Below are 52,899 nucleotides of genomic sequence, written 5' to 3'. Positions count from 1 at the left end.
TGTTTTCCTGAATTTTTTTATATCAGGGATGTTATTCATGGTATACTTACATATATATGTATAATTTGGAATAAGGTTGGTCTATCATCTTCCGATCTGAATTGTTTATTAAGTGAAGATGATTCCTATGTTAACTTTCATTTTATACTATTTATTCCTGATATTTTAGGAGAGAGGGGTAAGTACATATGAAGATGAGCAAGAAAAGACTGGCGTCGGCGTTCCTAACGGGCGCATTGGCCATGGCGATTTCCCTGCCTGCTTATGCGGCGGAGTCCACGCAGGGGATCTCGCGGGGGGATTTTCTCAATCAGGTTACAAGCGATTTAAATATTACATCCAGCTCAGCTGTCAGCCTGCCGAAGGATGTTTTGGCGGATTCGCCTTACAAGAATTCGGTGAGCGCCATGCTGGAACGCAAAATTCTGAAAGGTTTCCCGGATGGAAGTATCCGTACGAATGAGCCGATTACAGGCAAAGACGCCTCCATCGTGCTTGGTCGCATTTTAGGCTTTAAAGATGAGGAAAGTATCAAACGCTTACAATCCGAGTTCGGCATTGATTGGCAGTCCCAGCCGGTCTTGAGCGCTTCGGATGTACAGGCTTCCCTGGCGAAGGTTCTGCGGAATGACCAGACGGCGGTTGATCTGATGGATGCCGTGCAGAAGGAAATGGCCAATGTTCACTCCTATGAATCTACGGTTGGCATGCAAATCCGGATGAGCTTCAACGGGATTGACAAGAGTAACGAAAATAGTCTGGGCAGTTCCACTGTGGATTCAAGTAAGGCAGACGAGGGTTCCATGGCTTTAACCCTGAAAGCTGAGGGCCAGGTTCAACTGGACGATAAGCAGGGCATGCTGGAGAAAATGACGATGAAGGATTTTTTGGGGTCCGGCGACATGGAGTCCTTGACCTACATGGTGCCGGAAGGTACTTTTGCGCAAAGTCCGGATATGGGGACGGGGAAAAAGCAATGGATCAACATGACCAAGGGAATGCCATCCTTTGACCAGCTCATGAAAATGCAAAAAGAAAATGCAACCCAGCTCAGCAGCTTGAACCAGAAATACTTTATTTACCGCGATCTGGGCAAGGAAACCATCGATGGTAAGGCCTACAGTAAGGTGGCATTGTACGGTAAAATCCCTTCTCTCCAAGGACTTCTGAATGATACGCAAAGCTTGACCGGTATGGGAGACATGATGAGTTCTCTGCCAAGCGATGGGAAGGCAGCGATTGAAAATATGGGCGTAGCCGCCAACATCGTATACTGGATCGACGATGCGACGCACCGGATTTTTAAAGCAGATATGAATATGTCATACTCGATGCCAGCAGCAGGGCAAACGCCGGCAATGCAAATGGACATGACGATGAATATGGGTTACAGCAAGTATGATGAACCGCAGACGATTAAGCTCCCGGAAGAAGCCAAGAAGGCTCCGACGATGGAGGAGTATATGGCTCAGGTAACCGCAACACAGTCAAATCCTGAAAAGTAATCTGCGAATGCATGAATTTAACGGAATTTGGACATCCCACCAAGGGATGTCTTTTTTTTGAGTGTTGTCTTGTACCAGTGGACATGTATTTGCACCTGTGAGACAACGGCATGTTCTGATCTTTTTACCAGTCTCTATTCCTTGACAGCCTCACGGGGCCTTTGCTAAGATGGCAATAATATATTTTCAGAAAATGATTTTCAAGCCTTGTTGTACAAGGGTTTTGACGAATACAATACATGATAAATGAGGGGGAAATTCCGAGGTGTGGGAAGACAAATTCAGTAAAGAAGGATTTACTTTTGACGATGTATTGCTGGTGCCGCGCAAATCTGAGGTACTGCCGAAGGAAGTGGACGTGTCCACAAGATTAAGCAAGCATGTTAAGCTTAACATTCCACTCATCAGTGCCGGTATGGATACCGTGACCGAATCCGCAATGGCGATCGCGATTGCTCGTGAGGGCGGAATCGGCATTATTCATAAGAACATGTCCGTAGAACAGCAGGCTGAAGAAGTAGATCGTGTGAAACGCTCGGAAAGCGGCGTTATTACGAATCCATTCTCCTTGACACCTGACCACCTTGTTGCCGATGCAGAGCAAGTCATGGCTAAGTTCCGCATTTCCGGCGTTCCGATCGTGGACGAGCAGCATAAGCTGGTGGGCATTCTGACGAACCGCGATTTGCGTTTTGTACATGACTACGACATTCAAATCAAAGAAGTCATGACTCACGAAAATCTGGTTACGGCTCCGGTTGGTACAACCCTGCAGGAAGCGGAGATTCTTTTGCAAAAGCATAAAATCGAAAAGCTTCCGTTGGTCGATGACAGCAATGTGCTGAAAGGCCTCATTACCATTAAGGATATCGAAAAAGCGATTCAATTCCCGAACGCGGCAAAAGATGCCCAAGGACGCCTGGTTGTCGGCGCGGCTATCGGCATCTCCAAAGACGGTTTTGACCGGGCGGAAGCCTTGGTGAAAGCCGGCGTTGACGTTATCGTCGTGGACTCCGCTCACGGGCATCATATTAACATTCTGGATGCGGTTCGCAATCTGCGGAGCCTGTATCCTGAATTGACCATCATCGCCGGTAACGTTGCGACAGGAGAAGCGACTCGCGATCTGATCGAAGCCGGCGCTTCGGTCGTGAAAGTCGGGATCGGACCCGGCTCCATCTGCACGACGCGCGTCATTGCCGGTATCGGCGTACCGCAAATCACGGCCATCTATGACTGTGCCAAAGTGGCTCGCGAATACGGCATTCCACTGATCGCTGACGGAGGTATCAAGTACTCCGGTGAAATTACGAAAGCTCTCGCCGCAGGCGGACATGCCGTCATGCTCGGCAGCATGTTTGCAGGAACGGAAGAAAGCCCTGGCGAGTCCGAGATTTATCAAGGACGCCGTTACAAGGTCTATCGCGGCATGGGCTCCATGGCAGCCATGAAACAGGGCAGCAAGGACCGTTACTTCCAGGATGACGACAAGAAGCTCGTGCCGGAAGGCATTGAAGGCCGCGTCGCTTACAAAGGTCCTTTGGCCGACACGATTCATCAATTGATCGGCGGACTTCGCTCCGGCATGGGATATTGCGGAACGAAGACGCTGGAAGAGCTTCGCGAGGATACCCAGTTTGTACGCATTACGGGTGCAGGTTTGCGTGAGAGCCATCCGCACGACGTACAAATCACGAAGGAAGCGCCGAACTATTCGGTATAAAAAAGAAGGATGTTTGAATAAAACCAACATCTTCTTGTACAGACAGGTCGAATTTCGCCCTGTCTGTCTTTTTTTGCTTAATTCCCTGTGATAGAATAGAACAAGTAAGAATTAAGTAGGCTAGAGGGGAGTTATACATTCATTGAGTAAGCATTGGAAACGTCCAAGCCGGAAGGCGGGACAACAAGAACACAAACGTCATCTCGTTAAAAAGAGCATAGCTTCGGTTATGCTATTGAATATGCTTTGTCTATCCGCCCTGCCAGCGGCCATGGTATTCGCTGCTCCGGCAAGCACTGCTGCAACCAGCACCGCGGCAAGCACTGCAAGTAGCATTCAAAAGCCTGAACTGAACTTGAAGTCCGCGGTATTGATCGAGCCGACAACGGGTCAGATTCTCTATGCCATGAATGCGGATGAGCCTCTTCCTCCGGCAAGTATGACCAAAATGATGACCGAGTACATCGTTGCCGAACAGGTCAAACAGGGGAAACTGAAATGGACGGACAAGGTCACCGTAGGCAAAAACTCCGAGGAAACGATCGGCTCGCGTATTTTTCTGGCTGAAGGAGACGTACATACCGTAGAGGAACTGTACATAGCGATGGCTGTCGGTTCCGCAAACGACGCCACGGTTGCACTGGCCGAGAAGGTATCGGGAACTGAGCAGGAGTTTGTAAAGCTGATGAACAAGACCGCTCAGGAAATGGGTATGAAAACGGCCTATTTTATTAATGCGACAGGTCTTGACCGAGCTGACATGCCGAAAGATTTCCGGCCGGATACCGATAAGGAAGACGTCATGTCGGCAATGGATGCGGCCATTCTGGGCAAGCATATCGTCACCGACCATCCGGATTATGCCAAATATACCTCGATCCAATCTTATAAATTCCGCGAGCGGGATAAAGCTCCAATCATCAACTATAACTGGATGTTGGAAAGCAATAAGAATATTCAGAACTTCAAGGCCTATGCTTACCCAGGGTTGGATGGTTTGAAAACAGGCCATACGCAAAATGCGGGCAACTGCTTCACTTCGACAGCAGTCCGTAATGGCGTGCGCTTAATTGGCGTTGTCATGGGGGCAGACTCCGAGGCTCACCGTTTCACGGAAACCAAGAAGCTTCTTGATTACGGCTTCGACAACTTTGAAATCAAGCAGGCTGTTGCAGGCAAATCTAAAGTGGAAGGCCTGGATACCGTTCCAGTCAAAAAAGGCGTCGAGAAAAAAGTCGGCGTCGTGACTGATGGGGATGTCAGCTTCGTCGTGCCTAAAGGCGCAGAGATCAAAGGCGTCAAATTCACAACCAAACTGGATTCAGCCGACGGGATGGTAGCGCCGATCAAAAAAGGCACCAAGGTCGGAACGATTACCTACACTTACAAAGCCGACGGCATCGACAAGGCGCAGACCAAAACAGTCAATCTGGTTACTTCCGAGGAAGTGGAGAAAGGCGGCTGGTTCCGCTTGTTCTTCCGTGCCATCGGAGAAATGTTCAGCGATTTGTTCAAGGGAATCAAGAACCTTTTCTAAATTGGCGGTAAATCCTGAAGCCAAGGTAAACCACTCTCCAAGGGTTGAAGCAATGAACCGCTGCAAAGCAGATTAATTTCGGTGAAAAACCGCTAAATGGTTTTCTTCATATGGATTTTGAGTGCATGGTTTGAATGTGGAGCTGTATTCGCCTTCTGTGGAGACGGATAACAGATGACATGATATACATTTCGGGAGGCGTAGACATGGAAACGGGAACTTCGAGAGTCAAAAGAGGCATGGCAGAAATGCAAAAGGGCGGCGTCATTATGGACGTCATGAATGCCGAGCAGGCAAAAATCGCTGAGGCGGCTGGAGCAACGGCCGTCATGGCTTTGGAGCGCGTACCATCCGATATTCGTGCAGCCGGCGGCGTAGCCCGTATGGCGGATCCGACAATTGTCGAAGAAGTGATGAAGGTCGTATCCATTCCGGTCATGGCGAAAGCGCGGATCGGACATTTTGTTGAAGCGAAGGTGCTGGAATCGCTCGGCGTCGATTACCTCGATGAGAGCGAAGTTTTGACTCCGGCGGATGAAGTATTCCATATCGACAAATGGGACTTCACCGTTCCTTTCGTCTGCGGCGCCAAGGATCTTGGCGAAGCGCTGCGCCGGATCGGCGAAGGCGCGTCGATGATCCGTACCAAAGGCGAGCCCGGAACAGGCAATATCGTAGAGGCTGTCCGTCATATGCGCTTCATCAACAGCCAAATCCGCAAGGTACAGAGCATGTCGAAGGATGAGCTCTACGCAGAAGCGAAGAATCTGGGCGTTGCCTATGATCTGCTGCTGGGCGTACATGAGGATGGCAAGCTGCCGGTCGTAAACTTCGCTGCAGGCGGCGTAGCCACTCCGGCTGACGCAGCGCTGATGATGCATTTGGGAGCAGACGGCGTGTTCGTAGGCTCCGGTATTTTCAAATCCGACAATCCGGAGAAATTTGCCCGCGCTATCGTTGAAGCCACGACTCATTACCAAGATTACAAGCTGATTGCCGAAGTATCCAAAAACCTGGGTGCTCCGATGAAAGGCATCGAGATTTCGAAGCTGAGTCCGTCTGAACGGATGTCGGATCGCGGCTGGTAAGAGAGAGAAGGCTAAAGACATATGAAAATCGGGGTTTTGGCACTTCAGGGTGCCGTAGCAGAGCATATACGCAGCATCGAGCTGGCCGGAGCCGAGGGAATCGCCATTAAGAAAAAGGAAGAGCTTCAGGACATACAGGGCCTGATTATTCCCGGCGGCGAAAGCACGACGATCGGCAAGCTGATGCGGAAATATGATTTTATGGACGCCATCCGTGAATTTTCTGCGGCAGGCAAGCCTGTTTTTGGTACATGTGCAGGTCTGATCGTGCTCGCGAAGACGATTGAAGGCCAAGAAGATGCCCATTTGGAGCTGATGGACATCACTGTGGCACGCAATGCGTTTGGACGCCAGCGGGAGAGCTTTGAGGCCGATCTGGATGTAAAGGGAATTGACGAGCCCATTCGCGCCGTATTTATCCGTGCACCGCTCATCCGCAGCGTCGGAGATCAGGTGGACGTACTATCCTCCTACAACGGAGAGATTGTAGCGGCAAGACAAGGGCATTTGCTGGCGTCTTCGTTCCACCCGGAACTGACCGATGATTACCGGCTCCATCAGTATTTCGTGGATATGGTAAAAGCCAGTCAGGCGTCATAAATCCTTGCTGCTTCGCCGATATATAACATGACAGACACCTTGACCCTTTTGATGATATCTAGAGGCTCCCAATAGGGTAAGCTTTAGATAGGGGAATGATCAGCTTGCGGCTTTCCGTTGCGGGAGGCGGCAGGCTGAGCCATTTCCACAGGGGTCGGGGTTCTTTTTTTGAAGATATCAGCTTGTATGAAGTACGAAGCAAAGAAACATGCAAGATTTTTAGGAGGATTGTCCAATGTTGGATGTGAAAATATTACGGAGCGATTTTGCCAAGGTAGAGCAAGCACTGAAAAACCGGAACAAATCACTGGATTTGATCGCAGGCTTTCCTGAGCTGGATTCGCGCCGCAGAGAGCTGCTGCAGGAAAGCGAGGCGTTGAAGAACCGCCGCAACGTCGTGTCGGGCGAGGTGGCCAAACGTAAGAAGAACAAGGAAGACGCCGAGGAGCTTATTCTTGAGATGCGCGAGGTGTCCGACCGGATTAAAGCGATGGACGAGGAAGTGCGTGGGCTGGAGGCGTCTATTTCCGAAATGATGATGTCTGTCCCGAATATGCCGAATGAATCGGTTCCGATCGGGGCTTCCGAAGAAGACAATGTGGAGGTTCGCCGCTGGGCTGAGCCTACGACATTCGAATTTGAGCCGAAAGCGCATTGGGATGTCGCGCAAGGTTTGGATATTCTTGATTTTGAAGCGGCTGCCAAAGTAACGGGATCGCGCTTCACCTTCTACAAAGGTCTCGGCGCACGCCTGGAGCGGGCCTTGATCAACTTCATGATGGACCTGCACAGCAGCGAGCATGGCTATGAAGAAATGCTTCCCCCATACATCGTCAATGGCGATAGCCTGCGGGGAACGGGACAGCTGCCGAAATTTGAAGAGGATCTGTTCAAAATCCGCGACACGGATTATTATCTGATCCCTACCGCTGAGGTGCCTGTCACGAATTACTATCGCGATGAAATTTTGTCGACGGAGGATTTGCCGAAGCATTTTGTGGCGTACAGTTCCTGCTTCCGTTCCGAAGCCGGATCGGCCGGACGCGATACCCGCGGCTTGATTCGTCAGCATCAATTCAACAAAGTGGAGCTGGTAAAGCTCGTCTCGCCGGAGACATCCTATGAAGAGCTGGAGAAAATGACGGCTAATGCCGAGCGTGTCCTGCAGCTTCTGAAGCTGCCTTATCGGGTGATGCAGCTCTGCACGGGAGATATGGGCTTCTCAGCCGCCAAAACGTATGATCTTGAAGTGTGGCTGCCCGAGAGCGGAATGTACCGCGAAATCTCTTCTTGCTCGAATACGGAGGACTTTCAGGCGCGCCGGGCCAATATTCGTTTCCGTCCGGAGCCGAAAGCCAAGCCTGAATTCGTGCATACGCTGAACGGCTCTGCGCTGGCTGTCGGCCGGACTGTGGCAGCGATTTTGGAGAACTACCAACAGGCAGACGGCAGCGTTCTGGTGCCGGAGGTTCTGCAGCCTTATATGGGCAACGTGAAGGTTATTCAGCCGAAGAACAAATAAGCCTTGATCATCAGAATCATTTGTGGTAAGATATTTTTGTTACGCCTTATGTAATTTTAAATTTTTTACCACCTGGAGAGGTACCGAAGCGGTCATAACGGGGCGGTCTTGAAAACCGTTAGGGGGCAACTCCACATGGGTTCGAATCCCATCCTCTCCGCCAGAATTTACAACGACAGAAGTCATTCTTGAAAAGGAAGGCTTCTTTTTTTATGTTTAAAGAGATCTTCAGCAGCGAATAATTCCGCATGCTTCTTCGCACATTAAAGTGCAGGGGAGGTGTGATGAACATGAACAAGGATTTCGATTTGAACCAAGATCAATTGGTCCATGCCTGGCAATCCCAGCTGCCGAAGAACCTGGATCCGTCCGATTCCGCGCAGGTCCTTGCCGACGAGGCGAACCCCAATGCCCTCCGGATCCATATCGATACCGCAGGCCGCCAGATGTATTCTTTTGACTTTCAATGTTCGTACATGGACACGCGTGAGGTCAAAGTTGATCTGGTGGATGTGGAGCGTGAAGGACGTACCGTCGATGAACGGACGGAAATCATTCAGGACATGGCTCAGGGTTACAGCCGCCAGATTCACGAATGCGCTCAGGCGCTCCATGATGTGACGCATCATTCTTGAGAGGGAAATGAGGGAAGAAGATGACCAAGGCCAAGCCCGGATTGGATAAAAACTTGAGCAATGTCGTGGATGAGCTGAATGAAGCGCCGGTGAACGGTCACCATGCCCAGCAAATCCAGCAGGATGAGAATGACCGCCGCCATGAAGACGCCCGGAATCATCACAAGCCAACGGACCTGACACATCCGCATTCTTAAATCCAAGATGGGGTGAATACCGATGAGCAAACCAAAAGCCGTTCCCGTAGCGGAAGCACAGCGCGCTGAGCAGCGCCAGCATCACCGGGGAAACGAAGGCAGTACCATGCAGGAGCCTTTGTCCGGCTCGAAAAAGGTGAAAAACCGGAATCATGTGGATCATTTGAATAAAGAGGGCTAGTTTCTGCGCACCTCTCAAAACTGGAAAATGAATAAAGCGCTCCGGCAGCTGCCGGGGTGCTTTTTTGTTGGGGTTCATAAGGCTCATAGGTTATGCAAAACACATAAGAAGATGCAGTTTAGCGAAATTTGCAACCTGGAGGTGCAGCCTTCCGTATAACCACATGTGAGCTCACATCGCAGGAAAAAAAGGAAATTAACTAATTTTCAAACATATTATTTCCAAAACCTGTTTCAGTTCAGGTTTAAATCGTTTATGATGAATAGGTGTGCTATGGCTACAGAGAACCGAGAGGAGAGAGAAATTGATGAACAAGAAGTTTGCAATCCTGATTCTTACACTGCTCATGTCCATGACGGTGGTCCTTGCAGGATGCACAAGCAAGCAGGATCCGAAAGACGCGATGAAGAGCGCCACGGGGAATGCGATGAAAATGACCTCCTATGAAATGAAAAGCAAGGTGGTCATCAAAGACCTGAAGGTAACCAGCCAGGATACCGATACAGCGGCGGCTACCGGACAGGTGATGAGCATGCTCAATAACGCGGAATTGACTATTGATGGGGTATATCAAAGCGAACCGATGCAAACTGAGCTTACCATGGGGATTAATCTTAAGGGCGACATGTCCATGAGCTTCAACATTCCGATGGTCATGACCAAAGAGAAACTGTACGTTAAAATTCCAAGCATTCCACTGCTGCAGATGATTCCGGAAGACGCGGTCAACAAATACCTCGTACTGGATCTGAAGGAGCTGGCGGAGCAGGAAGGTACGAAATTCAATCCGGATTCCATGGATACCAAAAAGACACAGCAGCTTTCCAACGAAATCATGAATACATTGTACGGCGAGTATGACGGAAATAAATATTTCAAGGACATCAAGGTGAAGGATGCTAACCTGCCAGATGGCGTGGATGCCAAGCAGGTCGTGCAGTTCTATGTAACCAATGAGAACGTCAAGGAAGCCGCTGAAATTTTCGTGAATAAGGTAGCCCCTAAGCTGCTGGATATCGTCAGCAAGGATGAATATCGCGACATGCTGGGTCTCACGAAGGAAGAGATCGACAAAGCTAAGAGCGAACTCAATTCGAACAATGGTGATAAACTCAGCAAAAACCTGAACGACCTGAAAAACTATTTGACCATTAACCAGTTTACTGTGAATACGGCCATCGACAAGAAGGACTTCCCTTCCTATCAGGATGCGATCGCGAACGTGGAAATGAACGATCCGGAAACGAAGGACAATGTGAAGCTTTCGATGGAAGTGACCAATCAGTACAGCAAAATAAACGATAAACAAACCTTTAAAATCGGCATTCCAAAAGAAAGCGACATTATTACGATGGAGCAGCTTGAAAAAGAAATGGGCGCAGCTTCTTACTAATCATTAGCTCAAAATACGCATGCAAACAGCCTGGACGGGTAAATCCCGCCCAGGCTGTTTTTTTGGATTTCTATGGATCGTCGTTAAGATTTCCCGCGCAGCTTACGAAAGAATTGCGTCAGCATGGTGGAGCACTCTTCCTGCAGCACGTCTTGGATGACCTCGGTTTGATGATTGAAGCGCGATTCCTGCAGCAAATTCATAAGTGTGCCTGCGCAGCCGGCTTTGGGATCATGGGTACCGTATATGACCTGCGGAATGCGGGATTGGACGATGGCACCGGCGCACATAGGGCAGGGTTCAAGCGTCACATAAAGCCGGCAGTCCAGCAGCCGCCACGCGCCGATTTGCTGGCTGGCTTCCCGAATGGCGACGATTTCCGCGTGAGCGGTTGCATCCTGCGTCGTTTCCCGCAAATTGTACCCGCGGCCAATAATTTCATCTCCACGGACAATTACGGCTCCAATCGGTACCTCGCCTATGTCTTCAGCCCGTTTCGCCTCCGCGATGGCTTCTTTCATCCACCGTTCATGCACAGATTTATCCACAGTTTTATCCCGGGCGACAGGATGATTCAGATGTTCATCCAATTTGAAAATCCTCCTATTCTCCAAAAACGATTTATTCAGCGAACAAATATTCGATTGTTAACATGCTGTGCATATAAATGTGGATAACTTTTTTGTTACGCACAGATTTATCCACATTTTAAGCCTAATAAAATGTGAATATGTGCATAAAGTGCATAAGTTCCTTCTTAAGATTATAGAATTTATTCGTTTTCAGCAAGCCGGAAAGGCTTCTTTCGCTCAATTTATATCCAAGACTGGTTTTACGCCTAATATGGGCCATAATGAAGCGATTTGTATTTTTTTCGCAGTCTTTTCAACCAGAGGGTTTGGGGTTATGATGAAAGGTGTATTTTTAATTGATGGTATAGCTTTTTTAGCCAAGAGGTGGTCCTTTGTCCATAAAAAATAAACTAACTCTGATCATGTCTGGCTCCCTGTTGTTGATATTGCTACTATACATACTTCTTAGTTTTTACACGACACAAGCCAATCTGAAAAGGGACAGCGAGAGTAAGATGCTCGTGGCTGCCCGGCAAGTTGCCGCCTCCGTCGAACAGAGCCAGTACAGCTCGGACTATGTCCAGCGCCAGATCGGGGAGATGCTCAGAATGGCGGCGATCCTCGCAGCCAAGGAATTGCCTGAGGATTACCATGATATCGACAACAAGGAGCTCATTAGGCTGAGCAAGGAAGTCGGCGTAACTGATATATCCATACTGGTGCGAACAAGGGATGACGTCGTTGTTCTCAAGTCTTCCGATCCCAAGGAGCTGGGGATGTCCACCCAGGATTGGGGTTATTGGTTTACTGCATTTAAACAGCTATTCAACATGGAGCGGGTCACGGTTTCCAAAGGCATGTATATGGATAAATTCTGGACAGGTCCGTTTGAATACTCGACCTCCAACCCCGGTTTTATCGATAAATGGGGTTACTATTATGATGGTAAACGCAATTATATGATCGACCCTTTTATAAGAAGCGATGCGGTGAACCAGTATGCCAAAATGGTCAGTCCGGAAGCTGTTCTCGAAAAAACGAAGCAGGTGAATCCGCAAATTTTGGAGATCGCCTGTATCAACCCGCAGACGTTTGGCAACAGCGGAATGACGGAGAACGGCTATGATAGTAACAATAATAAACTGCTGAACCGCCCCATCCAATACGGCACGTATACCTATGGAGACTTGGCAAGGGACAAGCAGGCTGTCTCTCAAGCAGTTAAGACGGGGGCCAATGTGGTATTTGCCACCAAGGTTCATGGCGTGAAGGTGCTCAAAAGTTTCATTCCGATGTTCAAGTCGGATCAATCGGTGTATATCATCAGCATCGTCATGGACTACAAGACGATTTCACAGGTGCTGAATGAACAGCTGATGAACTATATTGCCATTTCAGCCGTGCTGCTGATCATCGTCATCATGGTGTGCTACGTCTTGGCAGGCTACATTATTCGTCCGATCGAATCCATGCTGATCAAAGTCAAGGATGTATCGGAAGGGCGTTTTGATACGCCGCTCGCCTTGAACAGCAAGGATGAGTTCGGTTTGCTGTCTTCCAAAATCAATGCGATGACGAGAAGCCTTAGCGATTATACGAATCAGCTGAAGCAAGCTGTTGAAGAGAATAAATCCGTAAAGGATCACCTGGAATCGATTATCCAGCAGACGGCAGACGCTATTCATACGGTGGACTGGTCCGGGCGGGTTATTCAGGTGAACAAGGCGTTTGAGGATTTGTATGGGTGGACGGGCAATGAAGTTCTCGGCAAGCCGCTTAATATCGTTCCGGATTTCCTCCAGGAGGAAGAGTCCAGGAAGCTGATTGCACTCCGCAATGGTGAGCAGCTGCCGCCCACAGAGACCCTTCGCCTGAAAAAGGACGGCTCGCTGGTCGAAGTGAGTATCAGCACGGCTCCGGTAAGGGACGAGGATGGCAATATTCTCTCCTTCATCAGCGTGTCCCGGGATATGACCGAGCGCAATAAAATGGATGAGCTGCTCCGGCGGTCGGAGAAGCTCACGACGGTTGGCCAGCTTGCCGCCGGCGTGGCACATGAGATACGGAATCCGCTGACGACGCTGCGCGGGTTCCTGCAGCTGCAGCGCGAGAATAACCGCCTGTCGCCGCTGCATAATGAAATCATGCTGTCAGAGCTCGACCGGATCAATCTGATCGTCAGCGAGTTTCTTATTTTGGCCAAGCCGCAGGCGATTCAGTTTCAGGTCAAAAGCATTCGGAATATTCTGAGCGATGTCGTTTCTTTATTGAACAGCCAGGCTCATTTGTTTGGCATCGAATTCAAATTTGAATTTGAGCCGGAAGATTACAAGGTGCATTGCGAAGAGAACCAGATGAAGCAGGTATTCATCAATATTATTAAAAATGCCATCGAAGCCATGGAAAGCGGAGGCATTATTACCATCGAGCTGTTCCGGTTAAGCCGAGAGGAGATCGGCATCACGATTACCGACCAAGGTATTGGCATTCCGAGTGATATGATGCCGAAGCTGGGCGAGCCGTTCTTTACGAGCAAGGAAAACGGAACCGGGCTTGGACTCATGATCAGTCAAGGTATTATTGAGGGACATAAGGGGATGATGGAAATATTCAGCAAGCCGGGTCAGGGCACCCGGGTTGACATCGTTCTGCCATTGGCCCAAGAAGCAGACATAGAGGATAAGGGGGAAGAACCCAGTGCGGATTAACAAATTTATTAGCGAAACCGGGTTTTGCTCCCGTCGTGAAGCCGATAAGCTGGTCGTGAGCGGTAAAGTGACGATCAACGGCGAGACAGCGGTCCTGGGCAGCCAGGCGGAAGAAGGGGATGAGGTCCTGATTAACGGCCAGCCCCTGAATCCGAAAAAGAAGAGCTATGTCTATATCGCCCTAAACAAGCCCGTGGGCATTACGAGCACGACGGAACAGCATATCAAGGGGAATATCGTGGATTTTGTGGGTCATACCGAGCGGGTATTTCCGATCGGCCGATTGGATAAGGATTCTGAAGGGCTGATTCTTCTGACTAGCGACGGAGACGTGGTGAATAAGATTCTGCGCGCTGAAGGGAAGCATGAGAAGGAATATATCGTGACGGTGGACAAGCCGGTTACGACGTCATTCTTGACCGGGATGGCCGGCGGCGTGAAAATTCTCGGCGAAATGACGCTACCATGCACGGTCACGCGGATTTCGGAACGGGTCTTCAAAATTATTTTGACAGAAGGGAAGAACCGGCAGATCCGCCGCATGTGCAGTGCCTTCGGCTACAGCGTAAGGAGGCTTCAGCGGATCCGCATCATGAACATCCATCTCGGCTCCCTGCCAAAGGGGAAATGGCGTGATTTGACCGACGCGGAGAAAGAGGAGCTCGGCAGCCTACTTCAATATACGCTGGAGTAGACGTGTGATACTTCCGGCAGCTTCCCGCAAAATGATTAAAAGCTGTATTAACCGTACATAACGGTTAATACAGCTTTTATTATGGAGAAGTGCTTTATTTGCCCGTAACCGATGTCTCTTGGGTGTCACTCGTGTATTTACGGAGAATGGATACCTCAACCCGCCGGTTTTTTGCGCGCCCGGCATCCGTAGCGTTCGTCGCAACGGGGTGGAATTCGCCGAATGCCGTCGACGTGAACTTCGAAGGGTCCAGCTTCGGATTTAGCAGCAGAATCTTCATGAAGTGAAGCGCCCGGTCGGAGCTTAAGTCCCAGTTCGAAGCATATTCACTGTTGGAAATCGGCATGTTATCCGTATGGCCGGATACGACGACATTGTAGGTTGGAAATTGCTGCAGCATGTTGCTGATCGCCAGCGCGAGCTGCCTGGATTCCGGCTTCACGACAGCGCTGCCCGATGCGAAGAGTGCGTTGTCGCTGATTGTAATCGTCAGCTGGGATTGATTCAGCTTCGTATTGAGCAGCGTAGTCAGCCCGTTATTTTTAATATATTGATCCAGCTGCTTTTTGAGCTTCTCCAGGTCTTCCTGTTCCTGTTTGGCCAGCTGGGATTTTTGTTTTTGCTTATCGGCGTTACTGACGACGTTTTCTTCGGAGTTTTTCTTGCCTTTATCCAGGTTCTTGTCTGAAGGCATGGCCGAGTTGAAGCTGAGAACGCCGGTACCCGTACTGAGCGCTGTATTAAAGGCTTTGCTCATCTCTTCGAACTTCTTGTTATCCGTGGCGCTCATGGCGTACATAACAATGAACAGGGCCAGCAGCAGGGTCAAAAGGTCGGCGTAAGGGAGCAGCCAGGATTCGTCCGCGTGCTCCTCATGCGGTTCATGTTTAGTCTTTTTGCTCACCTGCGTCAGCCTCCTTCTCATTCATTTGAGCGCGCTCGGAAGGGGTTAGGAATACAGAAAGCTTTTGGCTGATTGCAATCGTAGAGACGCCGGATTGAATGGACAGAAGTCCTTCGATCATCATGAGCTTGAGCTCCATCTCTTTTTTGGACAAACGTTTCAGCTTGTTGGAAATCGGATGCCACAGCACGTAGCCGGTGAAGATACCGAGCAGTGTCGCGATAAATGCCGCACCGATGGCGTGCGCGAGCTCGCCCATGTTCTCCATCTTGGTCAAGGCGGCGATCAGACCGACAACGGCCCCGAGTACCCCGAGAGACGGAGCGTACATACCAGCCTGGGAAAAGAGCAGCGCACCTGCGCGGTGCCGTTCCTCCGTGGCAGCAATATCCTCCATTAATACATCGCGTACAAAGTCCTGATCGTTGCCGTCGATGATCATCCGCATTCCGTTGCGGAGGAAGTCGTCATCGATTTCTTCGACTTTGGTTTCAAGAGCCAAAAGTCCTTCACGGCGGGTAATGGAGGCCCACTCCATGAACATCGTGATCAGCGTGCGGCGCTCGAGCAGCTGCTGCTTTACGAACACCATTTTCAGCAATTTCGGGAATTTTTTAAGCTCTGACATCGGAAAACCAATAAACAATGTGGCGGCCGTTCCCCCGAGAATGATGACATAAGCGGCAGGGGTAAGGAGTGATATCAAAGGGGCCCCTTTGAGTATCATACCGACAAAGACCGCAACCAAGCCTAGTATTAGGCCTATAAGTGTTGAAATTTCCATTGCGCACCTCATCCATGAGAAATAGAATTGAATCCTTTCGTGCACCAAGTTTGCGTCCTTGCAAAATGGTGTGTCGCACCAAGAAACGTATTATATACTTTATCGTCAGGATTCTCTTTTTTTTTTAGGGGGTTTTTCCGGTATAATGAAACCGGGGGGTTCAGCAGTCCTATCATGGATTGGTCGAATCGGCCAGTTCATCAAGCTTCCACCCTATACGGAACGGACTACTTGGATAAAAAAAGTCCCGCATCAGGGACGTTCAGCCGTAAAAGACGGCGCGTGATTGACGTTTTACAGAGTGCAAAGCGAAATGTGACGAGGCGGAGGGAAATTCCATGGGAGTAAAACATGGGCGCAAATATGACGAAATTTTGAAAGACCTGACGGATGCGGTGGGGGAAATCCCGGACAGCTATCTGTTCTTTGAGATGGAAGCCGCCGAGTGGCAGGAACTGGGCCCTGAAGAGAAGCGGGAAGTGCATGAGGCGCTGGCGGAGGACCTTTTTTACGGACTGGGCACCGAGCCTGTCATCGAAGTGGGATGCGGGGTCGTGATGTACGATAAGGATCATCACCGGATCAATCTGCTTATCGGGGACGAGGAACTGACTGTAGTCCCACTCATCTAGTCCATGGGCCGAATGGATTTTTGAATGCCTGGCATGTTAAGATATAACAAGTGTTTGGCCCTGAGGACGGCCATATTCATAAATATTCAGTGACCGGAATACAATGGGAAAAAGTTCATGTAAAAGCCAGGCAAAGACGCGCATCCTTTGGGCTCTAAGGCCATCAGGATGCTTGGTTTCAGGGAGGAAATAAACATGGTTTATACGCAGGAAGAAGTTGAAGCGCATTTGGCGAAGCTCGAGGGCTGGGAGCTCGAAGAGGGACGCTGGATCGTGCGCAAATTCATTTTTTCCAATTTCATGAAGGGGATATCGTTTGTCGATGAGGTTGCGGCGATATCCGAGGCTTTCGATCATCATCCTTTTATCTCGATCGACTATAAGAACGTAACGCTGCGCCTGACCTCCTGGGACGACGGAGGCATCACGGCCCTGGATATTAAGGAAGCGCATCAGTTCAATGAACTGTTCGAGAAGATGCGCTCGGGCGAAAAACGATAGCTTCATGCCCCATTTCAACGCCATCAAAAAACACGCTTCGGTCATGACTTTGAAGTCCTGATCTCGAAGCGTGTTTTTCTATTCCCGTATCGGGGAAACCGTTATTTTTTGGCTGCAAGCCACTGGGCAACGTTGGCGATTTCTTCACTCTTCAGCTTGTCTTTGAATGAAGGCATGCCGCCTTTGCCTTTCGTAACGATTGTATAGATTTCTTCGGCGGAGAGCTGGGAACCGATTTTTTGCAGGTTAGGTCCAACACCGCCCTGCAGCTGGTCACCGTGACAGCTGATGCAGCTTTGCGCTTTGATGGTAGCCTCAGCGGCTGCGGCATCCATCGTCACTTCAGGCATGGTTGGTTTTTCTTGTTCAGCTACTTGTTCTTTGCCAGGCAGATTAAACATGAGCACAATGGCAAATACGCATGCGATCGCTACGACACCGCTCATGATCCATTTTTGCATCTGTTTTCGTCCTTTCTATGTAAACTGCAGTTCTTCATTTCTTCATTATAACGGAACAAGCCGGTACATCAAATAGTTTGTGACAAAAAAGCAAACGAAAGCCGGGGGAGTCCACTAAATATACACAATTTTGTACCATTTATCATTGACGTTTCATCAGTCGCCTTCATAGGTCATGCAGTGGAAGCGGCCAATGCCTTCGGGCGTATGCTTGTCATACGTATCGGTGACGACGAAACCCGCCTTCAGGTAAGTTCGGATGGCCCGTTCGTTCCAGTCCTGCACCTCCAAATCGATCGGCAGATCCGGATAGCGTTCCTTGGCTGCGTGAACGACCGCATGTACAAAGCTTTTACCCAGTCCCTGGCCGCATAAATCAGGCCTCATACCGATTCCGAGCCTCACGGCGTTAACCATGGGGAAGAGCTGCGCAAAGCCGCACAGGGCGCCTTCAGCGTCCAGGACAGACACATACTGCTGCTGTCTCACGTCGGAATCGCCGAGCTCAATCCCCAGCGCCTCCATCTGACTGAAGGGAAGCCATCCGTAAATACGGTCGTAAGGGGAAGCATAGACCCAGCTGCAGCAGGCTTCGGCCTGTGCGCGGCTCATGGGAACCACCGTTAAAGCATCTTTGAAATCATTCATGGCGTAGCCCCTTTCCTAGAGACAGCGCTGCTATTTAAGATTTGAACATTATTGAAAAATTATTCCGAATTTTCCCGTTACATGGTGTTTATTTGCCGGCATGAAGGGTAACAAATAATATGGGCGGGAATATGGTAATTACATACAGCATGAATGCCCATAAAAAAACCCGCTGTTTGAGATTTCGGCAAAAATCTCAAAGAACGGGCTCTCTTACAAATCAGGCAGATGCGGTTAGGCATTACTGCACGTCATCATTGTCTTCGGAATCAACGGCGGCGGATTTGTAAGTATCCGTACTCATGATTCGTTTGGCGCCAACGTAGCGGTTGACGTAGTAGCTTTCGCTAAGCGAACTGACAACAACTCCACGGGAAGTAGAGGCGTGCGCGAACTTTCCGTCGCCGACATAGATTCCGACATGGGAAACCCCGGAGCCGGAGGTATTGAAGAATACCAGGTCTCCTGCTCTTAAGTCGCTGCGGGATACGGAAGAACCCATGCTGAACTGGGATCCGGATTGATGCGGCAAACTGATGCCCAGATGCTTGTAGACATACATGGTGAATCCGGAGCAGTCGAATCCGTTCGCCGTCGTTCCACCAGTTACATACTTTGTTCCAATGACGTCATCGATGACTTTGTCCATTTTGGAATCCGCGAAAGCGCTTCCGGCTCCAACGGTAAATACGATGGCAAAACTCATGACTGCTGCTGCTAGCTTCTTTTTCAAAACCAATATACCCCTTCCGGTGCCTGCGAGGTTAGCTTAAGGATTCGGTAGAAGGTCCCCTATGATCCCTCTGTTGCAAGATCAATTCACCCATAATGGTTCCCCCGCTTCCCTAGTGTGAGGAAATTCGGCATTAGATTCTCTACACTATATACATCAGGAAACGTTACTTACTTCAACGGTCCAGCAAAGATTACAAAGTTGTTACTAACTCACTGGGACTATTGTAGCAAAGGAATTTCATTTTGGCAATTGTTTCTATCCCATATCAACTAAAAAATAATCAATTTTTTTAGAAATAAGGCATTTTTTTGAGCATTTTATAGGAAAAGATGTTTATTTGTTGAGGGGATGGGTAAAAGAGGCTTAAGCAGGATGTGGAATTATCAAATTTATTTTAATTTATTTATAAAAAGTTGTTACTTTTTCATCGTTTCAACCGTCTAATAAGTAATAAGAAACCCGCGAAGGGATTTCGGCAAAAATCCTCAGCGCGGGCGAGTAGCTTTAAGTCATATTTCGAGTTATATGAAGTCGTGTTTATGAGTGAGTTTTAGTTGTAAACGGCTGCTTTATATTTAGCGGTACTCATGATTCGTTTGGCGCCAATGTAGCGGTTGGCGAAATAGCTGTTGCTGAGCTTACTGACCGTAACGCCTTTAGATGAAGACGAATGTGCGAAATTTCCATTTCCAAGGTAGATCCCGACATGGGAAACGCCCGCGCCGGTCGTATTGAAGAATACCAGATCTCCGGCTCTCAAATTGCTTTTGGAGACGGTAGTGCCTGTTCTAAACTGGGCGCTGGATTGGCGTGGAATGGAAACCCCCAGCTTCTTGAATACATATTGCGTAAATCCGGAGCAATCGAACCCGTTTGTGGTGGTTCCGCCGGTTTTATAGGTAACACCAATCGTTTTATGAACTACGTTATTCAGAGATGAATCCGCGAATACGCTGGTTCCCATGGAGAACATGAGCGTGATTCCAAGTGCGGCTGCTGCAAACTTCTTTTTCAAAAAAATAAACCCCTTCCGGTTGCCTGCGAGGTTAGCTTAAGGATTCGGTAGAAGGTCGTCCCCTATGATCCCTCTGTTACGAGATCAATTCACCCAAAGTGGTTCCCCCGCTTCCTGGTGCCAAGGAATTCGGCCTTGATTCAAGCACCTGAAAGTGGACTGACGGCATGGTATCGTATCATTCGGTTATTGTCGCTTGAAAATTCGTTACAGCACATTTTGGAATAGTTACAGTAATAATTACAAAGTTGTTACTAAGTTCGTACTCGGATTATTGTACCAGAGGTTCAATGCTTTGGCAAATAGATCAAGCACTTCAAACTAAAAAAAACCCTACCCTTTTGTGATGAAAGGGTGGGGTTTTTCTTCTATCAGGCGATTGAAGTGATGACAAAAAATTAACTTTTACGAAATTTATTTTTCAGCATGCTTGAAAGCATGATGCTGCCACAGATCATACTTGGCGGAAATGCCCCAGATTCTCATGACGCAGCTGATGAAATGATAGCCCTGCTGGAGAATGAGAGCGAGAATGCCAGCCCATATCAGCGAGACACCAGTGCAAAGGCTGAACAGAAGCAAAGCGGCCGTACCCAGCACAAGCGATATGCCGATCAGGGGAAGGGCACGGCGAAGGCAATGCCATAACGGGGCCAGGAAACCGGTACCGCCGGTTTTACCGAACTGCATGAACAGAACAAACTGATGGACGATGTAGGCATACAGCAGCCAAGCAGCGGCATAGGGCAGCACCTGCAGGGCCAGTGTTTGCAGCTGCGTGCCGTTCAGGAGGAGCTTATACAGTTTGGGGATGATCCAGTAGGCCGGTATCGCGATAAGCATCCATTCCGCCAGATGAAAGAGAAACACGACTTTTCCGTGGCGCTTCATGCCCTGGAAGAAGAACAGGCCGACTTCGCCTTCCCGTTCGCGGTGCAGGCCGTAGAATATCCCTGCATGGATGAATGGGGTCAGCAGCATGCGCAGCACGAACATGGCAAGCAAAATCCAGATGTAGGTATGAACCGTTCCGCTTGTGGATAGGCTCATTTTGCCTTCGAAGTAAAACAGCAGCTGGCTCAGCTCATTCGGCGGCGGGTCGGGATAACGCATCAAGAGCGGCGTGACGGCTGAATGGACCAGGCGGTACAGAAAATATCCCCAGATCAGCTGGTACAAAAAGAGAATGATGACGATATAAAATTGGTTCTTAAGACTTTTCCAGCCACTAGCAATATGGGTTTTCACCTGTTCTCACCTCACCAGGACAGACTTCCAAGCAGAGTCTCAATCAGCTTGGTGATGCTTAAGTTCCAGCGGATCAGCACCTTCTTGTCCATATCCGCCTTCAAGTAGTTGTTGATATGCTTGTTCTCTATCACAATCGAGTAATTGGGGTCGACCATCGCCCAGGCGAGCGGTGCGCTGTAGTCCAGCTTGAACTCGGCACTGTCTCCGGTCCCGTTCCAGACCTTGTTCAGCGTGTGACCGTCCGTAAAGGTGAACAATACCGGAACTTCGGGGAAGTCCCCGCCTTTTTTCGATATTTTGACGGTGGATTCGTACACGGGTGCCTCGCCGCCGCCTTTTTTGTGAACGGAGATCGAATCGACTGCGAAATCGGCCATCTGGCTGCCATAGACGTACTGATCGAAGAAGGTCTGCCAGGACTTGTGAGTGACCTGCTCGACGACCTTTTGAAAGTCGGCTGTGGTCGGATGCTTGAACCGGTATTTTTTTGCATAGGTGCTCATGATTTTACTCATCGTTGGGGAGCCGACCTGCTGTTCCATTCCTTTCAGCAGCAGCTTGCCCCGGTAATAGACGTTAAGGGCGTACTGATCCTGGGTGCCGTATTTCCATGCTTCCTGCGTTAAACTCATGGGCGAGGAGATAAGGGAGGCTTGGACCGGTAAATTCGGGATGACGCCATATTCCTGCTCCATGAGCTTATCCTCGGCATAGGAAGTGAAGCCTTCATCAAGCCAGGCCTCTTCGAATTCATTGCTGGCCACCATGCCGTAAAAATATTGGTGTCCGATCTCATGAATAACGGTCCGCTCGAGGTCATAGCCGGGTGAATCATCCTTGGCGCCAAAGGCCGTGACCAGCGTTGGGTACTCCATCCCGCCCGCGCCGTTGCCTGATTCAGGCGGAACGACAATGGACAAAGTAGAATAAGGGTAAGAGCCGTACCACTTGCTGAAATACTTGAGCGCAGCTTTGGCGGCAAAGAAATATCTTTCCTTCAGGTCTTTGTGGGCAGGATCGAGATATAGCTTGATCCGGACGCCCGGCACCTCGTCGGAGGCGAAGGGCTCCTCGGCCACAATGAAATGCGGGGAAGCGGACCAGGCAAAGTCATGCACGTCATCCGCATAGAACTGATAAATCTTCTCCTTGTTTCGGACCTGGGCAGACTGCATGATGCCGGTGCCGGCGACAATGTAGTTCGACGGGACATGAATGCGGACGCTGTAGGTACCAAAGTCGGCATAAAACTCGGAATTGCCGTGATATTGATGCAGGTTCCAGCCTTCGGTCTTCCGCCCTCTGACGCCTGCGGGCTCGTAGACGCTGATTTTGGGAAACCACTGCCCGGCCATAACGAAATCGTCGGCGGTACCCATCCGGGCGAATATTTTGGGCAGCTTGACCTCAAATTCGATGGTGAGCGTAATGCTTTCCCCGCCCTTGACGGGCTTTGGCAGCCGCACCTTCGCGAGCGTCTTGTCCTTCACGTTGCCGTCGTCGGGCTGTACGTATTGAATGCGGTGCATCAGCGACAGGCCTTCGGACGTTTTCATGTCGGTGATGGTCATGGAGCCGAAGCCGTCAGACGGCATCGTATCATTCCGGAGCTTGCCCCCGGATTCCTTTATGAAGGTGGAGTCCATGGAGGAGAAGGCGTTGGGATACAGATGAAAATACAGCTCGTTCACCGTTTTTTTGCCGGGATGGGTCCAGGTCATGGTCTGGGTTCCCTTAATAACACGGTTATCCGGATCAAGCGTCGTATCGATGTGATAATCCGCGACCCGATGGCTTAGAATTTCCGCCGTTGGCTGTTGTACGGTTTCCTGCTGGACGATCGGAGAGGTGACCTTGGGAGGCTTGGCCTGATTTGGAGCGTAGGAAGCCTGAGATTCCGGTGTATCCCTGAAGATGAGCCACCCTGTTCCCGCGAGCAGGAGACAAAGAGCGATGATCGAAGAAATGATGATTTTGGCGCGTACTGGAGCCATATACGAATACCTCCCGTTGACAAGCATCTAAAGCATGTATATGTTGGCTTTCCAGCGATTATTAGTTAAAATAAAATTAAGTTGCATGGTGTTATCAAAAGCAGAATGCCTATTCGGCCGATCCAACTGCTGCCAAGCATTCCTTGGTGGCGGGGATAAGCAGGATAGACGTTTTCTAATAGGAGGAACACGAGCGTATGGAGAACAACGAGCAGCAAATCGGAAAAAAACAAATCGCCCTGAACATTGTCAGCGGCAAGAGCAAGCATAAAATGGGCTTTGGCGCAGGCTCGATCGACCTCAACAATATTTCGCCGGTCATCATTGACCGCGGCGAAGCCACGATCGATATCGGTGCGATGCATGCCAAAAGCAAGCCGGAGCGCCGGATCCGTTTTTCCGCAAACCGTGAAGACGTACCGAACGGACGCCAGGTGTGGATCGTATGGGTGGCGGTTGACCGTGATGCCGAAGGCCAATTTTATGGCGGGGCAACGGCCAGCGAAATGTGGATCGATGAGGAAGAACGCCGCGGCTGGAAAATCCTCGCGGACCACGTCAACCGGATGGATGCCGCGCTGAAGCGCAAATTCATGCTGGATGAGCTGGGAGCGGAGGAGAAGAAGCTGCTGAAGGATCTGCTCGTATCCCATAACGAGGAATGGTGGGAGAAATCCCCGGATGAGCTGAAGCAGGCGCTGGAAGGTTAGGAAGAATATATTGCCGTATATAAAAAGGCCTGAGCCGGATCTTGTTGTAGACAACAAGCGTTCGGCCAGGCCTTTTTGACATATAAGAGTCTGCGGTTACAATCTCTGCTGATACGGCGCCGGATCCTTATCTTTAACAGATACGTAAGGATTTCCTTCTATATAGAAGCGCCACGGTTTTTGCACATATTCTCCGGCATAATCAATATTGATCCGTGGACATTGGACGATGGCCAGATCCTGCACGTCATCCCCGGCTTCCAGGCGGAGGGGGCCGCCCATCCGGTCCAGCGGACATCCATTCAAGCTCCGGTCAATGCGCAGGGCGCGGCACAGTTTGCCCGGACCGTTGCTTAAGTTTGCCGCCTTTCCGGAGAAATGGCCCCTGTATTTGCGCATCAGCTCCTCATCCCGGGTGGTAAGCGGTTCGACGCCGCGGATGAGCACGGCTTGAGGGTCATCCGCTTCTCCCACCACGACGTTCAGGCAGGAGTACATGCCGTAGATCAGATAAACATAAGCAACGCCTCCGGCGGCGAACATGACCTCTGTTCTTGCCGTTCTCCTGTTGCCGAAGGCATGGCTGCCTTGATCCTCCGCGCCCCCGTAGCTTTCCGTCTCAATAATGCGGCAGCGGATTTCGCCGTCATCGGTCACGCGCACCAGTGTCTGGCCCAGCAGGCGTGGAGCGGCCTCCAGCGCCGTCTGTGACAGCAGCGCCGGGGAAAGCAGATTCGTATCACGCATGCCGCAAGGCCTCCTTTATTTTGCTTATTTCAGTAAAAACTCGGCAGTGACAGGGTTATGATCGCTGTGCTCATGCTTCAGGTCATGCCCCTCCACCTTAACGATTTCAACGTTCGGAGACACCAGGAATCCGTCGATGACGGCCCGGAAGTTCACGCCCTCCCGATAGGCGACATCAACGGTACGAACCGATGCCGTGTTTTTGTCGACGGCCCATTGGAAGCCTTCCGGCTTGAAGCCCTCAGGGAAAGACTGGAGCCAGTCCGGCCAGCCCTGTGTGGCTTTGAATGCGCTCGGATCGGTTCCGGGCAAGGCGTGGTTCCAATCGCCGCCGATAATGAGATAATTTCCTTTATCGCTTTCCTTCTTCATATAATTACCCAGAAACTGCAGCTGCTGCTTGCGGATGCTGCCTCCCTTATCAAAGGCTGACAGATGCAGATTTACCAGCACGAGCTCCTTGCCGTTATTTACCGGGATGCGATTTTCAATGAAATCGCGGTCCAGATCAAACAGCTGCTGCGGCCAGTTCTCTTTTCCCGGAAGGCTGTACCGCGTGACGCCGGTGCTCTTGAAGCCCGAAATCGTCACCATGCCGCCATGGGTATGCCCCATCGGATGAAACAGCGGGACAGGCACCCAAGGAACCTTGTAGTTGTCGGCATAAGAAAAGCTGTAGCCTTGCCGGAGTGCTCCCTTCAGTTCATCGAGCTCATTGATGTTGTAGCTGCGAGAAGATTTGATGTCGATCTCCTGGATAAAATAAAAATCGGATGGGCTGCCGCTTAAAAAAGAGGTGATTCCCTTCAAATTCGCCTGTACTTGTTCATTGCTGCTCGCACGGGATGCCGTCCCGCCATCCATGAAAAAATCCTCGTTTCGGTCAAGTCCCGCATATCCGATATTGAACGTCGTCAGCGTAAACGGCTCACCCTGCTGGAGGATCTTCTCCTGATTGTCCGTAATCGTAATTTTTTCCGTAGGAGCGGGCTTATAGTCGGTCAAGGATACATACAGCAGAAATCCCCCGACAAACAGCACGGCGGCGAGGATGATACCGCCAAGGGTCCAGCTTATTTTTTTGACCATCCGGAAGTCTCCTTTATGTATCAAATGAATGGATTGATGTCTCATACCCCGAAGCCAATCCTAATGTATCACGGGCTGCAGGCGGAAATCCATAACTAAAAAGGGCCATCCGTGTCGCGTCATGCCGCGACGAATAGGATGGCCCTGCCAAGCAGGCGTAATTGTTATTGTTATTGTTTAAACCAGCGCTTGAAGCCGCTCCACCATGAATGTTCTTCGGGATTACCGCCGTTTACGCCAGAAGGGTGCTTATTCTCACCCCCATGGAGCGAGCAATATTCCGTCGGCTCCGTGCCGGCGACGAATACTTCAAGCTTCTTGTCGGGGCAGTCGGCGGTCGCGAGCTTGCCGGAGGATTCATCCACATATACCGTCACCACCCCGGCTGGGATGGTAAAAATCTTCGGAGGGACGTTATTCAGCGCCGTCTCGGTAAACTGCGCGAAAATCGGCGCAGCCCGGTGGCCATCGAGCGTGGTGATGCTGCGGCCTTTGTCGTAGCCGACCCAAACGGCCGTCGCCAGCTCGGGCGTATAGCCGACCATCCAGGCATCGGTATCGGTGGTGCCGGTTTTGCCGGCAACGGGCCGCTTGATCATGGAGGCTACGCGGCTGCCGGTACCGCCGGATTCGAAGACGCTCTCCATTAGATGCGTCAGCACGTAAGCCGCTGCGGGTTCTACCACCTGATCGCCGCTCGATTCAGGTGCCTGGTACAGTACTTCGCCGGCGGCGTCGGTAATTTTGAGCACGGCGACGGGCGGCATGCGTTTGCCGCCATTGCTGATGACCGCGAAGGCGGAAGCCATTTCGAACGGGCTGATAGGCGAGGTGCCGAGCGCGAGCGAAGGCACGGATTTGAGCGGGCTGACGATGCCAAGCTTCTTGGCCATCGCAACAACGTTGTCCGCACCCACCTTCAGCAGCGTGTTCACCGCATAAATGTTATCGGAGGCGGCAATCGCCTCCTGCATATTGATCTCGCCAAGGTATTTCTCACCGAAATTGCTTGGCTGGTACGTCTTGCGGTTATTGTCATAGTGAAACAGGGTCGGCTCGCTGTTGAAGGTACTGAGACCGGTCATGGTTTTCGAAGACAGCGCCGTTAGATACATGATGGGCTTGAAGGATGAGCCCGGCTGGCGCGTCTTGGCGAGCGCATGGTTGAACTGGCTCGATTTATAATTTTTGCCGCCCACCATCGCCTTCACATAGCCTGTGCGGGGATCGATCGACACCAGCGCCGTTTCCAGCTCGCTTTGCGGATCCATCCCTTGCGTGACAGCATCCTCTGCCGCGGCCTGCGCATGCGGATCCAGCGTGGTATAGATATTGAGTCCGCCATGATCCAGCTGTTCTTCGCTGATGCCCAATTGAGTGGTGACCAGCTTCTTCACATAATCGCGGAAGTAGGGAGCGGACACGAGGGGCTGCTGCTGCCCTTGCGGCTTGAAGAGAAGCGTCTCGGCTGCCGCCAGCTCCGCCTCCTGCTGCGTAATATCACCGGTATCCACCATGGAGCCGAGCACGATTTTCTGGCGTTTCTTGGCATTGTCGATATGGGTATACGGGGAATAATAGGTAGGGCCTTTTGGAATTCCCGCCAGCATGGCGCTTTCCGCGAGATCCAGCTCGGCCGCCGATTTGCCAAAATACATCTCCGATGCGGCTTCGATCCCGGAAGCGCCATGACCGTAATAAATCCCGTTAAGATACATCTGCAAAATCTCGTCCTTGCTGTATTTCATCTCGAGCTGGGCCGTATACATCGCTTCCTTGGCTTTGCGGGCCCAGGTTTTGGCATGCGACAGATACAGGTTGCGGGCCAGCTGCTGCGTCAGCGTGCTGGCGCCCTGCGCCCGGTCCATTTCATGCAGGTTAACGAGGACAGCCCGGCCCATACCCTTGAGATCAAAGCCGATATGGTCATAAAATTTCCGGTCCTCGACCGACAGCGTCGCTTTGATCAGCCAGGGCGAAATTTGTTTGAACGTGACAGGCTCATAGCTGCGTCCGCTGGCAGAGAAAGTGGCAATAATGCTGCCCTGGCTGTCCAGAAGACGGGAGTTGCGGTCGGTATCTGCAACGGGCAGGCTTTTTTGATACAAATAACCAAGCAGGCAGCCCATGGCAATAAACAGGGTGATTGTCGTGGCAAGGATCAGCTTGAGAAAGGCGGCAAACCGTCTTTTGCGCTTCGTCTTGGAATGATGTGGGTGCGGCATGGCGCTTTCTTCCCTTCCAGTAATATACATTCATTATGGGAAAGGAGGCGCGGGGATATTCATAGCTTGTCATCACAAGCCGAGAAAAGGCGTGAAATCCTGCTATGAATCGGCATGTTTCGCACGACCTTCACCCGTCACTTTTTGTTATAAAAAGAGAGGAAAACTGTTTCTTTACAGCGATTTCTCGCATCGCGTATAATTCAAAAGATGTGTTTATGCATCCATAGTTTGGTACAATGTAACAGTATGGACTCTGTCCAAAACAAGGCGGGGATTTTAGCCTGACCGGGAACGATCCGGGAGACAGAAACAACTGAATGAAATCCCCTCTATTCTAGCGGAAAGAAGGTAATGACGATGGAATTGTGGTTCACGGAGAAGCAGACCCCCGCTTTCGGGATTACGGCTAAAATCAAACAAACGTACGTAAACGAGAAAACCGATTTTCAGGATCTGGCGATGGTCGAGACTGAAGAGTTTGGAAATATGCTTTTGCTGGACGGCATGGTGATGACGACCGAAAAGGACGAGTTCGTATATCATGAGATGGTAGCGCATCCTGTGCTGAATACGCATCCGAATCCGAAGCATGTGCTCGTGGTCGGCGGCGGCGACGGCGGCGTGATCCGCGAAATCATTAAGCATCCCGAAGTGGAAAAAGCGGTGCTGGTGGATATCGACGGCAAGGTCATCGAATATTCGAAAAAATATCTCCCGTCCATCGCGGGCAAGCTTGAGGATCCGCGGGTAGAGGTTCATGTAAACGACGGCTTCATGCACATTCATGAGCACAAAAACGAATACGACGTGATCATGGTCGACTCCACGGAGCCGGTAGGACCGGCTGCTCCATTGTTTGAGCGCGGCTTCTACCAAGGCATCTTTGAAGCGCTGAAGGATGACGGCATGTTCGTGGCACAGACGGACAACCCTTGGTTCAAGGCGGACCTCATTCAAAAGGTCAACCGCGACGTCAAGGAGATTTTCCCCATCGTACGTGTATATGGCGCTAACATCCCAACGTACCCAAGCGGTCTGTGGACCTTTACGCTGGGAAGCAAAAAATATGATCCACTGGAAGTAAACGAAGCGGATATTCCGGAAATGGATACGAAATATTATACGCCTCGTCTGCATAAAGCAGCATTCGTGCTGCCTAAATTTGTAGAAGATCTGACGAAGTAAGGGGAGACCGACACAATGAAACTAGATCAAGCATACTCTGGCAACGTATTTATTTGCAGCTCCGAGAATTACGAGGGCTCCAAGGCCGTCATTTACGGCATGCCGATGGACTATACCGTCAGCTTCCGTCCGGGCTCGCGCTTTGGACCATCCCATATTCGCCAGGCTTCCGTAGGCCTGGAAGAGTACAGCCCGTACCTCGACAAAAGCATCGATGACATGACGTACTTCGACGCAGGCGATCTGCTGCTGCCATTCGGTAATGCGGCCCGCAGTCTCGACATCATCCGCGATTATGTAGGTACGCTGCTCGCTGATGACAAATTCCCGATCGGTCTGGGTGGGGAGCACCTGGTCACCTGGCCGATCATTGAGCAGATGTACGCCAAGTATCCGGACCTGATCCTGATCCATATCGATGCGCATGCCGATTTGCGGGAGCAGTATGAAGGCGAGCCGCTTTCGCACTCCACGCCGGTCCGCAAGGCGGCTGCCCTGATGGGCGGCAAGAACATCTATCAGTTCGGCATCCGTTCCGGTTCACGAGAGGAATTCAAATTCGGGCATGAGAACATTAACTTCTTCCCGTTTGAAGTCGCGGCTCCCCTGAAGGAAGCCCTGCCGAAGATGGGCAACCGTCCGGTATACGTGACGATCGATATCGACGTGCTGGATCCTTCTGCAGCTCCGGGCACCGGCACAGCCGAAGCGGGAGGCATTACCTCCAAAGAACTGCTGGAGGCCGTGCATCTGATTGCGGGCTCTGCGGTAAATGTTGTGGGCTGTGATCTGGTGGAAGTGGCACCGATCTACGATCCTACGCAGCAAACGCCAATCGTGGCAGCGAAGCTGATTCGCGAAATGCTGCTCGGTTTTGTGAAATAATGATTCATTCATGAGCATCCATGCGCTAAGGCCGGGAAGACGAGAAGTCGGCCCGGCGAGGCGCATGGATGCTTTTTTAGTGTCCGGAAACTTTTCTGCTTTGCCGGCGTATATGACAATAATGAAATATTCGCGTGATGAGGACCATTTTCGGGTAAGTTCATGTACATGGAGGTGTTCGCATGATACGACACAAATGGTTGAAGCGTTCTTCCGCGGGATGCATCAGCAGCCACGGCTGCGCCGGCTCCCTGCGGAAGCGGGGATCACGGGCTGCTGCAAAGCCTGCAGAAGCAGCATAGCGGAGCCGATCAGGATCCGCTGCATTTCACGGACATCCAGTTTCTGAGCGGCAGCACCGGCAGGGCCGCGGGAACGGGCTTCCTGATCGGGACCTCGGATGCCGGATGCCACTGGCAGGAAATTTACCAAGGACAATGGCAGTTTGAGCAGATGGATTTCTCCGACAACGTGAATGGTTGGGCCATTGCCACCATGCCTTCACAGCAGACGCCCTATCTCATCAAAACAACCGATGGCGGCTCGCATTGGAAAAGCGTCTACACGGGTAACATGCACTTTGGACGAATGCAGATGCTGGATAAAAATACAGGGTTCGGATATACCGCCAACGCGGCTTACCGCACGGATAACGGAGGCAACAGCTGGGTGAAGGTGCCGACGCCAGCCAACACCCGCTATACGACTTTCAATAATACCAAGACCGGGTACGTGCTGACGGTGGTTCCCGGAGGCGGCTACAAGGTAATGAAGACCGCCGACGGCGGTCACAGCTGGAGCACGAAGCTGACCGTGAAAACGTCGTTTACCGTCGGCGGAGAGCTTTACAGCAAGGATAATCAGATATGGGCCGTTCTCTACGGGGAAGCGGGGATGTCCCAAGTGTCATATTCCCTGTATGGCAGCACGGACCAAGGCTCGCACTGGAAGCGGGTTATCGGACAGGATACGGCAGGGGGCGGACCGTCACCCGGCGGCTGGACGCCAGTCGTTAAAGACGGACCCGCACAGCCGGGCGGTCATCCAGGCAACATGCAGCTCATCGGCAAAGAAACGGCCTTCCTGGCCGGAGGATCTCCGGCAGGCGAAGTTGTATCCGTCGGCGTCACCTATAACGGCGGCAAGACATGGAAGAATGTGAAGCCGACCGTAAGCGGGTACGATGGACGCATTTCCTTCGTGGACGGCAAGACGGGCTGGCTGGTTGTGACCAGCGCCACCAAGTCCTCGATCTACTCCACCAAAGACGGAGGGGCCACTTGGAGCCGCAAGTTTGCTTTTCCGGAAGCGATGGAGCCATAAAAATATTAAAAAAGGATAGGCCACGAAGGGCTTATCCTTTTTGTTTTGTCCGGAAATCATTCCACTCCTCGCGCAGCATCCCCATGCGAATGGAATCGTAATAAACGCCGTTATGCAGCCGGCATTTGCGAAGTCTCGCTTCCATGGTGAAGCCCAGCTTTTCGCCGACACGGATCATGCGGTGGTTGCCCGACCAGGTCGTATAACCCACGCGAACCAGCGGCAGCGTCTCGAACAAATGCTCAATCCACAGCGTCAGCGCCCGCGTCCCGTAGCCCCCGCTCCAATAGGAGGGATGATAAATCACAATACCCATTTCCAGCCAGTGGGAAGGTTCATGCTCCCAGTAATAGCTGACCGTTCCGATCAGATCTCCATCTACTTCAATCGCCCAAAAATTCTTCTGGCCGATCAAATGCTCTTTCCGCTCCATATAGTTCTCGTAGGGAATGGCCTGGTGTTCATAATAGGGCGCATCCCATTTTTTCCACTCGGGCGCCTCTTCTTTGACGGACAGCTCCCACAAAAGGGGAAGGTCCTGTTCCCTTACGGGACGTATCATCAGATTGTTATCTGCTTTGATTATCAATATCCAATCCTCCTTAAGCAAGGCAGCTTTGCCGGCGGTTGATCTTCCTAAATCACCTGCCTACTATTTCGGAGTCGCCAGGGATACTTCCTCTTTTCTCTACAGATCCGATATTTTCTTCATATCAAGCGATATTTGCAAGAATATGAAGAACGGCACGTGTGAAAGCTGTATAATAGCAGAAGGGAAAAGGGCGGATTGCGATTCACAGGATGTTTCTTGCTGTTGAATTGAACCACTGAACTGGATATAGTATTACAATAGGAAAGAACAGATTGGAGCCGTATACTTATGCAAGAAGCCAGAAGAGCCCGTATCCGTCTTCAGAGCCGGCATCAAGGTGAGCAGGTCTTACAGGAGACGGAAGCCGACATGTTTGAACGCGGCGGGGCGCTTTATCTCAAATACGAGGAACCGGAAGCGGACCTGAAGGGGCAGAAGACCCGCACGCTGCTGAAAATTACCCGGGATCGTCTCAAGATGATCCGGCACGGCGCGGTAGAATCGGAACAGACCTTTCAGGAAGGGCAGCAGCTGCCCGGATTTTACCGTTCACCGTACACCTCTTTTAACCTGTCCACACAGACAAGCACGCTTTCGATCCGGCTGGACGGCGGGTCAGGCACGGTAGCCTGGGCGTATGATCTGTATGTTTATGAGGAATGCACAGGACATTTCGACATTAGTTTGCATATACAGGAGGAACATTCATGACAACAACCAATCCATTGGAACATATCAACCAGCTGGTGACCGAAGCGTTAGCCGACGCAGTTATTGCTGCAGGAATCGTAAGCCGGGAGGAACTTCCGGTATTTGCGCTCGAGGTGCCGAAGGACAAGTCCCACGGGGATTTGGCCACCAACGCGGCCATGCAGCTGACCCGGATCGCCAAGAAAAACCCGCGCCAGATCGCTGAAGCGATTCTGGAGCATTTCGACATGAAGAAAGCTTCCATCGAGAAGGCCGACATTGCCGGCCCTGGCTTCATTAACTTTACCTTGAACAAAAGCTATCTGTATCCGGTAGTGCATCAGGTTCATGAGCAGGGCGAAAACTACGGACGCATCGATCTGGGCAAGGGCCAAAGAGTGCAAGTGGAGTTCGTCAGCGCCAATCCGACGGGCAGCCTGCATTTGGGCCATGCGCGCGGGGCAGCCGTAGGGGATGCACTGTGCAATGTGCTCGACTTCGCCGGATATGAAATGACGCGCGAATACTATATCAATGACGCCGGCAACCAGGTGGAGAACCTGTGCAAATCCATCGAGGCCCGTTACCTGCAGGAGCTTGGGCAAAATGCCGAGATGCCGGAAGACGGCTATCACGGCGAAGACATTAAAGGTTTTGCCAAGGAGCTGGTCGCCGAGAAGGGGGATTCCCTGCTGTCGATGGAACCGGGCGAACGCGCGGCGTTTTTCCGCCAGTATGGACTTGAAAAGGAATTAAGCAAAATCAAACGCGACCTGAACCGGTTCAGAGTCCATTTCGACGAATGGTTCAGCGAGACGTCTCTTTATGAAAAGGGGCTTGTAGAGGAATCACTGAACGAGCTTAAAAATAAGGGACAAGTCTATGAGCAGGACGGCGCAACATGGCTTCGCACGACCGACTTCGGGGACGACAAGGACCGCGTGCTCGTGAAAAATGACGGTACGTACACCTATTTGACGCCGGACATCGCTTACCACCGCAATAAATTCGAACGCGGCTATGACCGTCTCATCAACATTTGGGGAGCTGACCATCACGGATATATTCCGCGGATGAAGGCTGCCATGGAGGCTATCGGTTACGATCCGGAAAAATTGACCGTGCTGATCGCCCAGATGGTGAGCTTGTTCCAGAATGGGGAAAAGGTCAAAATGTCCAAACGGACGGGCAAAGCCGTCACGATGGAGGATTTGATGGAAGAAGTCGGCATCGACGCGATCCGCTATTTCTTTACGATGCGGAGCATGGATTCCCATCTGGATTTTGACATGGATTTGGCGATTTCGACGTCCAACGAAAACCCGGTATTCTATGTACAGTATGCCCATGCCCGGATTTGCAGCATTTACCGTCAGGCCGAAGAGCAGGGCGTTACACTCCTGCCGCTGTCCGAGGTGGATCTCAGCGTGCTGAACACCGAGCATGAATATGACCTGCTCCGCAAAATCGGCGAGCTTCCGGAGGAAATCGCCATGGCAGCAGCCAACTATGCGCCGCATCGCATGATCCGCTATGTCTATGACTTGGCATCGCTGTTCCACAGCTACTACAGAGCGCAGCGTGTTATTACCGAGGATGCCGCGCAGACGCAAGCCCGATTTGCCTTGCTTGGCGCCGTTCGCACGGTTATTGCCAACGTGCTCAGACTGGTTGGCGTGAGCGCGCCGGAACAAATGTAATCCTGTCATATCGGTGAAATGGAGCCCCTTATCGTATCCGTTGGATAACCCTGTCCAGTGATACGGTACGGGGTATTTTTGTTTTGTCGCTGATATGCTGCATAAAAGGATTTTCACATATATTGTCGAATAACGACGGCAGGAGAAGAGACGAGAGAAGGGGTTTTGGTATGGCAAAGATATTGGTCGTGGAGGATGAGAAGCCGATTAACGACTTGATTACGATGAATTTAAAGCTTGTCGGGCATGAGTTCTTGAAATCCTTTGACGGATCGTCGGCGCTGTCCGTTTTGGAGCGGGAAGAGGTCGATTTGATTTTGTTGGACGTGATGCTTCCGGGGCTGGACGGTTATGAAGTGATGAGGCGTATCCGCCATTTGAATGTTCCCGTCATTTTTATTACAGCCAAAGATTCTTTAGCCGACCGCATTACGGGCTTCGAGCTCGGCGCGGATGATTATATCATCAAACCTTTTGAAATCTTGGAAATGCTGGCCCGAATCCATGTCGCGTTAAGACGCAGCACCAAGGAACAAGCCGGATGGAGCTTAGACGGCGTTGAAGTGCGTTTGGCCGAGCGGCAGGTCTATAAACATGGACAGGCTGTCGAATTGACCGCGCGCGAATTTGAGCTGCTGGAGGTATTGATTCAAAACCGCAATATCGCGCTATCGAGGGAAAAGCTGCTGGAGTTGGCTTGGGGGTACGACTTTGAAGGCGAGACTCGAACGGTGGACGTTCATATTCGGCAATTGCGCCGTAAGCTCGGATGGGAAGACCGCATCAAAACGATTTTCAAGCTCGGCTACCGTCTCGAAGTGCAGGGTGAATCATGAGATTTTGGCAGAAGACGCTGTTGGTCGTGATGATCCTGTTTATTGTAGCGCTTGATCTTAGCGTCGGGATGATCATGAACAAAAGCTGGCAGCTGAATAGGCAAAGAGAGGTGCAGAGGTCGGATAACGAGCTGGCCTTGATCGCCAACAATATTTATGAAAACTTGAACTCCATCAAATCCCGGGGGATGGTAGTTGGCGATAATGTGCTGCTCGATGTTGCACGCTCTTATGCTGAATATTACCGGCGGCAAAAGATCGACCTGCAGTTGTGGGATCGCGGCCAACGGATTTATGGAAGAGGCGGCGCTGCAGCGGGGAATGAGACAGGAGATAGGGCAGGACAGGAGGGACACCAAATTGAAAGATCAAGCAAGCTTCCCGCTCCTTATGACCATTTGATTCTCGTATATTCCCGGAGCATTGAAGATCTGTATGCGAGCCAACGCGAATTGAATCGTTATATTGTATTCATCCAGCTGATCGCAGGTCCGTTGCTGGCTGCAGCGCTGTATATGTTGATCCGGCAGATCACAAGACCTTTACGACAGCTGTCCAGGACAACCCAAACGATTGCGGAAGGAAAGTACGGGGAGAGGGTGGCCCTGAAAAATAAGGATGAGTTTGGAGAATTGGCGCAGCATTTCAATCAAATGGCTTCCGCCGTCGAGAGCCATGTCGTAGATCTTTCGGTGATGGCAGAGGAAAAGCAGCGAATCGTCGATAACCTGGCTCATGAATTGCGGACCCCTCTGACCAGCATGCAGGGGTTTGCGCAATACTTGAATGCTGCCCACATCGGCGAGGAGGAAAGGATAACAGCAAGCGGCTACATCTGGAGTGAAACGATGAGACTGAAGAATCTGGTTTTTAAGCTGCTGGATCTCTCAACTTTGCGTCGTCAATCCATCGAAATGACATGCATCCAAGTCGATGAGTTATTCGAATCCGTCCGGCTCATGGAGCAGGGAAATTTAGAGCAGGCGCGCATACATCTGTTCATGCATACCTCCACTGCAAACGTTTGGGGAGATCCAGATTTGCTCGCATCTTATTTAGTCAATTGCATTGACAATGCGATCCATGCCTCACACGAAGACTCCGAAATACGATTGCTGGCATACGAGCAAGATGCACAAGTAGTGCTGGAGGTTCGGGATTTCGGCAGAGGGATGAGCCCAAAGCAGGTTAAACAAGCGTTTGAACCGTTTTACCGTGCCGATCCGGCACGGTCCAGGGAGCACGGGGGAGCCGGGCTGGGCTTATCGATATGCAGGCAAATCGCGGAGGCACATCAAGCCAAGCTATTACTCGAATCCGAAGAGAATCGAGGGACCCGCATGCGAATCTTTTTACAACTCCATAACAACGAGGTCCATACTTGATAACATGTTGGCTTTATAGTATGGATTGGCCAGGCCTACTCAAGCGAAAAAGGGGTTGTTAAAAGTGAAAAGAAAGAACATTCTGGTGGGAGTTGCCGTTTTAGCCGTATCCAGCGGGCTGCTTATGGTAAGTGCTTTGACTGTCCCATACTTCGTCGGCACTATGATGGCGAATGCCGCTCCCCAAGCGGCAGATGCAGTGACCAAGCATGATAAGCCACCTGCGTTGTTGGTTAGCCAAAAGACTCCTTTACTCAAGGTGGAGGGTAAGGAACCTGTATCGACCGTTGAGGAAGATTTGGAGAGAACCATGACGGAAGCAGAAATACAGCAAATTTACCATTACGGAGACCATATCAAAAAGGAAAGCGAACCAAGCAGTCGAACCATGAATGCTGCGGAACTGAAAAGGCTGAAAGCTTTGGAGGACCTTTATCGGTATGAAGGGGTACGTCCCCAAAGGCAACTTCCGCTCAAATCGGGAGTGTCAAGCTTCTACCTTGACATCGCAAATGATTATTTATTCTACCCTGCGCGGGAACTGACGGATGAAGAGCTGCTTCAATACATTGACTGGTATGCCCGAATGAACTTTGCCCTGAGCAAGCGAATCGTCAAACTGCAGCCGGATGCCAAGGATATCGGGAAGGAGGAGGCTCTGGACAAAGCGGTTGATAGCATCAAACGTTTGTATGATGCCGATGTGAGTCTTATGGAAGCGACAGCCGCGTATCACAAATTCGGCCCGGAGCAGCAGGGGAGTTGGGTTCTTCATTTCGCGCCGTACCGAGTCGGAGCCCTGGAAGCCCATGGTGAATCTTATTTAATGTACGATGTGTTTATTGATTCCCTCAGCGGCGTGGTAGTGGACACCACCGTGGTTAACCCGTCCTATAAGAGGACGCCGATTACGCCTGAAATGAACAAAAAAATCAGGCAGGATCCAAGTTGGATCGAGGCGGCCAAATCCATTGTTATGCATAAACAAAGCGAAGAACAAGCCATTATAAAGTCATCATTTATTCAGGATAGCGTATACGATAAGCGCGGCGTCGTCGCCATAGCATTGGAACTTGCGGACGGAGCTTCATACACCTTGGAATTGCGTTATCCGGAGAGAGCGCTGCGATGTATGGTATATAACCCGGCAAAAGGTGGCTTGTAGCTCCCTTATCCACCCCTTACGGAGGGAAGCGGGAATCGAAGGGAACCACTGCATCATTCATGATTATGTATCAGGAGGCGGTCTTTATAGGTTGCAAGAACCTAAAGGACCGACTCCTTTTAAGGTGTCCAGAAAATATAACATTTGAAGCATGACCATCCGGCTAGCGCATGCAAAGCATGAAGGTGTGACCGGTTAAATTCTGTCTACGGGGCTGGTGTTTTTCTCTTCATTCCTTCCCGCAGCAGCCTTAAAGCGTTGACCTCCAGCCCTTCGCCGGTACGCTGCTGCCCCTTCTTGCTCCGCAGCGGCGTGGCGGTTTGCAGAAGCAACGCCTTGATTTCCGCAGGCTGTAAATCGGGGTTTTGCGCAAGCAAAAGCGCAATGGCGCCGCTCACATGGGATGTTGCCATGGAAGTGCCACTCATTTCATGGTACTTGCCGTGGGTCCAGGAGGAGATTATTTTGTCTCCGGGTGCATAAATATCAATAAACTCGCCGCGGTTGCTGAAGCTGGCAATACGGCGATTGCGGTCGGTTGCCCCCACCGAGATCGTCTGCGGATATTTGGCGGGATAATCAATGCTTCGCCTTTTTCCGTCATTACCGGATGAAGCGACGATGGATATGCCGGAGACATAGGCTTTGTTCACGATATCCAGCAGAGCCTTGCTGCGCGTCTTCATCCCGAAGCTCATGTTGATGAGATGCATGTGGTTCCGGATACACCAGTCGATGCCTTGGATAATATCGGAAACGTAGGCGGATCCGTTATGATCAAAGGCCTTAACCGGATAAATGGTCGCGCGCGGCGCAACGCCGATCATGCCTTCTGTGCTGTTGGCGGCTGCAATGGTGCCCGCGATATGGGTTCCATGCCCGTTGTCATCCATCGGCAGCATGTGCCGGTTCAGCAGATTGATTCCTTTTGCCAGGGATTGACGGAGGTCCGGGTGGTAATAGTCGGCCCCGGTGTCGATAACCCCGATTTTTACCCGGTATCCGGTTGAAGTGGACCAGGCCTTGGGGGCTTTAATCTGCTTGACGCCATAGGGAATACCCGGACCCTGTATTTTGTTCGCCAGCGTATGCACCTGGATCAGGCTGTCTTCTTCGATGATGATGTCATCCTTATACGCATCCAGCATTTTCGTACTGCCCGACAAAGGTGTCATGACAGATTGGAGCAGACTGGAGGAAGGCAGATCGGGCCAATCAGGGTGACGGGCTTTGAGCTCCCGAAGGGTTTGCTGGAATGCTTCGTAATGCTGGGGATTTACAAAAGTAATGATTCGTTTGGCTCCGGATGGTGCGGGACTCTCCATGTTTTTGAGCAGCATCTGTATCAATCCGGTGTAGTCCATATTGGGCAGTCCCCCTCATAATGAACCCTGCTTTTGCATTGTATGTGGGAGCGGGTCGCTACGAGTGGGAACTTGCCCTTTTTTGCGGAAATAGGCCCTGCCTGAATGGCAAAAAAAACCCGTGGACATAAAATAAATGGAAGAGGGCGATAGGCGCTCTTTACATCATCCTGGTGGGCAGGCCCTGCCGGGACGGATACAGTCAACGGGCAGGGGCAACCCTGCCTTTTTTGATATGACGGAATGTATAAGCTGCCAGCCGGACCTCCCTGCGAAGCTCCGGTATGGTCTTTGGCGCATGTCCCCGCTTTGGAAGTTATTTTGCTGGGAAGCATGCTGCGCTTTTGTTCACAACATTAAAACTTGCAATTTATTTCTAAATAGGTTTTACTTAGTTTTGATAATGGATATGTTGTTATAAAGTAGAGGTTATACGGACGAATTCGACTTCAAGATTTCCGTATAAGTGAACATTGCGTGAGAGGAAGTGTCCGTTAGTGAGTAACTCACTCCAATTAAAGCTGGACCCTGAAAAGATCAGGGAAATGCCGCTGGTGGATTTGGCCTTTGCCGTGCTAAAGGCAGCGAATACGCCATTTTACTATCTCGATCTGATGAAAGAGGTTGCTAAGCTTCGTGGCCTGACCGAAGAAGAAATTCAAGATACCGTTGCGCAGCTATATACAGAAATTAATATCGACGGCCGTTTTGCCTGCGTTGGCACGAACCTGTGGGGACTCAAGCGTTGGTATCCGATCGATCGTTCGGAGGATCCGATTTCGAGCGCCAAGCGTCCGCGCATCATTAACGACGATGATGACGACGACGATGACGACGACTTTACCGATGAGGAAGATACCTTCAGCGCGGACGACAGCGACGAGGACTTCGATCGCATCGACGAGGACCATGACGATATCTATTCGGACGATGACTCCGATGACGAGGTTGAAGATGACGGCATCCTGGAAGACGAAGAACTCGACGAAGAGGAAGAAGATATCGACGAGGATGAAGAGGATTCCGAAGAAGACGCTGAGGAAGAATAGAAATATTCATCCGTTTGCCTTTCTCTCTTGACAGAGGACAAGGCACAGAGTAAACTATTGCATGGGCTTATGATTAAGATTTAAATATGCGCGAAAATAATAAAAAGTGCCCCGTCCTACGGGTGTCACTTTTTTTGTTTTTATGGGGCCAAAACAGCTTGTTTTCAGGCTGGTTTGTCTCTGTAGAATGGACTTTTGTTCGAGATGTTCATTCTATATAGATGCCGGATTACCCACTTTGTGCCATTTGATTTCAAATGGCGCATTGTTGTTCAAGCGGACGGTAAAGTGCAATAAACCGGCGCAGCTTATTTCGGGTGGAAATCGCGAAAAAGGGTTACGCTAAACATCATATGTATATAAATTGAACTAAAGAAAGATAAGCCTTCCGAAATATCTTTAGCTCAATTTATGTTCCTGAATTTACTGGACTTTAATAGGAGGGTTTTTATAGTGACAAAGTATATTTTTGTGACGGGCGGGGTTGTGTCTTCCCTGGGTAAAGGGATTACTGCGGCTTCACTGGGTAGGCTGCTGAAAAACAGAGGATTAAAGGTTACGATCCAGAAATTCGATCCCTATTTGAACGTGGATCCAGGAACCATGAGTCCTTATCAGCACGGTGAAGTATTCGTCACCGACGACGGCGCCGAGACGGACCTCGATTTGGGACATTATGAACGATTTATTGACATCAACCTGTCCAAAAACAGTAATGTCACCACAGGTAAAGTATATTCGTCGGTGATCAGCAAGGAACGCCGCGGCGAATATTTGGGCGGCACTGTACAGGTTATCCCTCATATTACCAACGAAATTAAAGAACGCGTATTCCGCGCCGGCCGCGAAGCGGGTTCGGACGTGGTTATTACGGAAATCGGCGGCACCGTGGGCGACATCGAGAGCTTGCCGTTCCTTGAAGCGATTCGTCAGATCAAGAGCGAAATCGGCCGTGAAAATGTCATGTACATCCATGTGACGCTGATTCCTTACATTAAAGCAGCCGGTGAAGTGAAAACGAAGCCGACCCAGCACAGCGTGAAGGAGCTCCGCAGCATCGGTATTCAACCGAACGTGATCGTATGCCGCACCGAGCATGAATTATCCGCAGACATGAAAGCTAAAATCGCCCTGTTCTGCGATATTGACGAGAATGCCGTGGTGGAATGCCGCGACGCGTCGACCTTGTACGAGGTTCCGCTGAACCTTCGTGACGAAGGCCTCGACGAAATCGTCGTGAACTACCTGAAGCTGACGACGCCAAAACCGGATATGACCGAATGGGAAGCTCTCGTGGACCGGATCAACAAGCTCGAGAAAACCGTGGAAATTGCCATTGTAGGCAAATATGTTGCACTCCATGACGCTTATTTGAGTGTGGTTGAATCCCTTTCCCATGCCGGATTTGATGCGAATGCCGAGGTGAAAATCCGCTGGGTCAATGCTGAAGAAATCACGGACGAGAATGTCGGCGAGCTGCTGAACGGCATTGGCGGCATCCTCGTTCCGGGCGGCTTCGGTGACCGTGGTATCGAAGGCAAGATCTCCGCGATCCGTTACGCTCGCGAGCAGCAAATTCCGTTCTTCGGCATTTGCCTGGGCATGCAGGTTTCGGTAATCGAATACGCCCGTGCGCTTGTCGGCATGGAAGATGCCAACAGCTCCGAGATCAATCCGGCAACGCCTTATCCGGTCATTGACCTGCTGCCGGAGCAAAAGGATATCGAGGATCTGGGCGGCACGATGCGCCTTGGCTTGTATCCATGTAAATTGGTGGAAGGCTCGCTCGCCATGGAATGCTATAACGATGAGCTGGTGTACGAAAGACACCGTCACCGGTATGAATTCAACAACCAGTACCGCGAAACGATCGAAAAAGCGGGACTCCGTATTTCCGGTACCTCCCCGGACGGACGCCTGGTTGAAATCGTCGAGCTTCCGGGCCATCCTTGGTTCCTGGCTGTGCAGTTCCATCCAGAATTCACATCTCGCCCGAACCGCCCTCAGCCGCTGTTCCGCGAGTTTGTCAAAGCTTCGATTGCACATAAAACCCTGTAAATTTGCGATAACGATGGACCTCTTCGGAGGTCCTATTTTCATTTTTGCGCAGAGGCAGGAATTCGTAACCAGAGAGCGAATAACATTAATTGGATATAAAGCGTCTGAAATTAACATTTAATGAAGATTCACGGATACGCAGGGTCAGGCTGATGTTGGGAGGTTTGCGTTAGTGGATAAGAAGAAGGTTTTGATCGTCGATGACCAGAACGGAATACGGATTCTATTGATGGAAGTGTTCAGCAGTGAGGGTTATACGACGTATCAGGCGGCCAACGGTAAAATCGCGTTAGAGATCGTAGAGAGAGACGCGCCCGATCTGGTTCTGCTCGATATGAAAATACCCGGAATGGACGGGCTGGAAATTTTAAAGCACATTAAAGAGATGAATCCGGCAATCAAAGTCATCATGATGACTGCTTATGGTGAGCTTGATATGATCAAGGAGGCCACCGAGCTCGGAGCGTTAATGCATTTCACCAAGCCGTTTGATATCGATGAAATGCGCGTTGCCGTAAATATGCAGCTTAAACATAACCCGGTACAGTTCGGGTAGTGAAAATTGGATTCTGCCTAGGCAGAATCCTTTTTTTGCGCCTGTGTATCATAGGGCACAGCCGAAATTTAAATGCTTGTTTAGTATTTATAACATGATGTGGTATAATAATTCCGAATGAGAGAAGTCGGCTAAAAACCATAGAAAAAAACAAATACTTTAGGAGGATTGAAACCATGCCATTAGTATCTATGACTGACATGTTAAACAAAGCCCTTGAGGGTAAATACGCGGTAGGTCAATTCAACATCAACAACCTTGAATGGACGCAAGCGATTCTCGCGGCTGCCGAAGAAGAGAAATCTCCAGTGATTCTGGGCGTATCTGAAGGTGCTGCTCGTCATATGAGCGGTTTTTATACGGTAGTAAAAATGGTTGAAGGCCTTATTCATGATATGAAAATTACCGTTCCTGTAGCCATTCACCTGGACCATGGCTCCAGTTTCGAAAAATGTAAAGAAGCGATCGACGCCGGATTCACTTCCGTTATGATCGACGATTCTCACAGCCCGATTGACCACAACATTGAAACCACCAAAAAAGTGGTTGAGTATGCGCATTCCAAAGGCGTTTCCGTTGAAGCTGAAGTGGGAACAGTCGGCGGACAAGAAGACGACGTTGTCGGCGGCGTAATGTACGCGAAGCTTGAAGACTGCGTTCGTATCGTCAAAGAAACCGGAATCGACACGCTTGCTCCAGCACTGGGTTCCGTTCATGGTCCTTACAAAGGCGAGCCGAACCTTGGCTTTAAAGAAATGGAAGAAATCAAGAACGAAATTCACCTTCCACTGGTTCTTCATGGTGGTACAGGTATTCCGACTCATGACATTCAAAAAGCTATTTCTTTGGGCACATCCAAAATCAACGTAAACACCGAGAACCAAATCGAGTTTACAAAAGCAGTACGTGAAGTACTCGCTGCTAAACCGGATGCTTATGATCCGCGTAAATACATCGTGCCAGGCCGCGATGCGATTAAAGCAACAGTTATCGGTAAGATCCGCGAATTCGGCTCCAACAACAAAGCGTAAGACGCTTTTCATTGTTTCTGTGCTTTGCCGCACAAGAGAGCTTAAGTGTTGTTTGATAAGAAGGCGGACAACCCCATCCGGGGTTGTCCAATCGAATAGTTTGGAATGGAGAGCACACCGCTTAGCCGGTGTTTTTCCATTTCATACACTAAAATTAACACCAAACGATTTTGCTGCTGCGAAGTATGTGGGGGGAACCTGAAACGTATGGAAAAATTGATGATTAGCGGTGGACAGCCGCTGCATGGTACCGTAACGATTAGCGGAGCCAAGAACAGCGCTATTGCCCTAATACCTGCCGCGATTTTGGCCGAGTCCGAAGTTGTGCTCGACAACCTGCCGCTCCTGAGCGACGTGGCGGTTTATGCCGAAATCCTCGAAGAACTTGGCGCTAAAGTAAGCTGGAAGGACAGTCAGATGAAAATCGACCCTTCCGATATCAAATCGATCCCGATGCCAAACGGTCCTGTCAAAAAGCTGAGAGCTTCCTACTATATGATGGGAGCGATGCTTGGCCGTTTTAAAGAAGCGGTGATCGGCCTTCCCGGGGGCTGCAACTTTGAACCCCGTCCGATTGATCAGCATATTAAAGGTTTTGAAGCATTAGGAGCGACCGTGACCAATGAGCATGGTGCGATTCACCTTCACGCCAAAGAGCTGAAGGGCGCTAAAATTTATCTTGACGTATCCAGCGTGGGTGCGACGATTAACATCATGCTGGCGGCTTCCAAGGCCAAAGGCTCCACAATTATCGAAAACGCGGCCAAAGAGCCTGAGATTATAGATGTAGCAACTCTTCTCAATTCCATGGGGGCAGTCATCAAAGGTGCAGGTACGGAAACCATCCGGATCGAGGGCGTTTCCGAGCTGCACGGCTGCCGTCACTCCATTATCCCGGACCGGATACAGGCGGGTACTTATATGGTCGCCGCTGCCGCAACCCGAGGAGATGTGCTGATTGACAACATTATTCCCAAACACCTTGAAGCATTGACCGCTAAACTGATTGAAATGGGCGTGCAGATCGAGGAGCTGGATGAAAGCATCCGTGTACTTGGTCAGCCGAACTACGGGCATGTAGACGTGAAAGCACTGATTTATCCAGGATTTGCTACGGATTTACAGTCGCCGATGACCAGCTTGCTGACGCAGGCGGAAGGTGTAAGCGTACTGAGCGATTTCGTGTACAGCAACCGGTTTAAACATGTGCCAGAGCTTGTTCGCATGGGTGCCAAGATCCGCGTGGAGGGCCGTTCCGCCATTATTGAACGCAGCCGGCTCAACGCTGCCAAAGTGAAAGCGACGGACCTTCGGGCCGGAGCTGCGCTGGTGATTGCGGGACTTACCGTCGCGGAGGGCGTAACTGAAGTCACCGGTGTCGAGTATATCGACCGCGGCTATGACCATTTGGTCACCAATCTGCGCATGCTCGGTGCGGATGTTTGGCGTGAAAACGAGTAAGTGACATATAACGAAGGGGATTTGCAGTTTAGCGCTCCATGCCGGAATCACGTTTTTTACGGTGGAACTGCATATCTCCTTCTAATTTGGGTAATGCTATCCTAATGAGGATTTTTCAAGATTATAGATTTATACAATTCAGAGAAGCTATTCTATATTCGCAAGAAAAACTTCATTTAAACGTATTGGTAGACTTCTTATAGACTGATAGAAAGCAACGACGCGATATAGTTTGACTGGACTTATAAAATTGAATAGGTGGTTATTACATGGATTTGCAAATTGCCGATTTGGAAGAAATGAAGCTGACCGATCTGTACAAGCTTGCGAAGAAGTATCAGATCCCGTACTACGGACAGCTGAAGAAGAAAGAGCTGATTTTTGCTATCTTAAGAGCACAGGCAGAGCATAGCGGACTCATGTTTATGGAGGGTGTACTGGAAATTCTTCCTGAAGGCTACGGCTTCCTCCGTCCGATCAACTATCTGCCGAGTACCGAGGATATTTACATCTCAGCATCACAGATCCGTAAGTTTGATCTTAGGACGGGAGATTTGGTCTCAGGGAAATGCCGCGCACCGAAGGAAAACGAACGTTATTTCGGGCTGCTGCAGGTAAATGCAGTTAACGGCGAAAGTCCGGACGCGGCATCGGAACGACTTCACTTCCCTGCACTTACACCTCTCTTTCCTCAAAAGAAGCTCGTGCTTGAAACATCCCCTAACCATTTGTCTACCCGGATTATGGATTTGCTCGCTCCCGTTGGTTTGGGACAGCGCGGCTTGATCGTTGCGCCTCCAAAAGCAGGTAAAACGCTCCTCTTAAAAGAAATTGCCAACAGCATCTCTACCAACAATCCCGAAATCGAACTTTTTGTACTGCTTATTGATGAACGTCCGGAGGAAGTGACGGACATGCAGCGTTCCGTTAAAGGAGAAGTGGTTGCTTCGACATTCGACGAACTGCCGGAGAACCATATTAAAGTGGCGGAGCTTGTATTGGAACGCGCGCTTCGTCTGGTGGAGCATAAGAAGGATGTCGTGATTCTGATGGACAGCATCACTCGTTTGGCACGCGCCTACAACCTTGTGATCCCACCGTCCGGGCGTACGCTGAGCGGCGGTATCGACCCTGCTGCTTTCCACCGTCCGAAACGCTTTTTCGGCTCGGCGCGGAACGTGGAGGAAGGCGGCAGCCTGACGATTTTGGCCACGGCGCTGATCGATACGGGATCCCGGATGGACGACATCATTTACGAGGAGTTCAAGGGAACGGGCAACATGGAGCTTCATTTGGACCGCAAATTGGCGGAGCGCCGCATTTTCCCTGCGATCGACATTCGCCGCTCGGGCACGCGTCGTGAAGAAGTGCTCTTAACGAAGGAAGAACTGGATACCATTTGGGCGATCCGTAAAAATATGAATGAATCGGCTGATTTTGTAGAAGGCTTCTTGAAAAAGCTGCGCGACTGCAAAACCAATGCGGAGTTCCTGGCATCCTTCGATGTCAGCAGCGTTGGCAACGGCAGCAAAGGCTCTGGCAGCCACAATAGCAGCGGCAACCGCCGCACGTCGCGGCCCGCGGCTTCCGTGCCGCTGACCTGATTTTAACGAACAAAGAGGAGACACATCATGTACCTGGTATATGCAGATGAGAAAGGCAATGTATTCGATCATCCGACGCTGTATGGCCTGGCCCGCAGCGGTGATATGATCGTGGAAATATTGGAGGACGAGCTGATCCCTCTGCCGGATGGGGCCACCTTGGTGGGACTTCCGAATACGCGGGCGATCGGCATGGATCCCGAAACCGGAGAGATGATGCCGCTGCCTGGCGATGCCCAGGCTGTAGGAGCGCTTCTCCCGCAGGGATTCACCCGGTTATGTCTTCCTGGTTATGTGAAGACGGATAAGGAATATAAGCTGCCGCTCTTCGGATATTCCGCCGTCGTCTGGAAGGATGGACGTTTCTATACAACGGCCCGTCTTTCCGATGACCCCGAGAAGTGGAATCCGCTGAATTGCAACCTGGATGAGTTGAAGCTTGGCGTCAAGAAGCTGACCCAGAAATATCCCGAAAACCGGCTGTATGAGCATCTGTCCAATTGTGCTCTCGGCTACGAATGCCTCACCGCATCCAACACGTTCCTGAACCGCTGGGAAGGTGCTGTTCCGGTGTCCTATTCGTGCAATGCCGGCTGCTTCGGCTGTATTTCCGAGCAACCGGATGACAGTGGGTTCGTTGCGCCGCAGACGCGCATGAATTTCAAGCCGAAGGTGGAAGAACTGGTTCAGATTATGCTTGAGCATCTAAAAACGCCGGAATCCATCATCAGTTTCGGACAAGGCTGTGAGGGTGAGCCATCCACGCAGGCCAAAATCATTATTGAAGCGATGCGTGAAGTCCGCTCCATTACCGATATGGGCTACATCAACATCAACACCAACGCCGGCCTGACGGATTTCATCCGCGGGATTGTCGATGCCGGTCTTGATTTGATGCGGGTAAGCACAATCAGTGCCCTGGACGACCATTACAACGCGTATTACAAGCCGCGCAAATATACGCTTGCGAACGTGGAGAAGTCCCTTAAGTATGCCTCCGACCAAGGTGTCTATACGTCCATCAACTACCTGATTTTCCCGGGCGTTACCGATCGCGAGGAAGAGATTGAGGCGATGGTGGAATTTGCGCGCCGTACAGGCCTCAAGCTGATTCAGATGCGTAATTTGAACATTGATCCGGAGAGCTATCTGGAACTGATTCCGCCGGCTCAAGGCGAGATACTCGGGATGAAGCAGATGATCGAAATATTCCAGGCCGAACTGCCGGATGTCGTCATTGGTTCATATACCCATGTGCCGCCTGTAGGGCAGAGACGCCCTAAAAAGCCTGTCCTGGCACGGGATTAGCAGTTTTGAGCAACCCGTTGATTATTATGTTCGTCCCTGCTATAATATAAGTATTGTGTCATTATAACTCTGTGTACGCATGAGACTCAGGGCAAAAAGAGGTGAAAGACATGAAACAAGAAATTCAACCAAAATACCACGTAACGACCGTAACATGTGCTTGCGGCAATACGTTCGAAACAGGTTCCGTGAAAGAAGATCTGCGCGTTGAGATTTGCTCCAACTGCCATCCGTTCTTCACAGGCAAACAGAAATTCCTGGATGCCGGCGGCCGTGTTGATAGATTTAAAAAGAAATACGGTATCTAATAGGCATAAACCCAAATCCCTTGTCTGCTTCGGCGGCAGGGGATTTTTTTGACAACTTTTGGGCTCTGGTTGCACTTTGTCTTAAAATGAACTATACTAATCCTTACCGTGCTAGACGGGGAGGTAGCGGTGCCCTGTAACTCGCAATCCGCTGTAGCGAGGTTGAACTCCTGTTAGAGGTTTTGTCGATGTGAGGTTTGGTCCCTGCGTGCAATGTTGACGGCTGGGTCCTCCGCAATGAGCACTTGTGAACCTGGTCAGGTCCGGAAGGAAGCAGCCATAAGCAAGATCGCTCTTGTGCCGGAGGGTGGCCTAGCCCGAGTTGTTACTCAGGGGTGCCGCTTGGATCGCAATTATCAATAACAGGTGCACGGTATAACTTACGAATAACATGTCAGCATCTTTGTCCGCAGGACAAGGGTGCTTTTTATTTTGCAGAGACGGATGTTCTAGACCTTAAGCATCAGGATTCATCCAAATGTTAAAAAAAGCGAATACATTGGTGGCGGATAGACGTTTTGTATAAAGCCGGATTATAGTATAATGATGAAGCGGCGAACGCGCGCTAGTGGAAGTTGAAAGAGGGTATGGCTAAGTGAAACATATCGCGCTCTACCGTGCCTGGCGGCCGCAGTCGTTCCAGGACATGGTTGGACAACAGCATATCATTCAGACGCTGCAGAATGCCATTCGCGAACAGCGGGTTTCCCATGCATACCTGTTCAGCGGTCCGCGCGGAACCGGGAAGACGACCGCGGCCAAAGTACTGGCGAAGGCCGTTAACTGTGAACGCGGCCCGGGGGCAGAGCCCTGTAACGAATGCGAAGCCTGCCGGAGAATTACAGCCGGGGCAGTGATGGACGTACAGGAGATCGATGCCGCATCGAACCGCGGCGTGGAAGAGATCCGTGATCTGCGCGAAAAGGTGAAGTATGCGCCGACCGAAGTCAGACAAAAAGTGTATATCATCGACGAAGTGCATATGCTTACGACCGAAGCATTCAACGCATTGCTCAAAACGCTGGAGGAGCCGCCTCCGCATGTCATGTTTATTTTGGCAACAACCGAGCCTCACAAGCTGCCGGCAACCATCATTTCACGCTGTCAGCGTTTTGACTTCCGCAGGGTTTCCCTGGAGGAGCAGACGCAGCGGCTTGCGCAGATTGCCCGGGAAGAGGGAATGGAAGCCGACGATGAGGCTCTTCAATATATAGCCCGTTTATCCGATGGCGGCATGCGGGATGCCCTCAGCATCCTGGATCAGATTGCATCCTTTACGGGCGGTCATGTATCCTATGAGCAGGTGCTGAGCATGACCGGGGGCATTGCCTCCGAACAGTTCGGCAGATTGGCGGGAGCGATTCAGAAGGGTGATGCGGGCCTCGTGCTCCAAATGGTGGAGGACTTTATGCAGGAAGGCAAAAGCGCCGATAAATGCATGGAGAATCTGTTGTACTATTTCCGCGACCTGCTAATGATCCAGATGATTCCGAATGCCAATAAACTGACGGACCGGGTGCTGCATCCGGAGGAATACCAGGAGATGGCCGCTTCCTTTTCAAGGCAGCAGCTGTTTCATATGATCGACACCTTGAATCATTATCAAAGCGAGATGAAATATGCCTCACAGCCGCAGACGTTGTTCGAAGTGGCGCTGCTGAAGCTGTGCGGCTCGCAGGGAGCGGCAGCGGGCTATGAACAGGCGCATGCCCAGCAAGCGGCGGCTCCGGCGGACTCCGGTGAAGTAAACCAGCTCAAGCGGCAGGTTGCCGCGCTGGAGAAAAAGCTGGAGAAGCTCATACAGAGCGGATCCGTGCCTTCCGGCGCTTCGGCTCAAGCCCCTGCGCGGTCTCACAGCGCTCCTGCGCCACGGGCATCTTCAGCAGCCAAAATCCCGTCTAACATGGACCAATTCCTTGCCCAGAAGGGCAGCCCGGACTTTTTGGAGGTCCAGCGCCAGTGGGGACAGGTTCTCCAGGGGGTCAAGGAGGAGAAGGTTACGGTGCACGCCTGGTTTATGGATGGAGATCCGGTTTCGGTAACGGAGGATGCGGTTTTGGTTGCTTTCAAAAACAACATCCACCGCGAGACGACGGAGAAGCCCGCCAATAAGCAGGTGATCGAAGGCGTCATGCATGACAAGCTCGGCAAGCCTTACCATCTGGTCACCATGATGCAGAGGGACTGGGCGGCGGCGCTCGAGGGTGCCGGAACCCAGCAGAAAGAGGAGCTGAAGCTCGAGCACGAGCATGAGGACAAGGATCCGAACGCAAAGCCATGGATTGATGAGGCACTCCACATGTTTGGAGAAGATCTCGTGATCATAAAAGATTAATTTGCACATTCCGTGCGGCCCATATAAATTGAACTAAGGCATGGGTAACGACTTCTCCGGCATGGTTATGAATTCAAGGGGAAGCAAGATCAAACTTCAGTTCAATTTATACACTAAGATCAAAGAGGAGACGATACGCGTGAATAATATGAACCAAATGATGAAGCAAGTGAAAAAGATGCAGGAGCAAATGCTGAAAGCTCAAGAAGCTCTAGCTGAAAAAAAGGTAGAAGGCAGCTCCGGCGGCGGCGTGGTTACCGTTGAAGTCAACGGCCACAAAAAATTGCTCTCCATTACCATCAAACCTGAAGCCGTAGATCCGGAAGACGTAGAAATGCTGCAGGATCTCGTGATGACGGCTGTTAACGACGCATTGACTAAAGCCGATGACATTGCGAATGCAGATATGAGCAAATTCACAGGCGGTATGAAAATCCCAGGCCTGTTCTAATAATTTAAACCAGAAAAGGGGCCCGCGTTTTGTATTATCCCGAACCGATCGCCAAGTTGATCGACGCATTTACACGATTGCCGGGCATTGGGCCGAAAACCGCGGCCCGTCTGGCTTTCCATGTGCTGAATATGAAGGAAGACGACGTCATTGATTTTGCTAAAGCGCTGGTCAGCGTGAAGCGCAATCTTCATTACTGCTCGGTTTGCTGCAATATCACCGACACCGACCCCTGCCGCATATGCCAGGATAAAACGCGAGACTCATCCGTGATTTGCGTGGTGCAGGATCCGAAGGACCTGGTTGCCATGGAGCGCACCAAAGAGTTTAACGGCTATTATCATGTGCTTCAGGGAGCCATTTCGCCGATGGAAGGCATCGGTCCTGACGACATCCGTCTGAAGGAGCTCCTTACGCGCCTTAGCGACGAACGCGTGAAAGAGCTGATCTTGGCGACCAATCCCAACATCGAGGGTGAAGCGACCGCTATGTATATCTCGCGGCTGGTACGCCCATTCGAGCTCATCGTGACGCGGATTGCCCATGGACTGCCGGTAGGCGGAGATTTGGAGTACGCGGATGAAGTGACGTTATCCAAGGCGCTGGAAGGACGGCGTCAGTTGAACTGATTGAATTTACGACGTGAACATAGCTGCAGAACAAAGGAGGTCCCGTGTGGGGCCTCCTTTTGTAGTTCTAAGTTTGTCCCCTGGGCCGTATGAATGAACTAGGAGAGCGTATAGCAAACCTTGTTTCAATAACCAGGATCGGGGGCGGATCGGAATGGCGTGGTTTCGACGGAGAGAGCCGCAGGTGCCTGCGTGGCAGCTCAAGGAGAAGCGGGAGGAAGAAATAGCCGTTTATATGGATGTGCGGGCGGCACAGGCCGAGTGGGAGCGTGCAAGGCGTTTTTTTGATGAGGCCTTGGGCGAGGAACAGATCGATTATGCGATTTACATGCTCGAAGCGGCTGAACTGAAGTATCAGATGCAATTGAGAGCGGCTAAACGCATCGGGCTGAACCGTGCGCAAATGATACTGAATCAGAGAGCGGAAGCTTAAGCGGGGAAAAAGGACCGAATTGTTGTCGGGACATAGGGGAGGGGAACCGAAATGAGAATGGCTGTCATGGGAATCATGATCTTATGTTTAATGCTGCTTTTGTTTATTGTGGTGCGCAAAAGAATCGGTTTTGGGTGGTTGACCGTGTTTGGTACGCATTTGGTGCTCGCAGCATTGGGGCTTTATCTGGTGAATTTTTCGGGTTTAATGACGGAAGTATATATCCCGTTAAACCCGACAACGATCGGGACGGTGATGGTCCTCGGCCTTCCTGGTGTCGCGCTTCTGTACAGCTTGAAAATTTCTTTGATAGGATAGTTGACGCGGCTCTTCATTCTGTGGTACATTAATTCTCGCCCCTTTCAAAAAAGGTACAAGCTTACCGGTTCGGTAAGCGAAGCGAAAAAAAGATTTAAAAAAAGTACTTGACGAAATAACGGGCCGCATGATATATTATAAGAGTTGCTGCTGAGCTAACTGAGCAGCTTCGAAAACG

Annotated in this window: 51 protein-coding genes, 1 tRNA gene, 1 other RNA gene and 2 riboswitches; of the genes, 38 read left to right on the top strand and 15 right to left on the bottom strand. The window is 50.7% G+C overall.

Annotated features, from left to right (window positions below):
• The first annotated feature begins 188 nt into the window (after positions 1-188).
• The 11 genes from PCH05_RS25125 (at position 189) to PCH05_RS25080 (ending at position 10,381) form a co-directional block, all read left to right on the top strand.
• Positions 189-1,505, top strand: a complete 1,317-nt coding sequence (locus PCH05_RS25125; protein ID WP_127607112.1) for an S-layer homology domain-containing protein — start codon at positions 189-191, stop codon at positions 1,503-1,505.
• 265 nt (positions 1,506-1,770) lie between these two features.
• Positions 1,771-3,228, top strand: coding sequence for an IMP dehydrogenase (guaB, locus tag PCH05_RS25120; protein ID WP_127607110.1), 1,458 nt, complete (start codon positions 1,771-1,773; stop codon positions 3,226-3,228).
• Between the two features lie 229 nt (positions 3,229-3,457).
• Positions 3,458-4,765, top strand: a complete 1,308-nt coding sequence (locus PCH05_RS25115; protein WP_127607118.1) for a D-alanyl-D-alanine carboxypeptidase family protein — start codon at positions 3,458-3,460, stop codon at positions 4,763-4,765.
• Between the two features lie 206 nt (positions 4,766-4,971).
• Entirely contained in the window at positions 4,972-5,853 is an 882-nt protein-coding gene (gene pdxS / locus PCH05_RS25110) for a pyridoxal 5'-phosphate synthase lyase subunit PdxS (RefSeq protein ID WP_127607108.1), read from the top strand.
• A 21-nt stretch (positions 5,854-5,874) separates the two neighbouring features.
• A complete protein-coding gene (pdxT, locus tag PCH05_RS25105) occupies positions 5,875-6,453 on the top strand; it encodes a pyridoxal 5'-phosphate synthase glutaminase subunit PdxT (RefSeq protein WP_127607106.1) in 579 nt (192 codons plus the stop codon).
• 235 nt (positions 6,454-6,688) lie between these two features.
• Complete coding sequence (gene serS, locus PCH05_RS25100; protein ID WP_127607104.1) at positions 6,689-7,975, top strand: serine--tRNA ligase; 1,287 nt, start codon at positions 6,689-6,691, stop codon at positions 7,973-7,975.
• Positions 7,976-8,049: 74 nt separating this feature from the next.
• Positions 8,050-8,138 (top strand) — tRNA-Ser (locus tag PCH05_RS25095).
• A 127-nt stretch (positions 8,139-8,265) separates the two neighbouring features.
• Positions 8,266-8,610: a hypothetical protein gene (locus PCH05_RS25090; RefSeq protein WP_174806303.1), complete on the top strand. Its 345-nt coding sequence runs from the start codon at positions 8,266-8,268 to the stop codon at positions 8,608-8,610.
• A gap of 20 nt (positions 8,611-8,630) precedes the next feature.
• On the top strand, positions 8,631-8,807 hold the full coding sequence (locus tag PCH05_RS27445; protein ID WP_164766795.1) for a hypothetical protein: 177 nt from the start codon (positions 8,631-8,633) through the stop codon (positions 8,805-8,807).
• A gap of 22 nt (positions 8,808-8,829) precedes the next feature.
• A complete protein-coding gene (locus PCH05_RS25085; protein WP_127607100.1) occupies positions 8,830-8,988 on the top strand; it encodes a small acid-soluble spore protein P in 159 nt (52 codons plus the stop codon).
• A gap of 307 nt (positions 8,989-9,295) precedes the next feature.
• Entirely contained in the window at positions 9,296-10,381 is a 1,086-nt protein-coding gene (locus tag PCH05_RS25080; RefSeq protein ID WP_127607098.1) for a hypothetical protein, read from the top strand.
• An 83-nt stretch (positions 10,382-10,464) separates the two neighbouring features.
• Here the strand turns inward: PCH05_RS25080 and tadA are convergent, their stop codons facing one another.
• Positions 10,465-10,971, bottom strand: coding sequence for a tRNA adenosine(34) deaminase TadA (tadA, locus tag PCH05_RS25075; RefSeq protein WP_371860585.1), 507 nt, complete (start codon positions 10,969-10,971; stop codon positions 10,465-10,467).
• A gap of 497 nt (positions 10,972-11,468) precedes the next feature.
• Between tadA and PCH05_RS25070 the strand changes: the two genes are divergently transcribed.
• Positions 11,469-13,661 carry an ATP-binding protein gene (locus PCH05_RS25070; RefSeq protein WP_307719586.1) on the top strand — a complete coding sequence of 731 codons (2,193 nt, stop codon included), beginning with the start codon at positions 11,469-11,471 and terminating at the stop codon, positions 13,659-13,661.
• Positions 13,651-14,355 (top strand): 23S rRNA pseudouridine(2604) synthase RluF, encoded by a 705-nt coding sequence (gene rluF / locus PCH05_RS25065; RefSeq protein WP_127607094.1) that lies wholly within the window; start codon positions 13,651-13,653, stop codon positions 14,353-14,355. Before PCH05_RS25070 ends, rluF begins: the two co-directional genes overlap by 11 nt.
• A gap of 94 nt (positions 14,356-14,449) precedes the next feature.
• Here rluF and motB read toward each other — a convergent pair whose 3' ends face one another.
• Both motB and motA read right to left on the bottom strand, forming a co-directional pair.
• A complete protein-coding gene (gene motB / locus PCH05_RS25060; protein ID WP_127607091.1) occupies positions 14,450-15,259 on the bottom strand; it encodes a flagellar motor protein MotB in 810 nt (269 codons plus the stop codon).
• Positions 15,243-16,043 carry a flagellar motor stator protein MotA gene (motA, locus tag PCH05_RS25055; protein WP_127607089.1) on the bottom strand — a complete coding sequence of 267 codons (801 nt, stop codon included), beginning with the start codon at positions 16,041-16,043 and terminating at the stop codon, positions 15,243-15,245. Before motA ends, motB begins: the two co-directional genes overlap by 17 nt.
• Before the next feature lie 338 nt (positions 16,044-16,381).
• On the opposite strand from motA, the gene PCH05_RS25050 reads away from it, so the two are divergent.
• A complete protein-coding gene (locus tag PCH05_RS25050; protein WP_127607087.1) occupies positions 16,382-16,675 on the top strand; it encodes a hypothetical protein in 294 nt (97 codons plus the stop codon).
• A 195-nt stretch (positions 16,676-16,870) separates the two neighbouring features.
• Positions 16,871-17,176: a 4a-hydroxytetrahydrobiopterin dehydratase gene (locus tag PCH05_RS25045; RefSeq protein WP_127607085.1), complete on the top strand. Its 306-nt coding sequence runs from the start codon at positions 16,871-16,873 to the stop codon at positions 17,174-17,176.
• Positions 17,177-17,277: 101 nt separating this feature from the next.
• Here PCH05_RS25045 and PCH05_RS25040 read toward each other — a convergent pair whose 3' ends face one another.
• The 6 genes from PCH05_RS25040 to PCH05_RS25015 all read right to left on the bottom strand — a co-directional run bounded on the left by PCH05_RS25040 (position 17,278) and on the right by PCH05_RS25015 (position 23,281).
• A complete protein-coding gene (locus PCH05_RS25040; RefSeq protein WP_127607083.1) occupies positions 17,278-17,637 on the bottom strand; it encodes a c-type cytochrome in 360 nt (119 codons plus the stop codon).
• Between the two features lie 156 nt (positions 17,638-17,793).
• Positions 17,794-18,285 (bottom strand): GNAT family N-acetyltransferase, encoded by a 492-nt coding sequence (locus PCH05_RS25035; protein ID WP_127607081.1) that lies wholly within the window; start codon positions 18,283-18,285, stop codon positions 17,794-17,796.
• 241 nt (positions 18,286-18,526) lie between these two features.
• Positions 18,527-19,018 carry a C40 family peptidase gene (locus tag PCH05_RS25030; RefSeq protein ID WP_127607079.1) on the bottom strand — a complete coding sequence of 164 codons (492 nt, stop codon included), beginning with the start codon at positions 19,016-19,018 and terminating at the stop codon, positions 18,527-18,529.
• Positions 19,019-19,023: 5 nt separating this feature from the next.
• Positions 19,024-19,161: riboswitch (cyclic di-AMP (ydaO/yuaA leader) on the bottom strand.
• A gap of 410 nt (positions 19,162-19,571) precedes the next feature.
• A complete protein-coding gene (locus PCH05_RS25025) occupies positions 19,572-20,036 on the bottom strand; it encodes a C40 family peptidase (RefSeq protein ID WP_127607077.1) in 465 nt (154 codons plus the stop codon).
• A 5-nt stretch (positions 20,037-20,041) separates the two neighbouring features.
• Positions 20,042-20,181: riboswitch (cyclic di-AMP (ydaO/yuaA leader) on the bottom strand.
• Positions 20,182-20,450: 269 nt separating this feature from the next.
• Complete coding sequence (locus PCH05_RS25020; RefSeq protein ID WP_127607075.1) at positions 20,451-21,284, bottom strand: hypothetical protein; 834 nt, start codon at positions 21,282-21,284, stop codon at positions 20,451-20,453.
• Positions 21,285-21,295: 11 nt separating this feature from the next.
• Positions 21,296-23,281, bottom strand: a complete 1,986-nt coding sequence (locus PCH05_RS25015; RefSeq protein WP_127607073.1) for a M1 family metallopeptidase — start codon at positions 23,279-23,281, stop codon at positions 21,296-21,298.
• 197 nt (positions 23,282-23,478) lie between these two features.
• Here PCH05_RS25015 and PCH05_RS25010 point away from each other — a divergent pair, with 197 nt between their 5' ends.
• Positions 23,479-23,991: a YwhD family protein gene (locus tag PCH05_RS25010; RefSeq protein WP_127607071.1), complete on the top strand. Its 513-nt coding sequence runs from the start codon at positions 23,479-23,481 to the stop codon at positions 23,989-23,991.
• A 96-nt stretch (positions 23,992-24,087) separates the two neighbouring features.
• Here PCH05_RS25010 and PCH05_RS25005 read toward each other — a convergent pair whose 3' ends face one another.
• The 3 genes from PCH05_RS25005 to PCH05_RS24995 all read right to left on the bottom strand — a co-directional run bounded on the left by PCH05_RS25005 (position 24,088) and on the right by PCH05_RS24995 (position 28,052).
• Entirely contained in the window at positions 24,088-24,738 is a 651-nt protein-coding gene (locus PCH05_RS25005; RefSeq protein WP_127607069.1) for a DNA-3-methyladenine glycosylase, read from the bottom strand.
• 24 nt (positions 24,739-24,762) lie between these two features.
• Positions 24,763-25,827 carry an endonuclease/exonuclease/phosphatase family protein gene (locus PCH05_RS25000; protein ID WP_127607067.1) on the bottom strand — a complete coding sequence of 355 codons (1,065 nt, stop codon included), beginning with the start codon at positions 25,825-25,827 and terminating at the stop codon, positions 24,763-24,765.
• Positions 25,828-25,997: 170 nt separating this feature from the next.
• Positions 25,998-28,052, bottom strand: a complete 2,055-nt coding sequence (locus PCH05_RS24995) for a transglycosylase domain-containing protein (protein WP_127607065.1) — start codon at positions 28,050-28,052, stop codon at positions 25,998-26,000.
• 360 nt (positions 28,053-28,412) lie between these two features.
• Between PCH05_RS24995 and speE the strand changes: the two genes are divergently transcribed.
• The gene (gene speE / locus PCH05_RS24990) at positions 28,413-29,240 is read left to right on the top strand and encodes a polyamine aminopropyltransferase (RefSeq protein ID WP_127607063.1); all 828 of its coding nucleotides are present in this window, start codon (positions 28,413-28,415) and stop codon (positions 29,238-29,240) included.
• A gap of 15 nt (positions 29,241-29,255) precedes the next feature.
• A complete protein-coding gene (gene speB, locus PCH05_RS24985) occupies positions 29,256-30,125 on the top strand; it encodes an agmatinase (RefSeq protein ID WP_127607061.1) in 870 nt (289 codons plus the stop codon).
• A 225-nt stretch (positions 30,126-30,350) separates the two neighbouring features.
• Here speB and PCH05_RS24980 read toward each other — a convergent pair whose 3' ends face one another.
• Entirely contained in the window at positions 30,351-30,563 is a 213-nt protein-coding gene (locus PCH05_RS24980; RefSeq protein ID WP_127607059.1) for a hypothetical protein, read from the bottom strand.
• A 15-nt stretch (positions 30,564-30,578) separates the two neighbouring features.
• Between PCH05_RS24980 and PCH05_RS24975 the strand changes: the two genes are divergently transcribed.
• Positions 30,579-31,448 (top strand): WD40/YVTN/BNR-like repeat-containing protein, encoded by an 870-nt coding sequence (locus tag PCH05_RS24975; protein ID WP_127607057.1) that lies wholly within the window; start codon positions 30,579-30,581, stop codon positions 31,446-31,448.
• Positions 31,449-31,479: 31 nt separating this feature from the next.
• Here the strand turns inward: PCH05_RS24975 and PCH05_RS24970 are convergent, their stop codons facing one another.
• Positions 31,480-32,010, bottom strand: coding sequence for a GNAT family N-acetyltransferase (locus tag PCH05_RS24970; RefSeq protein WP_371860586.1), 531 nt, complete (start codon positions 32,008-32,010; stop codon positions 31,480-31,482).
• A gap of 318 nt (positions 32,011-32,328) precedes the next feature.
• Between PCH05_RS24970 and PCH05_RS24965 the strand changes: the two genes are divergently transcribed.
• From PCH05_RS24965 to PCH05_RS24945, 5 genes are all read left to right on the top strand, one after another.
• The gene (locus PCH05_RS24965) at positions 32,329-32,751 is read left to right on the top strand and encodes a YwiB family protein (RefSeq protein WP_127607055.1); all 423 of its coding nucleotides are present in this window, start codon (positions 32,329-32,331) and stop codon (positions 32,749-32,751) included.
• Positions 32,748-34,430, top strand: coding sequence for an arginine--tRNA ligase (gene argS, locus PCH05_RS24960; RefSeq protein WP_127607053.1), 1,683 nt, complete (start codon positions 32,748-32,750; stop codon positions 34,428-34,430). Before PCH05_RS24965 ends, argS begins: the two co-directional genes overlap by 4 nt.
• Positions 34,431-34,600: 170 nt before the next feature.
• Complete coding sequence (locus tag PCH05_RS24955) at positions 34,601-35,266, top strand: response regulator transcription factor (RefSeq protein ID WP_127607052.1); 666 nt, start codon at positions 34,601-34,603, stop codon at positions 35,264-35,266.
• Positions 35,263-36,651 (top strand): sensor histidine kinase, encoded by a 1,389-nt coding sequence (locus PCH05_RS24950; RefSeq protein ID WP_127607050.1) that lies wholly within the window; start codon positions 35,263-35,265, stop codon positions 36,649-36,651. The genes PCH05_RS24955 and PCH05_RS24950 overlap by 4 nt, the downstream gene beginning before the upstream one ends.
• 64 nt (positions 36,652-36,715) lie before the next feature.
• Complete coding sequence (locus PCH05_RS24945) at positions 36,716-37,816, top strand: hypothetical protein (protein ID WP_127607048.1); 1,101 nt, start codon at positions 36,716-36,718, stop codon at positions 37,814-37,816.
• A 206-nt stretch (positions 37,817-38,022) separates the two neighbouring features.
• Here PCH05_RS24945 and PCH05_RS24940 read toward each other — a convergent pair whose 3' ends face one another.
• Positions 38,023-39,180: a S8 family peptidase gene (locus tag PCH05_RS24940; protein ID WP_127607046.1), complete on the bottom strand. Its 1,158-nt coding sequence runs from the start codon at positions 39,178-39,180 to the stop codon at positions 38,023-38,025.
• A gap of 497 nt (positions 39,181-39,677) precedes the next feature.
• Between PCH05_RS24940 and rpoE the strand changes: the two genes are divergently transcribed.
• The 14 genes from rpoE (at position 39,678) to PCH05_RS24870 (ending at position 52,721) form a co-directional block, all read left to right on the top strand.
• Positions 39,678-40,229, top strand: a complete 552-nt coding sequence (gene rpoE / locus PCH05_RS24935; protein WP_127607044.1) for a DNA-directed RNA polymerase subunit delta — start codon at positions 39,678-39,680, stop codon at positions 40,227-40,229.
• Positions 40,230-40,682: 453 nt separating this feature from the next.
• A complete protein-coding gene (gene pyrG, locus PCH05_RS24930; protein ID WP_127607042.1) occupies positions 40,683-42,287 on the top strand; it encodes a CTP synthase in 1,605 nt (534 codons plus the stop codon).
• Positions 42,288-42,459: 172 nt separating this feature from the next.
• Positions 42,460-42,843 (top strand): response regulator, encoded by a 384-nt coding sequence (locus PCH05_RS24925; RefSeq protein ID WP_127607040.1) that lies wholly within the window; start codon positions 42,460-42,462, stop codon positions 42,841-42,843.
• Positions 42,844-43,019: 176 nt separating this feature from the next.
• Positions 43,020-43,874 (top strand): class II fructose-1,6-bisphosphate aldolase, encoded by an 855-nt coding sequence (gene fba / locus PCH05_RS24920; protein WP_127607038.1) that lies wholly within the window; start codon positions 43,020-43,022, stop codon positions 43,872-43,874.
• A 207-nt stretch (positions 43,875-44,081) separates the two neighbouring features.
• Positions 44,082-45,335: a UDP-N-acetylglucosamine 1-carboxyvinyltransferase gene (gene murA / locus PCH05_RS24915; protein ID WP_127607036.1), complete on the top strand. Its 1,254-nt coding sequence runs from the start codon at positions 44,082-44,084 to the stop codon at positions 45,333-45,335.
• 269 nt (positions 45,336-45,604) lie between these two features.
• Positions 45,605-46,939, top strand: a complete 1,335-nt coding sequence (gene rho, locus PCH05_RS24910; RefSeq protein ID WP_127607034.1) for a transcription termination factor Rho — start codon at positions 45,605-45,607, stop codon at positions 46,937-46,939.
• Positions 46,940-46,966: 27 nt separating this feature from the next.
• Positions 46,967-48,247 carry a radical SAM family protein gene (locus tag PCH05_RS24905; RefSeq protein WP_127607032.1) on the top strand — a complete coding sequence of 427 codons (1,281 nt, stop codon included), beginning with the start codon at positions 46,967-46,969 and terminating at the stop codon, positions 48,245-48,247.
• Positions 48,248-48,357: 110 nt separating this feature from the next.
• A complete protein-coding gene (gene rpmE / locus PCH05_RS24900; protein ID WP_127607030.1) occupies positions 48,358-48,555 on the top strand; it encodes a 50S ribosomal protein L31 in 198 nt (65 codons plus the stop codon).
• A gap of 106 nt (positions 48,556-48,661) precedes the next feature.
• Positions 48,662-48,929: signal recognition particle sRNA large type (ffs, locus tag PCH05_RS24895), an RNA gene on the top strand.
• 221 nt (positions 48,930-49,150) lie between these two features.
• Positions 49,151-50,890 carry a DNA polymerase III subunit gamma/tau gene (gene dnaX / locus PCH05_RS24890; RefSeq protein WP_127607027.1) on the top strand — a complete coding sequence of 580 codons (1,740 nt, stop codon included), beginning with the start codon at positions 49,151-49,153 and terminating at the stop codon, positions 50,888-50,890.
• A 139-nt stretch (positions 50,891-51,029) separates the two neighbouring features.
• On the top strand, positions 51,030-51,341 hold the full coding sequence (locus PCH05_RS24885; RefSeq protein ID WP_127607025.1) for a YbaB/EbfC family nucleoid-associated protein: 312 nt from the start codon (positions 51,030-51,032) through the stop codon (positions 51,339-51,341).
• Positions 51,342-51,370: 29 nt separating this feature from the next.
• Positions 51,371-51,970, top strand: a complete 600-nt coding sequence (gene recR, locus PCH05_RS24880) for a recombination mediator RecR (RefSeq protein ID WP_127607023.1) — start codon at positions 51,371-51,373, stop codon at positions 51,968-51,970.
• A gap of 154 nt (positions 51,971-52,124) precedes the next feature.
• The gene (locus PCH05_RS24875) at positions 52,125-52,403 is read left to right on the top strand and encodes a DUF2508 family protein (protein ID WP_127607021.1); all 279 of its coding nucleotides are present in this window, start codon (positions 52,125-52,127) and stop codon (positions 52,401-52,403) included.
• Positions 52,404-52,454: 51 nt separating this feature from the next.
• Positions 52,455-52,721, top strand: a complete 267-nt coding sequence (locus tag PCH05_RS24870; protein WP_127607019.1) for a pro-sigmaK processing inhibitor BofA family protein — start codon at positions 52,455-52,457, stop codon at positions 52,719-52,721.
• Positions 52,722-52,899 lie beyond the last annotated feature (178 nt).

The organism is Paenibacillus chibensis (genome assembly GCF_004001045.1).
Lineage (GTDB): Bacteria > Bacillota > Bacilli > Paenibacillales > Paenibacillaceae > Paenibacillus_AQ > Paenibacillus_AQ chibensis.
Note: the sequence above shows the minus strand (reverse complement) of the source record. Positions and strands in the feature narration are given on the sequence as shown.

What these genes read in the sequence shown, in the direction of transcription:
- PCH05_RS24965 (WP_127607055.1), top strand. Translation starts at nt 32,329, where the DNA reads ATGCAAGAAGCCAGAAGAGCCCGTATCCGTCTTCAGAGCCGGCATCAA.
- motA (WP_127607089.1), bottom strand. Translation starts at nt 16,043, where the DNA reads ATGGAAATTTCAACACTTATAGGCCTAATACTAGGCTTGGTTGCGGTC.
- PCH05_RS24940 (WP_127607046.1), bottom strand. Translation starts at nt 39,180, where the DNA reads ATGGACTACACCGGATTGATACAGATGCTGCTCAAAAACATGGAGAGT.
- PCH05_RS24995 (WP_127607065.1), bottom strand. Translation starts at nt 28,052, where the DNA reads ATGCCGCACCCACATCATTCCAAGACGAAGCGCAAAAGACGGTTTGCC.
- PCH05_RS25045 (WP_127607085.1), top strand. Translation starts at nt 16,871, where the DNA reads ATGGTTTATACGCAGGAAGAAGTTGAAGCGCATTTGGCGAAGCTCGAG.
- argS (WP_127607053.1), top strand. Translation starts at nt 32,748, where the DNA reads ATGACAACAACCAATCCATTGGAACATATCAACCAGCTGGTGACCGAA.
- speB (WP_127607061.1), top strand. Translation starts at nt 29,256, where the DNA reads ATGAAACTAGATCAAGCATACTCTGGCAACGTATTTATTTGCAGCTCC.
- PCH05_RS25050 (WP_127607087.1), top strand. Translation starts at nt 16,382, where the DNA reads ATGGGAGTAAAACATGGGCGCAAATATGACGAAATTTTGAAAGACCTG.
- pdxS (WP_127607108.1), top strand. Translation starts at nt 4,972, where the DNA reads ATGGAAACGGGAACTTCGAGAGTCAAAAGAGGCATGGCAGAAATGCAA.
- PCH05_RS25040 (WP_127607083.1), bottom strand. Translation starts at nt 17,637, where the DNA reads ATGCAAAAATGGATCATGAGCGGTGTCGTAGCGATCGCATGCGTATTT.
- PCH05_RS25115 (WP_127607118.1), top strand. Translation starts at nt 3,458, where the DNA reads ATGCTATTGAATATGCTTTGTCTATCCGCCCTGCCAGCGGCCATGGTA.
- PCH05_RS24975 (WP_127607057.1), top strand. Translation starts at nt 30,579, where the DNA reads ATGGATTTCTCCGACAACGTGAATGGTTGGGCCATTGCCACCATGCCT.
- PCH05_RS25000 (WP_127607067.1), bottom strand. Translation starts at nt 25,827, where the DNA reads ATGGTCAAAAAAATAAGCTGGACCCTTGGCGGTATCATCCTCGCCGCC.
- PCH05_RS25085 (WP_127607100.1), top strand. Translation starts at nt 8,830, where the DNA reads ATGAGCAAACCAAAAGCCGTTCCCGTAGCGGAAGCACAGCGCGCTGAG.
- PCH05_RS25070 (WP_307719586.1), top strand. Translation starts at nt 11,469, where the DNA reads ATGCTCGTGGCTGCCCGGCAAGTTGCCGCCTCCGTCGAACAGAGCCAG.
- PCH05_RS25010 (WP_127607071.1), top strand. Translation starts at nt 23,479, where the DNA reads ATGGAGAACAACGAGCAGCAAATCGGAAAAAAACAAATCGCCCTGAAC.
- PCH05_RS24875 (WP_127607021.1), top strand. Translation starts at nt 52,125, where the DNA reads ATGGCGTGGTTTCGACGGAGAGAGCCGCAGGTGCCTGCGTGGCAGCTC.
- PCH05_RS25015 (WP_127607073.1), bottom strand. Translation starts at nt 23,281, where the DNA reads ATGGCTCCAGTACGCGCCAAAATCATCATTTCTTCGATCATCGCTCTT.
- PCH05_RS25080 (WP_127607098.1), top strand. Translation starts at nt 9,296, where the DNA reads ATGAACAAGAAGTTTGCAATCCTGATTCTTACACTGCTCATGTCCATG.
- rpmE (WP_127607030.1), top strand. Translation starts at nt 48,358, where the DNA reads ATGAAACAAGAAATTCAACCAAAATACCACGTAACGACCGTAACATGT.
- fba (WP_127607038.1), top strand. Translation starts at nt 43,020, where the DNA reads ATGCCATTAGTATCTATGACTGACATGTTAAACAAAGCCCTTGAGGGT.
- PCH05_RS25035 (WP_127607081.1), bottom strand. Translation starts at nt 18,285, where the DNA reads ATGAATGATTTCAAAGATGCTTTAACGGTGGTTCCCATGAGCCGCGCA.
- rho (WP_127607034.1), top strand. Translation starts at nt 45,605, where the DNA reads ATGGATTTGCAAATTGCCGATTTGGAAGAAATGAAGCTGACCGATCTG.
- PCH05_RS24955 (WP_127607052.1), top strand. Translation starts at nt 34,601, where the DNA reads ATGGCAAAGATATTGGTCGTGGAGGATGAGAAGCCGATTAACGACTTG.
- PCH05_RS25005 (WP_127607069.1), bottom strand. Translation starts at nt 24,738, where the DNA reads ATGCGTGATACGAATCTGCTTTCCCCGGCGCTGCTGTCACAGACGGCG.
- PCH05_RS27445 (WP_164766795.1), top strand. Translation starts at nt 8,631, where the DNA reads ATGACCAAGGCCAAGCCCGGATTGGATAAAAACTTGAGCAATGTCGTG.
- speE (WP_127607063.1), top strand. Translation starts at nt 28,413, where the DNA reads ATGGAATTGTGGTTCACGGAGAAGCAGACCCCCGCTTTCGGGATTACG.
- PCH05_RS24905 (WP_127607032.1), top strand. Translation starts at nt 46,967, where the DNA reads ATGTACCTGGTATATGCAGATGAGAAAGGCAATGTATTCGATCATCCG.
- PCH05_RS24870 (WP_127607019.1), top strand. Translation starts at nt 52,455, where the DNA reads ATGAGAATGGCTGTCATGGGAATCATGATCTTATGTTTAATGCTGCTT.
- murA (WP_127607036.1), top strand. Translation starts at nt 44,082, where the DNA reads ATGGAAAAATTGATGATTAGCGGTGGACAGCCGCTGCATGGTACCGTA.
- PCH05_RS24970 (WP_371860586.1), bottom strand. Translation starts at nt 32,010, where the DNA reads ATGATACGTCCCGTAAGGGAACAGGACCTTCCCCTTTTGTGGGAGCTG.
- PCH05_RS25125 (WP_127607112.1), top strand. Translation starts at nt 189, where the DNA reads ATGAAGATGAGCAAGAAAAGACTGGCGTCGGCGTTCCTAACGGGCGCA.
- PCH05_RS25090 (WP_174806303.1), top strand. Translation starts at nt 8,266, where the DNA reads ATGAACAAGGATTTCGATTTGAACCAAGATCAATTGGTCCATGCCTGG.
- PCH05_RS24950 (WP_127607050.1), top strand. Translation starts at nt 35,263, where the DNA reads ATGAGATTTTGGCAGAAGACGCTGTTGGTCGTGATGATCCTGTTTATT.
- serS (WP_127607104.1), top strand. Translation starts at nt 6,689, where the DNA reads ATGTTGGATGTGAAAATATTACGGAGCGATTTTGCCAAGGTAGAGCAA.
- pdxT (WP_127607106.1), top strand. Translation starts at nt 5,875, where the DNA reads ATGAAAATCGGGGTTTTGGCACTTCAGGGTGCCGTAGCAGAGCATATA.